This window comes from Bradyrhizobium sp. Ken51 (genome assembly GCF_055807435.1).
In genome coordinates, this window is the sequence record NZ_JBVVPB010000020.1 from 1 (window position 1) to 57147 (window position 57147).

Below are 57147 nucleotides of genomic sequence, written 5' to 3' on the forward strand. Positions count from 1 at the left end.
TCGCGCCGCCTGCGAGGCGCCGATCTTCCCCGGCCATGGGCCACCCTTGAGCTTGATTATGCGTTTTGGCTATAGCGTTAGATGCACAATAGTGCACATTCCTGGGCGCGTCTACCCCTTAAGCGAGTGAACATGCATTTTGTTTCATGTCTTCGCGCAGGGCCGCTGCTGCAAATTGCTCAATCGCGTCAAGCGTCTGTCCCGGAGCTTCGCGGTGGGGAGAATGCGCCGCGCCTGAAATGACTTCCAACTCGACCGGGCAATAGCATTCTTGCTGCGCGATCTCGGCCTGATGCAGCGTCCCGTATTGGTCGTCCACGCCTTGAAGGACCAGCACCGGAACGCGGATGTAGGCGAGATATTCCGAGATGTCCCAGTCGCGGAACTTTGGATCGAGCCAGGCGCCGTTCCAGCCATAGAAGGCGTTGTCGACGTCCTTGTGCCAGCGCGCGAGCTTTGCCTTCAGGTCGGTGGTCTCGAAGGTACTCTTGATCGCGGCGATGGATTTCACCGAGATGTCCTCGACGATGAAATGCGGCGCGATCAGCACGAGGCCGTTCAGGCGATGATCCTGATGCGCGCCGGCATAGATGGTCGCGATCGAGGCGCCGTCGGAATGGCCGAGCAGCAGGCCGCGCCTGAAGCCGATCGCATCGAGCACCTTCGGCAGCACGTCCAGTGCCTCGCGCTGCATGTAATCGAGCGGGCGCGGCAACGTCACCGGGCTCGATTGGCCATAGCCTGCACGCGAATAGGCGAAGATGCCGGCGCCGGTCGCCTGCTGCAGCTTCTCGGGGAAGTCACCCCAGAGCCCGACCGAGCCGAGGCCTTCATGCAGCATGACGATGGTGGGTGCATCGGCGGATTGCGGCGCCAGCCATTTGTATTCGAGGCTGGCGTTGTCGATGCTGAGAAAGCCGGTGGGGGTGAGGTCGGTCATGCTGTCGTATCCATTCAGTCCGTCCTTCCGGACAACTCGCAAAGCGAGTTGATCCGGAAACCCGAGATTGCAGTCTGCGGATCGAGATTCCGGGTTCGCGCTTCGCGCGCCCCGGAATGACGAGGCCAATCAATTCGCCCCGTCCCGCAGCTTGAACCGCTGGATCTTGCCCGTCGCCGTCTTCGGCAGCGAGTCCACCACGTCGATCCAGCGCGGATATTTCCACGGGCCGATCTTCTGCTTGACGTGGTCCTTGAGCATCTCCTGCAGGCCCGTCGTCGTCGCGCCGGGGCGCAGCACGACGAAAGCCTTCGGCTTCAGCAGACCTTCCGGATCGGCTTCCGGCACGACGGCAGCTTCCAGCACGGCGGGATGCGTGATCAGCGCGCTCTCGACCTCGAAAGGCGAGACCCAGATGCCTGAGACCTTGAACATGTCGTCGGCGCGGCCGCAGAAGGTGTAGCGGCCCTCGGCATCCCTGACATATTTGTCGCCGGTGCGGGTCCACGGTCCCTCGAACGTGCGGCGGCTCTTGTGGCGCTGGTTCCAGTAGCCTTCGCCGGCGGAGGGCGCATCGACCAGGAGTTCGCCGACCTCGCCGTCGGCGACATCCTGTCCGGCCTCGTTGACGAGCCGCACCGCATAGCCCGGCACCGGCTTGCCGGAGGAGCCGTATTTGATGTCGCCGGGCGCATTCGACAGAAAGATGTGCAACAGCTCGGTCGAGCCGACGCCGTCGAGAATGTCGACGCCGAAGCGTGCCTTCCAGCTGTTGCCGACGGATTCCGGCAGCGCCTCGCCGGCGGAGGTGCAGATGCGCAAATTCTTGCCGCCGCGCTCGCCCTTCATCGCCTCGTCATTGAGCATCGCCGCGAACAGGGTCGGCACGCCGTAGAAGATCGAGGGATTATAGCGGTTCATCAGATCGAACATGCGCGCGGGGGTCGGCCGTTCGCTGTTGAGCACTACGGTGGCGCCGACCGACATTGGAAAGGTCAACGCATTGCCGAGACCATAGGCGAAGAACAGCTTTGCCGCAGAAAGACAAACGTCGTTCTCGCGGATGCCGAGCACCTGCTTCGCATAAGTGTCCGCGGTCGCCTGCATGTTCGAATGGATGTGCCGCACGCCCTTGGGCATGCCGGTCGAGCCTGACGAGTACAGCCAGAACGCCGGCTCGTCCGGATGCGTCGCAGCGGTGGTGAACCGGTCGCTCTCGTCCGCAATCTCCTCGGCGAGCTGCTTGTGGCCGTTCTGCTTGGCTCCGGCCACCACGACATGCTCGAGATCCGGCATGCGGCCGACGACGTCCTTGATGACGGGATAGAGCGCTTCCGAGACGAACAGCACGCGCGCGCGACAGTCGGCGAGGATGTAGGCGTATTGATCCGATGTCAGCAGCGTGTTGAGCGGCACCGGCACAATGCCGGCGCGGATCGCGCCCAGGAACAGAAGCGGGAAGTCGACGGCGTCCAGCATGATCATGGCCACGCGCTCTTCGCGGCGGACACCGAGCCGGCGCAGCATGTTGGCGGCGCGCCGCGTTTCGCGCTGGAGCTCGCCATAGGTGAGCCGTGAGACGGTGTCGTCGAAGGCGAGCTTGTTGCCGCGTCCCTCCTCGACATTCCGGTCGAGCAGCCAGGTCACCGCGTTATAGGATCCCTCGCTCACGGACTTCTCCCCTGAATTTAGAATTATAATTCATAGAAAGACACCGCATCGGCTTGCTGTCAATGCCAGCAGGCACTATGTTTCATTAATACGCGCCGCAGGACACCCCTAAAAGAAGACCCCCGCACAAGAAGCCCGTGATCCGTAGTCCATGACCGACAGTCCCGACGCCGAATCCCGATTTCTCGAACAGCTCGGCCAGCGCGTGCGCAACATGCGCGCGCTGCGCGGCATGTCGCGCAAGGTGCTCGCCAAGGTATCAGGAATATCGGAGCGCTACATCGCGCAGCTCGAAAGCGGCAAGGGCAATGTCTCCATCGTGCTGCTCCGCCGCGTCTCCGACGCGATGGGCGCGCATCTCGAAGATCTGCTTCCCTCGGTCGATCCGACCCCGGACTGGCAGATGTTTCGCGATCTCTTGCGCAAGGCGACGCCGGCGCAGATCGCGCAAGCCAAGGATTTACTTGCGGGCGGCAGCGCAACCGCGCCGCGGCGCGCGCCGTTCTGCGGCATCGCGCTGATCGGCCTGCGCGGCGCCGGCAAATCGACGCTCGGCAGGATGCTGGCGAAGAAGGTCGGCTGGAGTTTTGTCGAGCTCAACAAGGAGGTCGAACAGCAGAACGGCCTCTCGGTCGCCGAGATCATCGCGCTCTATGGCCAGGAAGGTTTTCGCCGCATGGAGCAGGCGGCGCTGCAGCAGCTGCTCGCGCGCAACGAGCTGATGGTGCTGGCGACCGGCGGCGGCATCGTGTCGGAGCCCTTGACCTTCGACCAGATCCTGTCGTCGTTCTACACGATCTGGCTGAAGGCCGAGCCCGAGGAGCACATGGCCCGCGTCCGCCGCCAGGGCGATTTGCGCCCGATGGCCGACGACCGCTCCGCCATGGCGGAGCTGCGCAACATCCTCCTGAGCCGCGAGCCGCTGTATGCACGCGCGACGGCGGTGGTGGACACGGCCGGGCTTTCCGTCGATGCCGCCGCGGCAAGGCTGATCGATGCGGTGCGGCCGGTGCTGCAGAACGAAGCACGCAGCTTCGGGCTGCGCAGCGTGGCGCTGTAGGTCCGAACTCCCATGACCGATAGCGCCGTCGCAATCTCCATGTTCGAGCGGATCGGCGGCAGCACCACGATCAATCGACTGGTCGATCGTTTCTATGAGCGGATGGATACGCTGCCGGAGGCGAAGATCATTCGCGCGATGCATGCGGACGACCTGGGCCTCATCAGGGATGTGCTGAAGCGCTATCTCACCGAATGGACCGGTGGCCCGAAACTGTATTCAGTCGAGAAGGGCCACCCGCGGCTGCGCCAGCGCCACATCGGCTTTGCCATTGGCGACGCCGAGCGCGACGCGTGGATGCTTTGCATGCGCGGCGCGCTGGAGGAGACGGTCGTCGACACTGCCGCGCGGCAGGATCTCGAGCGCGCTCTGTCGGGCCTCGCCGACTGGATGCGCAACCGGACGTGAGCGGCCAAGGGATGAGCGGAGCGAGAATCCAGATCGCGTCTCAATGACCTTCCCTGGTCTCGTTGCGCTCACCAATGCCAAAGCGCGATGAGATTGGATTGAATCGCCGTCGCGCTTCAGCTTATTGACGAGCCACAACGACCATTCGTCAGGTGATCTTCGATGCGGCGATCGTCGCCTGACTGATGCCCAGTCTCGGAGCGATCTGGTTGGCGATTTGCGCTCCGAGCCATACACCTCCGGTGTGTCCGAGATGAACCGGCGTGGGAATCCCGAATTCGTCGGCAGTGTTTGCGGGGTTGCGTTTGGTGATGCCGTCAAACTGCCAGTGCACGCCGAGATAGACGCGACTGACGGAATTGTCGGTGATTGCGCGCCAGAGACTGTCGTGACTGAGCGTCAGATGGTCGCGCGGAAGCATCGTTCGCGGATCGATGTTGCGGCCATTGTATTCGTCGGAGACGAAATCAAAGGCGAACTTATCGACCCCGTGCTGGTTGAACGACGTGACGCCCTTTTCGACGAGGAAGAGCCTCAACAGCTGGAATGCCGCCGCACCGAACGTCGCATGTCCGGAGGGGTAGGCCGGAAAGTCCGGCGTCAAGCCGATGCCGCTTCCGTTGGTGTCGGGGCGGCCGAGCGGCAGCCAGCCCGGTATGGCTTTCCCATTGCCCGCAACGGCTTTTTGAATGCCCACCGCGGGACGCCACATCATGTGCGTGTCGGCATATTTGTAGTGCCACGCGTCGATCCCGGCATCTGCCATTGCGATCGCGGCGCCTCCGACGATCGTGAGCTCGTCGGCGAGGTTCAATTTGCCGGGGGTCCGTGCCTCGATCGCGTCCAGAGCCGTCAGCAAGACCTGGAGGTAGAGTCGCGGCGGGGTGCCGAGCTCAGGCGGGCCATCATAGCCCCATGCGATGCCGACCACTTCTTCGGCCAAGGTCCGAGAGCCCGCCGTGCGCTGAAGGCCTCCCTTCTCCACGACCTTGGCGAAATCGGCCTGATAGTGCGGCGTCGGCTCGACCTGCGTTGGCGAGATTCGGCCGGGAGGCGGTGGAAAGTTCGCGATTCGCGTCGCGAGCAGGGGCGTGCACTCGCCCCATTTTCCGCCGGCGTAACGCTGGGTCGGCTGGTTCGGAGGGGCAATATGCGTATAGGGCGCGCCGGTAGCGACATATTGATCCGCAGCGGCGTTGGTCGCATCGCTTGTGCCGAGGGCGTGCACCGCGTCGCCGAACGCGCGGCCGGCGTGCTCCGACGCGCTCCCGGGCTGCCCGAGGCCGAAATACTCGAGCCACGTGCTCCAAGCCGGATCCAGGAAGCGGGTCTGATTTGGATATCGCCTGAGCAACACTTGGGCGCAGGCGGCGGCCGCCGCGATCTGGGCGTTCGCATCGCCAAGACCGGGCGGTGCGGCGACGTTCAAAAGACGGGAACGGCTGCTTGCATGTGCATGGGCGTCATTGAGCGCGGCGAGTGCCATGCCCAGCGCCCGCGCCGTCAAAAAGGGACCCTTTTGATCGCCGGGGCTGAGCGCTTGCGTATGATCCCGGCGGATGCATTCGATTGCCATATCGACCCAGTAGCGAAGCTGTTTAGAAGTCGCGGTCATTCCTAATCTCCTTCAATATTGTCGGTCACGTTCAAATGAAGATAGCGCCACGTACAATCTTGGCGTGCGGCGCCTGCATGCTATTCGTGGGGGCGAGGTGCGGATGTGATCCAACTTACAGGCGTGGCGATTCGCCGCGGCGCGGGTCCGCCTAAAGCTGCGTCTGCTGAATGGAGACAAGATGCGCCTAGAGAAGGCGATCCTTTATGGCCACTGCGCCCTCACGCAACAGTGGCAAAAATCGCTCGATCAACTCCTGCGCCGGCACGCGGTCGACATGGGCGCCCATGTTGATAGCGGCGACGATGACATCGTCATAACGACGCACCGGGACGGAGATTGAGCGGAAATGCGGCTCGGCTTCGCGGTCGACTAGCGAATAGCCCTGCGCGCGGTCGGCGACGATGCGCGCGAGCAGTGCCTTGGGATCGGTTACAGCATCGGGCGTCAGCGCCTCGCGCTTCATCGCTTTCAGCCGTGCGGCGAGATCGGCATCGTCGAGCTGGCCGAGCATGGCGCGACCGACGGAGGTGCAAAACGCTGGAAGCCGGTAGCCGATGTCCAGCCCACCCGAAAACATCCGCGCCGGACTGCTGCGCGCGATGAACACGACCTCATTGCCGTCGAGCACCGCGAGCGAGGAGATTTCGTTGGCCGCTGTCGCGACGCGGTCGAGCACTGGTTGCAGGACCGTGACGAGCTGGTTCGACCGCAGGTAGGACGCGGCGAGTGTCAGCACATGTGGCGTCAGCGAGAACAGCTTGCCGTCGCCACTGACGAAGCCGCCGCGCTGGAGCGTGAACAACATGCGCCGCGCGGTGGCGCGTGGAAGCTCGGCGGCACGGGCGAGATCGCTGAGCGTCATCGGCCCGGCCGTGGTGCCGAAGCACTGCAGCAGGCGCAGCCCGCGGTCGAGGCTCTCGACGAAATCCGTCGCGCGCTCGTCGCTCTCGCTTCGTTTCAGCTTGGGCATGATGTCAGGGTCCTGCAAAATAGTGCTTGCTGGCGGATCAAGGCATGTCATAATTCGCCCATTCGTTCAATAGGCGAACAACCGCCACTCCACAGAGGATGCACTCGCCATGATGAGCCAGGAGCAGAACGACTTGATCACCCGCACCGGGCCGAAGGACCCATGTGGCAAGCTGATGCGGAGCTACTGGCAGCCGGCGGCGCTGGTGGACGAGCTCGACGGCGATCGTCCGATCCGTCCCATCAGATTGCTCGGCGAAAACCTGGTGCTGTTCCGCGACGAGACCGGCCGTTACGGCCTGATCGATCGCCACTGCGCGCATCGCGGCGCCGATCTCGCCTTCGGACGGCTCGAGCACGGCGGCCTGCGCTGCGCCTTCCATGGCTGGCTGTTCGACGCCACCGGCCAGTGCATCGAGACCCCGGCCGAGCCGAAGGATTCAAAACTCTGCCAGAACATCCGCCAGCGCTCTTATCCCGTGGTGGAGAAGAGCGGCATCCTTTGGGCCTGGCTCGGCGAGGGTGAGCCGCCGGCCTTTCCGGAGCTCGACTGTTTTGTCGCGCCCGATACCCACACCTTTGCATTCAAGGGCCACATGGCCTGCAACTGGTTGCAGGCGCTCGAAGTCGGCATCGATCCCGCGCACGCCTCCTATCTGCATCGCTTCTTCGAGGACGAGGACACCTCGACGGCCTACGGCAAGCAGTTCCGCGGCGCCTCGGCCGGCAGCGACTTGCCGATGACGAAGATTTTGCGCGAATACGATCGCCCGATCATCAATGTCGAGCACACCGAATACGGCCTGCGGCTGATCGCGCTGCGCGAGATCGACGAGGAGCGCACCCATGTTCGCGTCACCAACCAGCTCTTCCCGCACGGCTTCGTCATCCCCATGAGCACGGAGATGACGATCACGCAGTGGCACGTGCCGGTCGACGACGAGAACTGCTACTGGTACGCGATCTTCACCAGCTATTCGAATCCGGTCGACAAGAAGAAGATGCGCGACCAGCGGCTCGAGCTCTATGAGCTGCCGGACTACAAATCTCGCAAGAACAGGACCAACGATTACGGCTTCGACCCGCACGAGCAGCAGACGGCGACCTATACCGGTATGGGTACCGACATCAACGTGCACGACCAGTGGGCGGTGGAATCGATGGGCGCGATCCAGGATCGCACCAAGGAGCACCTCGGCACGAGCGACAAGGCGATCGTGCAATACCGCCGCCTGCTGCGGCAGGAGATCGAGAAAGTCGCAGGCGGCGAGAAGCCGATGCTGCATCTCGACGAGGCCACCGCACGTTCGATCCAGGGCCCGGCGACCATGGACGGCATCGGGCCGACACGAGGCTGGGAGATCTACTGGATGGAAGTCGACGTCAAGCGCCGCCGCAGCGCGCCATGGACGGCCCCGGTGCCGAAGGAGATCGCGGACAACGTGCATCGGCTGACGGCGGCGGAGTGAGAATGCCGTTGGGCAGCGGCGGGCGCCACATACTCCACTGTCATGCTCCGCGAAAGCGGGGCATCCAGTACGCCGCGGCCTCTCGTGGACAAACGAACGTCTCTGGAATACTGGATCGTCCGCCTTCGCGGACGATGACAGCGTGGGCAATGCTCTCGCCGACTAGCAAGGAGCAACCAAAGTGACTTTCGTCGCGCGTCATGCGCTGTGGTCGGATGAGCAGAAGGACGCGGCGGCGCGTATGCGCCGCATCGTCGAGGAGAAGAACCTCGAGGTCATCCGCCTCGCCTTCCCGGACCAGCACGGCATTTTGCGCGGCAAGACCATCGTCGCGGCCGAGGCGATCGCGTCGCTGGAGAGCGGCTGCTCCATCACCACCACCATGCTCGCCAAGGACACCTCGCACCGCACGGTGTTTCCGGTGTTCACCTCGGGCGGCGGCTTCGGGATGAAGGAGATGGAGGGCGCGGCAGACGTGCTGATGGTCGCAGATCCCACGACGTTTCGCGTTTTGCCATGGGCGCCGACCACGGGATGGGTGCTGTGCGACCTCTATTTCAATGACGGCCGTCCCGTGCCGTTCGCGACGCGCGGGCTGTATCGCAAGGTGCTCGACGAACTCGCAAGCCGCGGCCACGATTTCGTGGCGGGCCTCGAGGTCGAATTCCACATCTTCAAGCTCGACGATCCGCATATGCGGCCCGAGGACGCCGGCCAGCCCGGCACGCCGCCGTCGGTGAGCCTGCTCAGCCACGGCTATCAATACCTCACCGAGCAGCGCTTCGATCAGATGGAGCCGGTGCTGGAGATCCTGCGGCGCGACATCGTCGCGCTCGGATTGCCTTTGCGCTCGGTCGAGGTCGAATTCGGGCCGAGCCAGTGTGAGTTCACCTTCGCGCCGAAGAAGGGGCTGGAGCCTGCCGACAACATGGTGCTGTTTCGCTCCGCCGTGAAGCAGATCGCGCACCGCCACGGCTATCACGCCACCTTCATGTGCCGGCCGAAGCTGCCGAACCTGTTCGCAAGCGGCTGGCATCTGCACCAATCGATCGTCTCGCGCGCGAGCGGCGACAACCAGTTCATGGCGAACGATGGCAGCGAACCGCTCAGCGCGTTCGGCAAGGCCTATCTCGCCGGCCTGCTCGATCACGCCCGCGCCTCCACATTGTTCACCACCCCGACTATCAATGGCTACAAGCGCTACCGCTCCTATTCGCTGGCGCCGGACCGCGCGATCTGGGGCCGCGACAATCGCGGCGTGATGATCCGCGTGCTCGGCGCTGCCGGCGATGCCGCCACGCGCCTGGAAAACCGCATCGGCGAGCCCGCCGCCAATCCCTATCTCTACATGGCCTCGCAGATTCTCTCCGGCCTCGACGGCGTCGACCGCAAGCTCGATCCCGGCCCGTCGGCCGACACACCCTACGAAACCAAGGCGCCGCTCTTGCCGAAGTCGCTGCGCGATGCGGTCAGCGCGCTGAAGGACGATCCGTTCTTCCGCGAAAAGCTCGGTGCCGAGTTCGTCGATTACTACACCCACATCAAGAATGCCGAGATCGACCGCTTCCTGTCCGAGGTGACCGACTGGGAGCACCGCGAATATTTCGAGGTGTTTTGAGCCGCCGCCAACCGGCCGCTGATCCCCGCAACACGGCCGGATTTTCCAGGAGTACCATGATGCGGTTACGCCCGGCGGTCCTGCTATTTTCCCTGACACTGTTCGCGCCAGCCCTGTCCGCGCCAGCTTTGGCCGATTGGCAGGCGAGCACCGTACGGACCCCCGGCCGCGTCAGCGAAATTGATCTAGCGGATAGCGACATCCGAATTGCAATCGGCACGAATTGGTACCAGTTCGACGCGAAAGCGATGCGCATGGTGCCGGCCGCGGCGCTCGAACGTCCGGCGCCGCCGCCCGGGGCCCTTGCGGATGGGCGCGTCGCGACAGGCCGCGACACCGTCGCCCGTGCTTGGCTCGCTGAGCCGACCGAACGCTATCGCCATGGCGTCCTCGGCGACGTCATCGAGGCCGGCAGCCTGGTGATCGAGCCGCGCGAGGGTGGGCCACGCACGCTGCGCCTGGATGGTGACGCCGTGTTCGAAGACCTCGAGCCGCGCGTCGCCGCGATCGGCGGCCGCGAAAGGATTGTGCTGGTCAAATCCTATCTGAAACGCGGCTCCGCGCTGGCTGTCATTGATCCCGCCTCGGCGGCCATCGTTGCGGAGACGCCTCCGATCGGCCACGCCCATGCTTGGCTCAACCCGGCCGGCATCGCCGATTTCGACGGCGATGGCACCACGGATATCGTGCTTGTCCGCCAGCCTCATGTGCTCGGGATTCTCGAAATGTGGTCCTGGCGGCATGATCGTTTGGAAAAATCGGCGGAAGTCTCCGACGTATCGAACCATTTCATCGGCTCGCGATCGCTGCACATGAGCTTTACGGCCGATTTCGATGGCGACGGCCATCCAGATCTCGCGGTGCCGGACCTCGAACGGCGAACGCTGCGGCTCATCGGGTTCGTCGCTGGTCCGCATGACATCGCGCGCATCAGGCTTCCGGCAAGGATCGCGACGAATATCGGCGGCATGAAATACCGCGATCATCCCGCACTCGTGTTCGGCCTCGAGGATGGTCGGCTGATGTTGGTCCACGATTAGGATCGCCGGGGCGCCGAGCCAACGACCATTACTCCGACAGGCCCTCACGCCGGCGTGAGCCGGTTTCGCGCCGGTGCTTCCGACGAAACCTTTGACATTGCCGACGAAGTCATTTTTCCGCCCCCGCGAAGATGGCCGGAAACGATGGAGGGTCACAATCCCCGGACTGATCAACAACGGAGTTCGATCATGTGGGATCATCTGTTCAGCTTGATTTATCGCCTGTCCTGCCGTGCCACCCTGATCGAAATCGGGATGGGCCGCTCGTCGCGATAGAGACAGGCGAGTTAGGTAAGACGGATTGACCAGATAACGGAGGGTGTCATGCGAAAGCTGATTCTGATCGCGGCAATGTCGCTGCTGGCAAGCCAGGCCTATGCCGGCGGACCGCGGAGCCTCAGCCTTGCAGCGACAAATGCGAGCCAGCAGACCGCCGACTCGGCAACGACAGCAGCAACGCCGCCACAAGCTCCGGCGGCAGCGCCCACGAATGTCCAGACGGCGACCACCGCCCCAGCTTCAACGCCTCCGGCAGCGACTGCCACAACAACCGCGACCGCTCCGGCCGCAACTCAGCCCAGCGCCGCGCCGGTTGCCAGCGCGAGAGAAACGGCAAAGCCGAAACGTCGCCAGCCATCCACCGAGGCACGCGTGATCCGCGAACTGCATCGGCATGGGATTTATTGGTGATTGCCAACGTCGTCCTGGCGAAGGCCAGGACCCATTACCCCAAAAAGGGTTTGGCGAAGACCGTTGTTCGGTACTGATACTGCCCTCATAGGGAGACCTCGCGGTATGGGTCCTGGCTTTCGCCAGGACGACACCGAGGGAAGCTGCAACGGCGTACCGCCCCTCGCCGCCCCGTCAAATCCCCAGATATTTGTGCTGCAGATCCGGCTCGGCCATCAGCTCTTCAGAGGTGCCGCTCCACACCGTCTTGCCGCGCTCGATGATGGTGTGGCGGTCGCAGATGCGGGCAAGGTGGTCGACGTTCTTGTCCACGACCAGGATCGACTGTCCCCGGCTCTTGAGCAGCGACAGGCAGCTCCAGATCTCTTCGCGGATCAGGGGCGCCAGGCCTTCGGTCGCTTCATCCAGGATGAGGAGCTTCGGGTTGGTCATCAGCGCGCGGCCGATCGCGAGCATCTGCTGCTCGCCGCCGGAGAGCTGGTTGCCCATGTTGGAGGCGCGCTCGGCCAGGCGCGGAAACATCACGTAGATTGCCGCCAGCGTCCACGGATTGCTGCTGTCGAAACGATCGGCGGCGGCCGCGACCAGGTTCTCGCGCACGGTGAGGTTCGGGAAGATCTGCCGCCCCTCGGGGACGAGGCCGACACCGAGTTGCGCTATCCTGTAGGACGGTTGTGTCCGCACTTCCGTGCCTGCAAAGCGGATGCTGCCGGCGCGCGCCGGCGTCAGGCCCATGATGGAGCGGATGGTCGTGGTCTTGCCCATCCCGTTGCGGCCCATCAGCGAGACCATCTCGCCTGATTTGACCGACAGGGACAAGCCGAACAGCACCTGGGACAGGCCGTAGCAGGTCTCGATGCCGTCGACCTCGAGCAGCGTGTCACCCATCCCTCTTTCAGCCATGGTGCGTCACCACATGCGCCTCGCCCAGATAGGCGCGCTTGACGTCCTCGTTCGCGCGGATCGCGGCCGGATCGCCGGAGGCGATGACGCGGCCATAGACCAGAACCGAGATACGGTCGGCCAGCGCAAACACCGCCGGCATGTCGTGCTCGACCAACACGATCGAGACCTCTTTGCGCAGCTCCTGGAGCAGCTGCACCATGCGCTGGGACTCGGTGACGCCGAGGCCCGCCATCGGTTCGTCGAGCAGCAAAAGCTTCGGCTTGCTTGCCAGCGCAACCGCCAGCTCGATCTGGCGACGCTCACCATGGCTGAGCCTGGACACCAGGACATCGGCACGATGGGCGAGACCGACGCGGTCGAGCGCGGCATGCGCGGCATCGCGCAGGCCTTTCTCCTTGCGCGCATTGGCAAAGAAGCGGAACGAGGTGCCGGCATGCGCTTGCGCCGCAAGCGCGACATTGTCGGCGGCGGTGAAATCGAGCAGCAGCGAGGTGATCTGGAACGAACGTGCCAGGCCCAGCGCGCAGCGGCGATGCGCCGGCAGATAGGTGATGTCGCGCCCCGCCAGCGAGACGCTGCCGGAATGCGGCTCCAGATGCCCGGTGAGTTGGCTGATCAGCGTGGTCTTGCCGGCGCCGTTCGGGCCGATGATGGCGTGCAGCTCACCCGCCGCGACGTCGAGCGAGACGTTGTCCGTCGCAACGATGCCGCCGAAGCGGCGCACCAGCCTGTCGACGCGGAGCAGCGGTTCAGCCACGATTGAGCCTCCCGAGCAGGCCCATGATGCCACCGCGGCCGAACAGCACGATCAGCAGCAGCATCGGGCCCATGATCAGCGCCCAATATTCGGTGAGCTGCGACAAAAACTCTTCCAGCAGCAAATACACCACCGCGCCGATGACCGGACCGAACAGCGTGCCCATGCCCCCGAGGATCACCATCACCATGAGGTCGCCCGAGCGCGTCCAGTACATCACGGCCGGGCTGACGAAATCGGTGTTGTTGGCGAGCAGCGCGCCGGCGAGGCCGCACATCATGCCCGAGATGACGAAGCAGACCAGCTGGTAGCGTTTCGAGGGAAAGCCGATCGCCTGCATGCGCTGCTCGTTGGAGCGCAGGCCCTGCAGGACGAGGCCGAAGCGCGAATTGGCGATGCGCCAGATCAGGAAGACCACGCCGAACAGGCAGGCGAGGCAGAGATAATAAAACTGCGTCCGGTTCGACAGATTGATCAGCCCAGAGAAGTCGCTGCGCTTGTAGACGGTGAGGCCGTCATCGCCGCCATAACGCGCCAGCCCCGAGGCGACGTAATAGGCCATCTGCGCGAAGGCGAGCGTGATCATGATGAAGTAAACGCCACGCGTGCGAAGCGAGAGCGCGCCTATCACCAGCGCGTAAGTCGCGGAGGCCGCGAGCGCGACCGGAAACTGGATGAAGCCGCTTCCGACGCCTTCCTGCGCCAGCATGCCGACCGCGTAACCGCCAATGCCGAGATAGGCGGCGTGGCCAAAACTCATCATGCCGCCAAAACCCATGATGAGGTTGAGGCTCGCGGCCGCCAGCGCCAGGATGACGATGCGGGTGAACAGCGTCAGGATGAAGATGTTGCCTGAGAGTTGCGAATAGAGCGGCAGCAGCACGAGGCCCGCCAGCATCAGGGCCGTCACGGCCTTGCTCACAGTGAATGACTTCATCGACGGTTGGCCGGAAACAGCCCCTCCGGCCGCACCACCAGCACGATCGCCATCAACAGGTAGATCAGCATGGACGACAGCGCGGGCGCGGCGGTGGAGGCCGCGGCGCCGCTCAGCACCTGCCGCAGCAGATTGGGCAGGAAGGCGCGGCCGAGCGTGTCGATCATACCGACGAAGATCGCGGCCAGGAACGCGCCGCGGATCGAGCCGATACCGCCGATCACGATGATGACGAAGGCGAGGATCAGGATGTTCTCGCCCATGCCGATCTGCACGGTAAGGATCGGCGCCTGCATCAGACCGGCAAGGCCCGCGAGCGCGGCACCGAGGCCGAACACCAGGGTGTAGAGCAGCTTGATGTTGATGCCGAGCGCGCCGATCATCTCGCGGTTGGAGGCGCCGGCGCGGATCAGCATGCCGATGCGGGTGCGCATCACGCCGAGATAGAGCAGCAGCGCAACCAGCAGCGCCACGACGATGATGGCCAGGCGATAAGCGGGATAGTGAATGCCCGGCAGGATCGGCACCGGCACCGTGAGCCAGGCCGGGAGCGGCAGCGCCAGCCCGGCAGGACCCCAGATCAGCCGCACGGCCTCGTTGAAGAACAGGATCAGGCCGAAGGTCGCGAGCACGTGGTCGAGATGGTCGCGTCCGTAGAGATGCCGCAGCGCGGTCATCTCGAGCACGATGCCGAGCACCAAGGTCGCGCCGAGCGCCAAGAGCGCGCCGAGCAGGAAGCTGCCGGTCCAGGCTGCGAAGGTCGCGGCGAAATAGGCGCCCATCATGTAGAGCGAGCCGTGCGCGAGGTTGACGAGATCCATGATCCCGAACACCAGCGTCAGGCCGGCGGCGAGCAGGAACAGCAGCAGGCCGAACTGCAAACCGTTCAAGAACTGTTCGACGACGAGCAGCATCAAAACTCTTTCAGGCGCACGCAGGTTCGCGCCGATGTTCGAACACGGTCGCCATCAGTGAAAGAGCTCCCCCTGCCTGTACAAGGCGGAAAAATGGGTAATGGCAGTATCGTTCCGAGGCAAGAGCGATTCGACATCCAACATGCACTTTGTTGCATGCCGATGCATGCGATCGATCCTGGCCCTGTAATCGGCCCTTGCAAGAAGACTGCCGCGCAGGATGGGTCAACCTGCCGCACCCAAACGGATCACCCTCCCTCCGTTGCCGGAGAGAGGGTGTGAAAATCGTCGCAACGTTGGGAAGGAGACGCCTAGTGCGACGTCATCTGCCGGGAATGGTCATCCGGTTCGGCGAGCACGCTGTTGGCTGTCGAGGCCTCCAGCGCCGCCATCCGGAAAAGATAGGCGAGCGTCGCCAATCCGGTGTCTTCCGCCATCTCCGCGAGTTCGAGCGCCATGTCGGACATGTAGCCGAGATTTTCGTCCTTGATTTGCGCCATGATCTGGCTGTCCCTCATCATATTCGACATCTCAGGCGCTCTTTCGTTGCGCGGCAGCGAGGCCGCAGCGGTTGGCAAGGGCGATGCAATCGATACGCGGACCGTCCTGATGCATGACGTTTGTCATTCCGATACGGTCACACATGGCATCCAGCGACTCTTGACGGATCTCGATCGTGGCCGCCATCGTCCAGGAATTCTCGACCAGCGCCGGCAATCCCAGCGGCGTGACGATGAATCCGATCTCGTGGAAGCGCGGCAGCCACCAGGTCTCCATGACAAGACAGAGACGCTCGATGCCCTGATCGAGACAGAACTCTTGCGCCGCTGCCATCAGTTGCCAATTGAACGCACCGTCGCGGCGCTCCCGCGAAACGAAGAAGCGTGACCACTCCCAGACGAGCGGGTTGGAGGGGCAACCGCGCACCGCGGCGAGATGCGGGAAGACCTCGCTCATCATCGTCGGCTTGGTGGTGGGATACAGGCGGGAGCCGCCGAGCACCCGGCGATTTTCGAGAGCCAGCAGGTAGATCGCGTCCTCATTGTCGTAGCTATCGAGTTCGCGGCCATCGGGCTTGCGCAGCGCCTCCCATTTCCGCTCCTCGACAAAAATCTGGTGACGCATCCTGAAATGTTGCTCGAGAACATCCTCGTAGAGGTGCCGGTTGGCGGCAGAAATCACATGAATCATTTATTCCCCCATTGTTCGAAATAAGGGGAACACTCACGGAAAACGGACAAAGCGACTATTGGGAAATTTCCCAGTAGGCGCGGATTTCAGGGGGTGATGATTCTGTGGCGGATCGCGATCGCAACCGCATGCGTCCGGTTGACGGCACCAAGCTTGCGCGCGGCAGTTGCAAGATGCTCTTCAGCGGTGCGCTGCGTGATGTGCAGGATCTCGCCGATTTCCCAGGCCGACTTGCCCTGCGAGGCCCAAGCGAGCACCTCGCGCTCGCGCGGGGTAAGGCGCATCGATCGATGCGGCGCCGGATGGAGCAAGCGGCGAATGTGCTCGAAGCCGTACATGCCGATCAGGTGCAGCGCCGGCTTGCTGCGCGCATTGAGGTCGAGGTGAACGCCACCGAGCGAGACGCCGGCCTCGTAGCCGGTCAATCCGTGGATCGGCACGACGAAGCCGCGCGACATGCGGAAATCGGCAGCGCGCCGCATCACCTCCACTGCGCCCGGCTCCAGCTCTGGATCGTACGGCGCCTCGGACCACTCGAAAGGGTTCACCGTCTGCCGGCATTTGCGGATTACGGGATCGACGCGGTCGTAGCCTTTCTGGGTATAGAGGCTGAACCACTCCGCCGGCCACTTCTTGGCGAGCACCATCTGGGAGAAGCGCTGATCGGGATTCGGCAAGCCGGTTACGATGATGTGCTCGAAGCCGTAGCGCCCGAACGCGGTCGCAAGCGCGTCCATGGCGTCGGGAACCTTGGTATAGGCTCCAAGCCCCTCAATGAAGTCGAGCGCTTCCCGGCCATAATCCACGGCGGACATCGGTGCGTTTCCTGACCCTCGCTGTCCGTTATAGCACGTCTTTGGGCACTGCCTCAATTCAGCGTTTCCGTAGTTTCCCGGTATCCCATTGACCCCGAAGGTTTAATCTACTTGTGGAAGAAGTGACGTCAAGATACACCTACGATGTCGAAGCGGGAACACCACGATGGAAGACGAGGACATCGCCCTCAACAGCGTGCTCGGCCTGGAACTCAACCGCGTGTTTTTTGCTGTCCGCGAAACGGCAAACAAGCAGAAGATCATCGAGTTCGCACGCGGAGTGCTGCAAAGCGAGCGCAGTAAGCCGGCGGAGAGCGCCTCGCCGGACGGACCGGCGAGCTAGAACGCAATTGAGGCAACCGACGCCGCTACAACAGATCGCGCGCCTTCCTTACCGCTGGCCGTCCTTACCGCTGGCTGACATCATGGCTCTCGTGAGATAATCGCCGCCAACGATTATCTTTCGGATGCCCGGGACATGATGACGCTGCGCCAGGTTGAAGTGATCCGTGCCGTGATGGTGACGGGCACTATCGGCGGCGCGGCGAAGCTGCTGAACGTTTCGGCGCCGGGTATCAGCCGCCTCGTCAAATACACCGAGCGCTCGCTCGGCATCCGCTTCTTCCAGCGCCAGAACGGCCGCTATTTCCCGACGCCGGAAGCCGAGAACATCTTCGAGCAGATCAACGGCGTCTACAAAAAGGTCGACGACCTCTCCGAGATCATCTCCAAAATCGGCCGCGGCGGATTGTCGGAGCTGCGGATCGGCTCGGTGCCGAGCATTTCGCAAGTCATGGTGCCGCGCGCAATCGAGCGGGTCCGGCGGCGCTATCCGGATCTCGGCATCGACATCAACATCCTCAAGCTCGAGGAAGCCATCGACTATCTCCTGCTCGGCCGCGGCGAGTGCGTTGCGATGAGCTACCGGCTCGAACATTCCGGGCTCGATTTCTTGCCGCTCGCCTCCGGCGAACTCTATTGCATCGTGCCGCCGGGCCACGAGCTCGCCGGCCGCAAGCAGGTCTCCGCGGCCGAGATCACCCGCTATCCGCTGATCGGCATCGATCCCAACGATCCCTACGGGCGGATCATGGCCGAGATCTTCGCGCGCCACCGGCTCGAGTACAACATCACCATCCGCGCCCGCTTCGGCACGACGGTCTGCGCGCTGGTGAAGGCGGGGCTCGGCATCGCCATCATCGACCAATTCACGGTTGCCCATGGCGGCTATCCCGGCATCGAGCTGATCAAGATCACCGAGCCGACGCGGTTCGACACCTATATCGCGGTGAAGCGCGGCGCGCCGTTGTCGCTTCACGTCGAGTATTTCATCGAGGCCCTGCGCGCCGAGATGCGCGCGGTCGAGCCGTCGCGGGGCAAAGGCAGGGCCGCGCCGCCACGCGGGCGGAGGAAGTAACATTATGTTAGGTTTGCAGGACAAGAGGGTAATTGTGTTAGGCGGGGGAAGCGCTATCGTCGCACGCGGAAGCCCCTTGGAATTGCGCAGATTTCTCCGCTAATGGCCGGGACCGAACGCTCCCAACGAGACGATAGCGAACCATGTCAAAGCCCGGACACGCCGCCAGCAAAAAGCTTCTCACCGGCTTGATCGGCGCTCCCATTGCGCATTCCGCATCCCCCGCCATGCACGAGCGCGCCGCCGAGGCGCTGGGCTTGCGCGGCCATTACCAGCTCATCGAGGTGGCCGGCGCCGGCTCGGCCGAGCTCGCCATGATGCTGGAAGGCGTGCGGCGCCTCGGCTTTGCCGGCGTCAACGTCACTTTTCCCTACAAGGAGGCGGTGGTCCCGCTGCTCGATGAACTGGCACCGGGTGCGGCCGCCATGGGGGCGGTCAACACCGTCGTCGTCAGCAACGGCCGGCTGATCGGCCACAACACCGACACGACGGGCTTTGCGCGCGCCGTCGCGCCGCTGCTGGCGCCCTCTGGAAACGCGGTCGCCGTGATCGGCACCGGCGGCGTCGGCAAGGCGATCGCCTTTGCGCTGGCGAGCCTTGACGTGACCGACATCCGCATCTTCGACAGCGAGCCGGCACGCGCCGAAAAACTCGCCGCGCTGCTCGTCAAGCAGGGTGGCGCCAGGGTCGCCGCAAGCGCCGAGGCCGCGCTCGACGGCGCAACAGGCCTCGTCAACGGCACGCCGGTCGGCATGCTGCCGAACCGGGAAACGCCGGTCGCGCCGACGCTGCTGCGTCAAAACCTATGGGTCGCCGATGCCGTCTACTCGCCGCTGATCACGCCGCTGCTGGCGGCCGCCCAAGCCAAGGGCGCGCGGATCATGACCGGGCGGGAGCTTGCGATCTACCAGGCCGCCGACGCTTTCGAACTGTTCACGGGCCTCGCCCCATCGACCGAGGTCATGGGAGAGGCATTCGACGAGGTGATGGCGGCACGAAGCTCGGCCTATCAGGCAGCGTAATCGAAGCGGCCGGACACAAGGCCGCACGCAACATCAACGAAAAAATCGGAGGAGAGACCATGAAATCGACCATTCTGGCGGGCGCCCTGCTTGCCTTCGCGACCGCAACCAGTGTCCACGCCCAGGCGATCAAGCTCGCCGACGTCGCCGAGCTTTCCGGCGGCGGCGCCACCGTCGGCACCAATTGGAAGAACGGCATCGACCTCGCGATCGAGGAGATCAACGCCAAGGGCGGCGTGCTCGGCCGCAAGCTCGAAGTCACTCATGCGGACTCGCAATCCAACCCGGGCGTCGCGCGCGCGCAGGTGCAAAAGGCGCTCGACGCCGAGCCCTATGTGCTGCTCGGACCCGGCTATTCCGGCTCCGTGAAGGTCACCGCGCCGCTGGCGGCCGAGGCCGGCATCGCGCAGATCATGGGCGGCGAAGCCGCCGAGCTGACGCAGGCCGGAAACAAATTCCTGTTCCGCACCTCGTTCGGCCAGCAATCCTCGATGCCGAAGGTCGCCAAATACATTCACGACGACATGAAGGCGAAGTCGGTCGCTGTGGTCTGGGTCAACAATGACTTTGGCCGCGGCGGTCGCGATGTCGTCGTCAAGGAGCTCGACCGCCTCGGCTCCAAGGTGGTCGCCGATCTCTCCACCGAGGCGGGCCAGGCCGATTTCGCCGCCGACGTCGGCAAGATCAAGGCTGCCAATCCCGACGCCGTGTTCGTCTATCTCAACGAAGAAGAGAGCGCACGCATCCTGAAGGAGCTGAAGCGCCAGGGCGTCACCGCGCCGCTGATGGGCGAGACCACGCTGATCGGGCAGAAGGTGATCGAACTCGCAGGCGATGCCGCCAACGGCGCGCGCGGCCATGTCGGTCTCACCACCGACGCGCCGGTCGACCTGATCAAGGCGTTTCGCGACAAGTTCGCGAAGAAGTACAATTACGTGCCCGACCATAACGGCCTGAAGGGCTATCTCGCGGTCTACATGGTGAAGGCCACGACCGACAAGATGGGCAAGGTCGATTCCAAGGCGTTCGCCGACAATCTGCATGGCCTGACCATCAAGGCCGCGGACGAGCCGGGCATCCTGATGGACGTCACCTTCAGCGACACCGGCGACATCGATCGCCAGAGCTTTCTTGTCGAGGTGGTCGAAGGCAAGCAAGTCGTGAAGCAGGTGCTGCCGAAGGTGAAATGAGGCTCTGCCCTTCTGCCTCGCCCCGCTCTTCGCGGGGAGAGATCTTTCGTCTCCCTCTCCCCGCCCCTGCGCGGGGAGAGGGCGGGGTGAGGGGCTGGTTCCGCGAATACGGTGACAATTGAGGTCGCGGAAAGAGCCCCTCACCCCGACCCTCTCCCCGAAAGAACGGGGAGAGGGAGAAAAGGAAGACCGGGGAGAGCGAGAAGACAGGGCGCGAGCGCCGAGAGGGGAAAATGTCCAATCTGTTCGATCTTCTGGTCGCGGGACTTGCAACCGGTGCGATCTATGCGCTGGTCGCGGTCGGCTTTACGTTGCTGTGGCAGACCTCGCAGACTATCAATTTCGCGCAAGGCGAGTTCGTGATGCTGCCGGCGTTCCTGATGCTGGCGGCGATGCATGCCGGCGCGCCGTTCTGGCTCGCGATCATCCTCGGCATCCTGCTCTCGATGCTCCTGCTCGGCCTCGCCTTCAAGATGCTGCTGGTGGATCCGATGACGCGCCATGGCGTGCTGCCGCTGGCGATCGCGACGATGGCGCTCGCGATCGGCCTCAAGGAGGCCGTAAAACAGTTCTTCAGCGCCGAAGCCTCACCGTTCCCCTCGATCGTGCCGACCGGCGACGTCTCCATCCTCGGCCATGCCGTCTCGCTGCAAAGCATCGGGGTCCTCGTCCTCGCTATCCTTGCCGTCTTCGGCTTGACTGCGCTTCTCAACCGCACCTCGCTCGGCCACCAGATGCAGGCGGCGGCGCAGAACCCGACGGTGGCACGCATCATCGGCGTTCCCGTCGAGCGCATGATCCTCCTGACCTTCCTGATCAACGCGTTCCTGGTCGCTCTCGCCTCGCTGTTGATCACGCCGATCTACCTCGCGAAATTCACGTCCGGCGAGGTGCTGGGCCAGGCCGCCTTCATCGCCGCGATCGTCGGCGGGTTCAACCAGGTGCGCGGCGCGATCGCAGGCGGTCTCCTGATCGGCGTGCTCGACAATCTCGCGGCCGCCTATGTCTCGACGCAGTACCGCGCCGCCGTGCCGATGATCTTCCTGATCGCCGTCATCCTGTTCCGGCCGCAGGGCCTGCTCGGCCGCGCCGAGGAGCGCACCGTATGAGCGGCTTCGCCAAACCTCTGAAGATCGCGTTCGGCCTCATCGTGATCGCTGCGCTGATCGTCGTTCCCATGAATTTCAACCGCTATGGCCTGTTCATCCTGAGCCAGTGGGCGGTGATGGCCATCGCCGCAATGGGCCTCAACCTCACGCTCGGTTATGCCGGCCAGGTCTCGCTGGCGCAGGGTGCCTTCGTCGGCATCGGCGCTTACGCCGCGGCGATCATGACCACCCATGGCTGGCCGCTGCCGGCGGCGATCGTCGTCGCGATCGCCTTGAGCTTCGCGGTCGGCTGGGTGCTCGGCTATCCCGCGCTGCGGGTGCAGCACCACTACCTCGCCTTCGTCACGCTCGCCTTCTCCACGCTGGCCTTCCTGGTGTTTCGCAACGAGAGCTGGCTCACCGGCGGCATCTACGGCATCTCCAACATTCCGCGTCCGCACATCTTCGGCATCACGACCAACAAGCCGCTGCCGTTCTACTATGTCTGTCTCGGCTCGCTCGCGATCGTTTCGCTCGCGGTGTGGTGGCTGATCCGCTCGCCCTGGGGCCGCGCCTTCATGGCGCTGCGCGAAAACCCGCTGCGGGCGCAGTCGCTGGGCGTCGACACGCGACGCTATACGCTGATGGCGTTCGCGATCGGCTCCGCGCTCGGCGGGGTCGCCGGCGCGCTCTATGCGCCGCTGACGCAATATATCGATCCCGTGCCGTTCAACCTGTCGCTCTCGCTCGACCTCTTGATGATGGTGATCGTCGGCGGCGCCGGATTCTTCCTGGGTCCGTTCCTCGGCGCGATGATCGCGGTGCTGCTGCCGGAATGGCTGCGCTTCACCGAGGGCTATTATCTGATGCTCTACGCTATCGCGGTGATGGGGCTGCTGATCTGGTCGCCGACCGGCATTTTGGGAATCCTCGACCGCTATCTCGCCGAGCGGCGAACCAAAGCGGCCTCCGCCCAGCGCGCCGTCGCAAAGTCCCGGCTGGAGACGGTGCAATGAGCGCGGTCCTCGAAGTCACCGATATGAAGAAGAATTTTGGCGGCATCAGCGCCGTCGGCGGCGTCTCTTTCGACGTCCGCGAGGGCGAGATCCTCGGCCTGATCGGGCCGAACGGCTGCGGCAAGTCGACCCTGTTCAACTGCATCCTCGGCCAGCTCACGCCGAGCGGCGGCGAGGTCAAGCTCGACGGCAAGGTCGTCACGGGCTTGCGACCCGCCGAGCTCAACAAGCTCGGAGTCAGTCGCACGTTCCAGCTCCTGCAAGTGTTCCCAAAACTCTCGGTGCGCGAGAACCTGATCCTCGCAGGACAGGAGCACCAGGGCAGCATGGCCTCGCGCCTGGTCGGCCGCTCCGACGCCGGACTGACGGAGGCCGCCAACCAGATGATCGGCTTTTTCAAGCTCGATCATCTCGCCGACGAGCCGGCCGGCGGGCTCTCCTATGGCCAGCAAAAACTGCTCGACGCCGCCATGGCCTTCATGGGCGGACCGCGGCTGGTGCTGCTCGACGAGCCCGCCGGCGGCGTCAACCCGTCGATGCTGACGGACCTGAAGGAGCGGCTGGTTGCCATCAACCGCGAGAAGAACGCCACCTTCGTCGTGATCGAGCACAACATGGAATTCGTGATGTCGCTGTGCTCGCGCGTGATGGTGATGGCGGAAGGCAAGGTGCTGGCGATGGGACGGCCGGACGAGGTCCGCAAGGACCCTGCCGTGATCGAAGCCTATCTTGGACATTGAGGAACCAGCCATGAGCGATCCGATCCTCTCGGTTCACAATCTCGTCGGCGGCTACGGCAAGATGACGATCCTGAACGGCACCACCTTCGCCGTGCCGCAGGCCACCATCACCACCATCATCGGCCCGAACGGCGCCGGCAAGTCCACCGTGTTCAAGGCGATCTTCGGCCTGCTCAAGCTGCGCGAGGGCAAGATCAGCTTCGCCGGCCGCGACGTCACCAGTTTGAGCCAGCGCGCGCTGCTCAATGCCGGAATCTGCTACGTGCCGCAGGGCCGCAACATCTTTCCCGAGCTGTCGGTACGCCATAACGTCGAGCTCGGCGGCGTTTCCGCAGGCAAGGGCATCGACCTGCAGAGCCGGATCGAGGCCGCGCTCGACCTGTTCCCGGCACTGCGCCGGAAATCGACGCAGCAGGCCTCCACGCTGTCCGGCGGCGAGCAGAAGCAGCTCGAAATCGCCCGCTCGCTCCTGCTCGAGCCAAAGCTGGTGCTGATCGACGAGCCCTCGATCGGCCTGTCGCCGCTGATGGTGCAGCAGACTTTCGACATCCTGAAATCCCTGCGCGACCGCGGCGTCACCATTCTGATGATCGAGCAGAACGCACGCTCGGCGCTGGAGATATCCGACATCGGCATCGTGCTCGAGCTCGGCCAGACCCGCATGGTCGACGGCGCGAAGCGCATTTTGAATGATCCCCGCATCGGACAATTGTTCCTCGGCGGCGCGATGGAGGACAACGCAGCATGACCAAACGCTCGATCGCAACGGTCTCTCTCTCCGGCGCCCTTGACGAAAAGCTCCGCGCCATCGCCTCCGCCGGCTTCGACGCGGTCGAGATTTTCGAGAACGACCTGCTGTCGTTCGGCGCAAGCCCGCGCGAGGTGGCTCAGCTTTGCAAGGACCTCAATCTCGAGATCTGTGCGTTTCAGCCGTTTCGCGATTTCGAGGGCATGCCGGAGCCGCAGCGTTCGCGCAACTTTGCCCGCGCCGAACGCAAGTTCGACCTGATGCAGGAGCTCGGCACCGATCTGCTGCTGATCTGCTCCAACGTGTCGCCGGCCTCGCTCGGCGGCATCGACCGCGCCGCGGATGATTTTCGCGAACTTGGCGACCGCGCGGCCAAACGGTCCTTGCGCGTCGGCTACGAGGCATTGGCCTGGGGACGCCACGTCAACGATTACCGCGATGCCTGGGAGATCGTGCGGCGCGCCGATCACCCCGCGATCGGCGTCATTCTCGACAGCTTTCATGCGCTGGCCCCCGGCTTTCCGGTCCGCTCGATGGCCTCGATCCCCGGCGACAAGATCTTCCTGGTCCAGCTTGCGGACGCGCCGAAGCTCGAGCTCGACATCTTGTCCTGGAGCCGGCACTTCCGCTCCTTCCCCGGCCAGGGCGATCTGCCGGTCGGCGAGTTCATGGCGGCGATCGCGGCGACCGGCTATGCCGGGCCGCTATCGCTGGAGATCTTCAACGACCAATTCCGCGCCGGCTCGGCGGTACAGACCGCGGTCGACGGCCTGCGTTCGCTGATCCTGCTGGAGGACCAGCTTGCACCGGATTGGCCAAAGCTCATCAGCGAGCCCTTGGCACCGAAGCCCAAAAGTCGCGGCACCGGCTTCATCGAGTTTGCCGTCAACGAGACCAAGGCCGGCGAACTCGCCCACCTACTTTCGCAGCTCGGTTTCCGAAAGACCGGCAAGCATCGCAGCAAGGCGGTGGAGCGCTGGTCGCAGGGCAAGGTCGAGCTCGTCGTCAACTCCGAGACCGATGGCTTTGCGCATTCGCACTACGTGACGCATGGCCCCGGCGTCTGCGCCATCGCGCTCGACGTCGACAATGCCGGCCTCGTCATGCAGCGCGCCGAGACACTGAAAGCGCGCACCTTCTACCAGCCGGTCGGGCCGGGCGAGCTCGAGATCCCCGCAATCCACGGCGTCGGCGGCAGCCTGCTGTATTTTCTAGACCAAGCCGGCAAGAACTGGGACACGGATTTCGAACAGGTCCCGAGCGACGCTCGCGCGGACGCCCTGCTGGCCGTCGATCACATCGCGCAGTCGATGCCCTATGACGAGATGCTGTCGTGGCTGCTGTTCTACACCGGCATCCTCGACCTCAAGCGGCTGCCGCAGATGGAGATCGCCGATCCCAGAGGACTCGTGCAGAGCCAGGCCGTCGTCAACGGCGACCAGAGCCTGCGCTTCGTGCTCAACGGCTCATCCGCCAACCGCACGCTGCCGGCCCGTTTCATCTCGGAGTTCTTCGGCTCGGGCGTGCAGCACGTCGCGTTCACGTGCCCGGACATTTTCGCGGCGGTCGCGGAGATGCGCAAGCGCGGCGCGGATTTCCTCGATATTCCGGACAATTACTACGACGACATCGAAGCCAAATACGACCTCGCGCCCGACCTGATGGCGCAGCTGCGCGCCAACCACATTCTTTACGACCGCGAAGGCGACGGGGAGTTCTTCCAGGTCTACACCCACATCTTCGACGAGCGCTTCTTCTTCGAAATCGTGGAGCGAAGGGATTATCAGGGATTTGGTGCGGCCAATGCCGGCATCAGGCTCGCGGCGCAAGCCCGAGAGGTGCGGCCTGTGAGCATGCCGCGGGTGTAGCTGCCTCCACGCCGTCATTGCGAGGAGCCTTTGCGACGAAGCAATCCAGAATCCCTCTGCGGAAAGATTCTGGATTGCTTCGCTACGCTCGCAATGACGAAAGCGAGAGCTGAGAACCCCTCTCCCCGTAAGAACGGGGAGAGGAAGAAGCAATCAGCTCACTTCATCGCGCATTTGTCGTGAAAGCGATCCTGGTCGTTCTCGACGATGGTCGCGACCGTCTTCAGGGAGAGTTGGCCTTCGCCATCCTTGACCACGTCCTGCAGGTAGAAGTTCTGCACCGGGATGTGGTTCTTGCCGTACTTGAACGGGCCGCGCAGCGACTTGAAGTTGGCCTTCTCCATCTCGGCCTTCATCGCGTCCTTCTTGCTGGTGTCGCCCTTCACCGCGACCACCGCGCTGTTGATGAGTTGGGCCGCGTCGTAGGCTTGCGCGCCGTAATAGGTCGGGCGCAGGCCGGGATACTTCTTGCGGTAGTCGGCGACGAAGCGCTTGTTCTGCTCGTTGGGCAGATCATTCACCCATTCCTGCGCGCCGGGAACGCCGAGCGCGTTCTCCTTTTGCAGCGGCAGCGACAGCTCGTCGACGGTGAAAGCCGTGTAGAGCGGCATCGTGCTCTTCAGCCCGGCTTGCGCATATTGGTTGAGGAACTGCACGCCGGCTGCACCCGGATAGAACACGAAGATCGACTCGGCACCCGAGGCGCGCGCCTTGGACAGCTCGGCGGAGAAGTCGAGCTGGCTCGGCCAGACCGTGTATTCCTCGCCCTTGACCTCGCCCTTGAACGTGCTCTTCACGCCTGCGAGCATGTCCTTGCCAGCGGCGTAGTTCGGGCCGATCAGGAACACGCTCTTGACGCCCTTCTGGTTCATGTAGAGACCCATGGCGGCCGGGGTCTGGTCGTTCTGCCAGGAGGTCGAGAACACGTAAGGCGAACAGAGCTCGCCCGCGAGCTGCGACGGACCGGCATTGGCCGAGATCAGGATGGTCTGCGAATCCACGGCGGTCTTGAGCGAGGCCAGCAGCACGTTCGACCAGATGTAGCCGACGATGAAATCGACCTTGTCGGACTGGACCAGCTTCTCGGTCTTCTGCTTGCCGACGTCGGGCTTCTGCCCGTCGTCCTCGTAGATCACCTCGACCGGCTTGCCGTCCATCTTGCGGCCGATGTGATCCAGCGCGAGCTCGAACGAATTGCGCATGTCGTTGCCGATCACGGCGGTCGGGCCGCTGAAGGTCGAAACGAAGCCGATCTTGATGGTGTCGCCGGCGGATGCCGGGCTTGCCAGCACCAGCGCCGCTGCGCCCGCCAGCCAGAATGCCGTCCTCATAACAACTCCCCTCCATATTATTACGCCCGGAAGCGGGGTGATTGCCGCCCCGGGTCATCTCTATTGAACGCAAAATCTTGCGCGCCGCCAATGGCTCAGCGCCCGCCCCTGCACCATATTTCGCCCTGATCGGCGATAGCAAGAAATATAATTCTACTTACTTAGACGGAGGCTGCGGCGCTTTTTCGCGGGACGGCGATACACTCGATGCCCTTGGCCTATCCGTCCATTGATGATGGCTATTGGACCGCCACGCCCAATCCGCACTTAAATGAGAGAATAGAGCAGCGAGATTCGAGGGGCGCATCATGACCACGACACCGCATCGCGTCGTCATCGTCGGAGCCGGCTTCGGCGGGCTGGAGACGACCCACCGGCTCGCCGGCAGCCCGGTCGAGATCACGCTGATCGACCGCCGCAACCATCATTTGTTCCAGCCGCTGCTCTACCAGGTCGCGACCGCTTCGCTCGCCACCAGCGAGATCGCATGGCCGGTCCGGCACCTGATGCGCGACCGGCGCGATGTGACGACGCTGTTTGCGACCGTCAGCGGCGTCGACGCCGACAGGCGCTGCGTGCTGATCGACGACGGCAGCGAGGTGCCATACGACACGCTGGTGCTCGCGACCGGCGCGCGGCATGCCTATTTCGGCCACGACGAATGGGAGCAGTTCGCGCCCGGCCTGAAGACGCTGGAGGACGCGACGACGCTGCGGCGTCACATCCTGGTGGCGTTCGAGCGCGCCGAGCGTGAGACCGATCCGGCCAAGCGCGCGGCGCGGCTGACCTTCGTCATCGTCGGCGCCGGTCCAACGGGCGTGGAGCTCGCGGGCACCATCGCCGAGATGGCGCACCACACCTTGCCAGCCGACTTCCGCAACATCGACACCAACAAGGCGCGCGTCGTGCTGATCGAGGCCGGTCCGCGCGTGCTCGCAGGCTTTCCAGATGATCTCTCGGCCTATGCCCAGGCCTCGCTGGAAAAGATCGGCGTCGAGGTCGTGCTCGGACAGGCCGTCACCGAGATCAACCGCGAGGGCGTGGTGTTCGGCGGCAAGCTGCTCGAAGCCAAGACACGAATCTGGGCCGCCGGCGTGCGCGCCTCGCCCGCGGCCGAGTGGCTGGGTGCGCCGGCCGATCGTGCCGGACGCGTGCAGGTCGAGGCGGACCTGACGATACCGGGACATCCGGAAATCTTTGCAATCGGCGACACCGTCTTGATCAACGCCTGGGACGGCAAGCCCGTGCCCGGCATCGCGCCGGCGGCCAAGCAGCAGGGGCGTCACGTGGCCGAGACCATCAAGGCGCGGCTGCGCCAGGAGCCGACAGGCCCGTTCCGCTACAAGCACTCCGGCAGCCTCGCGCAGATCGGCAAGCGGCTCGCCGTGATCGACTTCGGCCGCATCAAATTGCGCGGCACCATCGCGTGGTGGATCTGGGGCATCGCCCACATCTACTTCCTGATCGGCTTGCGCCACCGCCTCAGCGTCGCGCTGAGCTGGCTCTGGATCTACGCCCGCGACCAGCGCGCCGCGCGGCTGATCACGCAGGGATCGAGCAAGGTGGTGTAGGGGCGTTCCTCTCGTGTCCCGGACGCGGCGCGGCATGAAATGACGCGACGCAGAGCCGGGACTCAGAAGTCATGGGACTCAGAAGTCATGGGACTCAGAAGTCATGGGACTCAGAAGTCATGGGCCCCGGCTCCGCAGCGCAGCGCTACGCGCCGCACTGCGTCCGGGGCACGAGACTTACTTCACCAACTCACACCCACCTTCCGCCAGCGGGCGGAACGCCTGCTCCGCAGAGATCGTCGAAACCAGCTTGTAATAGTCATACGGATATTTCGACTCCTCCGGCTTCTTCACCTCGAACAGATACATCGGATGCACGACGCGGCCGTCCTGGCGGATCGTGGTGTCGCCGAACAGCTTGTCCTTGCCCTTGAACTTCTTCATCTCGGGCACGGCGTCCTTGGCATTATCGCTGCCGGTCGCGACGACCGCGTTGAGATAAGCGAGCGTGGAGGCATAAACTCCGGCCTGGTTGCCGCTCGGCATCTTGCCGTTCATGCCGGGCCGCGCCGCGAAGCGCTTGGCGAAGGCGCGGGTGTCGTCGTTCATGTCCCAGTAGAAGGCCTCCATGAGCTGGAGGCCTTGCGCGACCTTGATGCCCATGCCGTGGACGTCGTTGATGAAGAGCAGGAAGGCGACGAGCTTCTGTCCGCCCTGCTGGATCCCGAACTCTGCAGCCTGCTTCACCGCGTTGATGGTGTCGCCGCCGGCATTGGCGAGCCCGATCACCTGCGCCTTCGAGCCCTGCGCCTGCAACAGGAAGGAGGCGAAGTCGGACGTGCCGAGCGGGTGCTTGCTGGAGCCCAACACCTTGCCGCCATGCGCCTCGATGTACTTCTGGGCTTCCGCCTCGATGCCCTTGCCGAGCGCGTAATCGACCGTGAGGAAATACCAGTCCTTGCCGCCGCGCGACATCATCGCGGCTGCCGTGGTGTTGCCAGTGGCCCAGGCGTCGTTGACCCATTGGATGGTGTTGGGCGAGCAGGCCTTGCCGGTGAGATCCGAGCTCGCGGTGGACGACGCCAGGAACGTCATGCGGCTGTCGCGCAGCAGCGTGTTGATGGAGAGACCGACGGCCGAGTTCGGCACGTCGACGATGGCGTCGACGCCCTCGACATCGAGCCATTTGCGCGCGATGGCGTTGCCGACATCGGCCTTGTTCTGGTGATCGGCGTAGACGATGTCCACCTTGATGCCTTTGCCGCCGCCGTTAAAGTCCTCGGCGGCCATGCGCGCGGCCTCGACCGAGCCCATGCCGTTGGTATCCTGGAAGATGCCGGAGATGTCGTTGAGAACGCCGACACGCACGACGTTGTCCGAGATCTCGGCATTTGCCACGCCGCCAATCAAGCTCGCGGCCAGCGCAAGCGTCCACTTCAAGTTCTTCATTGTTCCCTCCCCTGTTGTTTTCGATGCCGCCAGCGTCAGGCCGGCGTGATGCTCACAGGCAGGCTGTCGAGCCCGCGCAGCGTGTTGTTGAAGCGGCGCCGTGGCTCGCCCGTGATCTCGATTTTCGCGATCCGGCGGGCCAGCGCCGCGAGCATTGTCTCGCCTTCGAGCCGCGCGACCAGCTGGCCGACGCACATGTGAATACCTGAGCCATAGCCCACATGGCCGGCCGTGCGGCGGGTGATGTCGTAGCTGTCCGGCTTGTCCCAGCGCCGCGGATCGCGATTGGCAGCCGCCAGAAACATCAACACCTTCTCGCCCTCACCGATGGTCGCGCCTGACAGTTCGACCTCGCGCGTTGTCGTGCGGAAGAAGGTCTGCACCGGGCTTTCAAAACGAACGGCCTCCTCGAAAGCATTGCGCGCCAGCGTGGAATCGCCGCGCAGGCGCTGCCACTGCTCCGGAAAGCGCGCCAGACAGTAGACCGCTGCACCGATGCCGTTGACGGTGGTGTCGAGGCCCGCCGACAGCAGCGAACGCACCAGCAGCGGCGCTTCGGTGGCGGTGATGGCACCCTCGTCGACATGGGCGTGGATGCAGGCACCGATGCCGCCGGGCGCGAGATTGTCGCGCTGGCACTGATCGGTGACGTAGGCCTGGTGCGGCGCCGAGCGCGCGATCGCTTCCTGGCGCAGCTCGTTCGGCGGGCCGAAGGCGTTGAACACGACACTCGCATAGGGAATCAGATGCTCGCGGCCCTCCGGCTTCAGCCCGAGCGCATCCGGGAAGATCGATAGCGGATAGGCCTCGGCGAGGTCCGTGATGGCATCGAAGCTGCGCTTCTCCAGCAGCGCGTCCACACGCTTTTCCGCTGCCGCGGCAAAGCGGTCGCGGAGCCCCTTCATCACCGTCGGCGACAGCACCTTTGAGAGCACCGCGCGGGTGCGGGTGTGCGCGGGAGGATCGGCTTCGAGGATCAGGCTCGGCGGCCGCCACGGCGTCTCCTTCTTGAAGTCGGAGAGGCCGACGCCGCGGCTGGAGCAGAAGGTCGCGGGGTCGTTCAGCACGGCATGAACCTCGGCATAGCGCGCCACGCCATAGACGCTCCACTTGTCGAGATAGACGACAGGTCCCGCCTCCCGCAGCAGCTCATGCGTGGGATAGGGGTCGGCGAAAAAATCCATTGCGAAGGGATCGACGTCGAGATGCGGGACGGCCGACGAACCGTTAATTTCCGGGGAGCTGGAAGCGCTCATGGAAGTCCTCCCTTATTTTGATCTTGTGAAAAGGCGGCGCTTACCCTTAGGTCTTTCGGACACGCCGCGAGACAGAATCCCGATATGCCGCCGTCTTCGACCAGAGCCCGCCAAAAACCTGCGCCCGCCGAGACGGGACCGACGCTCGATCTCGACCGCTACGTCCCCGCGTTCATCACCTTCATCGCCAACAAGCTCTCGAACAGCGCCACCGCGTTCTATCAGCGGCAGTTCGGCGTCAACGTCACGGAATGGCGGATCATGTCGCTGCTGGCGATCGAGCCCGGCATTCCAGCCTCGCGCATCTGCCACGTCATCGGCTTCGACAAGGGCCCGGTGAGCCGGACGCTGGCCGGCCTGGAAAAGCGCGGGCTGATCTCGATCCGCACCGACCCCAACGACGGGCGCACCCATTCGATCTCGCTGACGGCGAAGGGCCGCGCCATCCATGACAAGGTGATCGTCGCGGCATTCGAGCGCGAACGGCGCTTGTTGTCCTGCCTGGACAAGGACGAGCGCGAGGTGCTGATCGGCCTGTTGCGCCGCCTGCACGAGAATCTCGGCGCGGTGACCGGCAGCACCGAGACCTGACCGGCCACGCAGCGGTCGCCGACCTCTGTCAGTTCCAGGCATGCGCCGGTATTCGCCCGCGGCACCCTCTCTGCCGAGCATTGCTTCCTCCGATCCGACGCGGCGGTTCCTCCGCCGTCATCCTTGTCTGAAACGGTTCGCATAAATTAGTTGCTTAAGCAACAAAAGAATCTGCAGGATAATGCGGCAGGTTGGCTGGCCTAACGGCGAGCTGTTTCAGCCCTGTCATTTGCGAGCGCAGCGAAGCAATCCAGAATCCCTCCGCGGAAAGACTCTGGATTTGCTTCGCTGCGCTCGCAATGACAACAGGGAGAGAGGAGGCCTACGGCCGCCCACCTAATGCGAAGAGCTGCCGTTTCAACTGCTACAGACCAATCCATTCACCCGAGACATCGTCATTCAACCGCGCCAATGCATCGGCACGGCGCGTCAGCACGGCGCGCTGGTTGATGTAGCCCTTGTCGGTGATCTCGCCGCCGTCCACTGACGGCGGCTCGGCGAGCAGCAGCGCGCGCGTGGCGTGGCCGGAGGAGTTGGCGTTCTGTTGCTTGAGTTTCGCCAGCCCCTGTGCGATCGCGGCTCTGACCTCGTCATGCGCGAGCACGTCGTTCACGCCTGCGGTCTCGGGCAGGCCGGCATGCGCGCGGCACGCAGCGATGTTCGGGAACACCAGAAAGCGCACCTCGTCGCCGCCATGGCCGGTGACGACGATGTCCTGCGCGAGCGGCGCCAGCGCGGCGATGCCGGCGAGGCGCAGCGTGCCGACACTGACCCAGGTGCCGGAATTGAGCTTGAAGTCCTCCGCGACGCGACCGTCGAAGAACAGGCCGCGCTCGGGCCGCTTCGCATCGGCGAACTTCACGGCGTCACCGATGAGATAAAAGCCCTCGTCGTCAAAGGCCTGCCTGGTCAGCTCCGGCGCCTTCCAGTAGCCCGGTGTGACGTTGGGGCCGCGCACGCGCACCTCCAGCTTGTCGCCGGAGGTGACGAGCTTCAATTCGGTACCGGGAATGGGCACGCCGATATTGCCCGAGCGCTCCGCGAGGAAATGGCAGTCGGCGGCCAGCGGCGAGGTCTCGGTCGAGCCCCACGCAGAGACCATCGGCATCGCACGGCCAACGGTCTTGATGGAGAGCTGTTCGAGCGCGTCCCAGAGATTCTGCGGCAGCGCTGCGCCTGCGTAGAACGCGAATTTCACCTCGCTGAAGAAGCGGCGACACAGCTCCTCGTCGCCGCGCAGCGCCGCGATCAGCATGTCGAAGCCGCGCGGCACGTTGAAATAGACCGTCGGCATCACGCTCTTCAAATTGGCAAGTGACGTCGCAAACAGGCCGGGCGCCGGCTTGCCGCCGTCGATATAGAGCGAGCCGCCATTGCGCAGCACGAGATTGAAATTGTGGTTGGCGCCGAACGTATGGCTCCAGGGCAGCCAGTCGAGAACGACGAGATCGCGACCAGTTTGCTCGAGAAAGATCCAGGTCTGCGCCTTGGCCTGCTGGCTGGATGTCAGCATACGCTGGGTGTTGATGACCGCCTTCGGCGCGCCGGTCGAGCCCGATGTGAACAGAAGCTTTGCGATCGTAGCGGGCGTCACCGCGGCGAACGCCCTTGCGACGTCGGGGCTCTCCGGCGTTGCCGCAATGGTGCGGAAGGCCAGTGCTTCGGCATCGTCGGCATTGCCGCTGATGATCTGCGCGCTATGCAGCGGCTTGATCGCGGCCAGCGCCGCCGCAAACGGCCGCGTCGCGGAGACATAGATCGCGGCAGGCTCAAGCAGCGTGATCATGCTCTTGAGCTTGTCGAAATCCTTCGACATCAGCGAATAGGCCGGCGAGATCGCCGCCGAGGGCACGCCGACATGCTGGGCCGCCAGCGCCAGTAGCGCATGATCGATGCTGTTGTCGGAGAGGATCGCGAGCGGGCGCTCCGTACTGAGACCTTGCGCCAGAATCCACGACGCTGCCGCGCGCACCTGGCGCAGCGCCTGCGCGTAGGTGACGGTGGTCCATGGCGATTCGGCACTGCTGCGCTCCGCCAGGAAAATCGCATCAGGCCTCTGCCGCGCCCATTGCTCAAGCCAGTCGCCGACGCAGCGCGCGCCATCGCGCAGGGGCTCCGGCGAGCGCAGCAGAATGCTGCCGTCCGCGCGATACTCGGCAACGGTTCTGGGTGTCGCGAACAGGCTCGAAGCATCACCGCGAGGGGCGGCTGTCATGGTTTCCTCCTCACCCGGAAGCCGGGATCGTCGCAGCCTCGTCGCGGACCGCGTTGGCCGGCATGTTGGCCACGACAATTGTTGGGGCGCAAGCTCAAGGCCGGTGAGCTGCCCGTTATTTGTGCAAATGCTCGCAACAGGGCGCTGACACGAAGGCCCACCGGTGCTCGAAATATCCCACAAGCCACTGATCGCTCGATAATATCCGCAGCGCTGGTCCTGCCCGGATTCTGTACACAATGGCACATCGCTTGCTTCGATCCGGGTGAAGAGACGTAGTCGGAGTTTTGTCGCCATGAGGGCTGAAATGGGGGCTGAGCAGCCTGAAACGATCGCCGCGATCGTGGCCGCGCATCGCGCGGGCACGCTCACGCCGGCGCAGACGGTCGCGCGCACCTATCAGCGCATCCGCGACCACAACGATCCCGCCGTCTTCATCAGCCTGCGCGACGAAAGGGACGCGATCGCCGAGGCCGAGAAGCTCGCCACCAAGGAGGCCGCCACCCTGCCGCTCTATGGCGTGCCGGTCGTGGTGAAGGACAATATCGACGCCCTGGGATTTCCGACCACCGCTGCGTGCCCGGCCTTCACGTATACCCCGACACACGACTCGACCGCGGTTCAGCGGCTGCGCGCCGCCGGCGCCATCATCATCGGCAAGACCAATCTCGACCAGTTCGCGACCGGCCTTGTCGGCGTCCGCTCGCCCTACGGCATCCCCAGAAACGCGATCCGTGAGGACCTCATTCCCGGCGGCTCGAGCTCGGGATCGGCCATCGCCGTCGGCGCAGGGCTGGTGCCGCTGTCGCTCGGCACCGACACCGCCGGCAGCGGGCGCGTGCCGGCGATGCTCAACAACATCGTCGGGCTCAAGCCGAGCCTCGGCATGATCTCGACCGCTGGCCTGGTGCCGGCCTGCCGGACGCTCGACTGCATCTCGGTATTCGCTTTGACGGTCGACGACGCCGCGCTCGCACTGTCGGTGATGGCAGGTCCAGATCAGGCCGATCCGTTCTCGCGCGACCGGCCGCTCGGCGCGATCACCCCGCTCCCGGCAAACCTGCGCCTGGGCGTGCCGCGCAGCGGACAGCTGATCTTCTTCGGCGACAAGAAGGCGGAAGCGGCTTACGCCGATGCATTGGAGCGCTGGCCCGCGCTTGGCGCAACGCTCGTCGAGTTCGATCTCGAGCCGTTCTACGAGACCGCGCGGCTGCTCTACGAAGGCCCGTGGGTCGCCGAGCGCTATCTCGTGATCCGCGACCTGCTCGCCTCCGCGCCTGAGTCCATCCATCCGGTGACACGCGAGATCACCACAGCCGGCGCGCGGCTGACGGCGGCGGAGACCTTCTCCGCGCTCTATCGCCTGCAGGGCCTGCGCAAGATCGCCGAGCGTACCTTCACCCATATCGACGCACTGGTGCTGCCGACGGCGCCGACGGCCTATACGACCGCGCAGGTGCTGGCCAATCCGGTCGAGCTCAATAGCCGGCTTGGCACCTACACCAACTTTGTCAATCTGCTCGACCTCTGCGGCCTCGCGCTGCCGGCGGCGATGCGTGCCGACGGCATTCCGTTCGGCATCACACTTCTTGCACCCACCGGCCACGACGCGCTGCTCGCGAGCATCGGCCGCGTGTTCCATGCCGATACCAAACTGACGCTTGGCGCAAAGGGCGTGGCGCAACCCGCGCTGGCGCCGCTTGCCGCAAGCGGCGTCGACGACATTCCGATCGCCGTGGTTGGCGCACATCTGTCCGGCATGGCGCTGAACGGCGAGTTGAAAGCGCTGAATGGCCAGTTGATCGAGGCGACCAGGACCGCACCCGACTACAAGCTCTACGCATTGAAGACCACGCCGCCGAAGCCTGGCATGCTGCGCGTCGAAGCTGGCAAGGGCGCGTCGATCGAACTGGAGATCTGGTCGCTGTCGTCGTCCGCCTTCGGCAAGTTCGTCAACGCGATTCCCGCGCCGATGGCGATCGGCACGGTGCGGCTGGCGGATGGCCGCAGCGTGAAGGGATTTCTCGTCGAGCCGGAAGTGCTGGGCGAGGCGCGAGATATCACGGCGTATGGTGGGTGGCGGAAGTATATGGCGGAAACTGCTACGGCGTAGGTCTCGTAGGGTGGGCAAAGCGCAGCGTGCCCACCATCACCGTCAGCTTGGGTAGGTGGTGGGCACGGCGCTTTGCGCCTTTGCCCACCCTACGGCACCGTGCGCGCGGCCCTAAACCGACACCGCGTAGATTTCATACTCCCCGCGCACCAGCTCGATATGCGCGCGCATCGCGGCGGCGGCGCCCTGCTTGTCGCCGCGCATGATGGCGACGACGACGCGGTCGTGCTCGGCTTGCGATTTGGCGAGGCGGCCGAGATTGCGGAACTGGGCGCGGCGGAACGGCTGCACACGCACCCGCGTCGCCAGCGTGATCTCGGCGATGTAGCCGTTCTGCGATCCCGCATAGATCGCATTGTGGAAGCGCTCATTGACCTCGTGGAAGCGATCGGGATTGCCGGCGTAGCTCAAGACCCGCAGCTCTTCGTGAATGGCTTCCAGGCCGTGGCGCTCAGTGGCGGACATGCGCTCGGCGGCCAGACCCGCGCACAGCGCTTCCAGCTCCGCCATCGCCTCGAACATGCCCGTCAGCCGTTCGAACGAGGGCTGCGCCACCACCGCGCCGCGATGGGCGCGCGCTTCGACGAGGCCGCTTGCCACGAGCTGGCGCAGTGCTTCCCGCACCGGCGTCCGCGAAACGCTGAAGCGGCGCGCGATGTCGGTCTCGTCAAGCGGCGCGCCGGGCGGCAGAGCTCCGCGCACGATCTCGTCGGCGAGCTGCAGGCGCAGCTCCTCGGCGCGCGTGACCTTGTGCGCTGATGGCGACGCCCGGTCGACACGCGGCACCGCCGGTTCGAGCGGCAGCGTTCCGGGCGGAAGATCGTCAAGCGTCATACGGTCAGGTCTCTTTCGGCTCGTCGATGATGCTGACATGGGCCGCGACGACGCGCCAGCCCTCCGGGAATTTTACCCAGGTCTGCATCTGCCGGCCGACCTTGCCCGGCATCGTGTCGCGATAGAACAGGGTGGAGGCGACCGCCGTGTCGCGACCATAGCTGGTGATCACGGTTTTCGCGGTGCGGCGATTGAGGCCGACCGGCGAGCGCCCGGCGCGAAAGCCGGAGATCGCTTCATAGCCGTAGAGGTTCTCGCCGATGCCATAGCGCAGCGTGCGGGGATCGTTGCGGAAGAGCTCGCCGAGCACTGCGACGTCGTTGGTGATCAGGGCCTGCTCATAGCGCTCGAACGCGGCTTTGACGTCCGCGATCACCTCGGGGAGATCGATCTCCATCTCAAAATCCTTTTGGGCTGGGCGCGGCGGCGACGCCCATCTTCTCCAACGCGTACGCAACGCGCAGCGCGATGTCCTCGCGCCATGGCGCGGCGATGATCTGCACGCCGATGGGCAATGGCTCGAGCGGCACGGGGACTGCGACCACTGGCAGGCCGATGAAGGAGATCGGCTGGGTGTGGATGCCGATATTGGCGCGCACCGGCAGCTCGACGCCGCCAAGGTTGAAATTGACCTGGCCGAGCTTCGGCGCGGTGCATGGCGTCGCGGGCGCAAGCAACACGTCGACGGATTTGAAAATCTCAGCGAGCTGCGCACGATACCAGCGGCGGAATTTTTGCGCGCGGTCGACCAGCGGCGCCGGCACCATGGCGCCCGCGATCAGCCGGTCGCGCACGGCGGGATCGAAGTCGTTCGGCCGCTTGCGCAGCCGATCGAGATGCAGCGAGGCGCCCTCGGTGGTGGTGATGACATAGGCCGCGGCGCGGGCGCGCGCGGCTTCGGGCACGTCCACCACGCGCGTTGCGCCCAGCGCCTTGGCGACGCGGCTGACGGCTTCGACCGCTTCCGGAAACAGATTCTGCTGGAAGTAGCCGCCGGCAATCGCGATGCGCAGGTCCGAAACCGGATTGGCAAGCAGCGGCGTCGTCGGCTCCAGACCACGTGTGGTGGTGCAGGCGGCATCGTCGGCATCCGGTCCCTGCATGGCGTCATAGGCCAGCGCGAGATCGGTGGCGGAGCGCGCGAACGGTCCGAGATGATCGAGGCTCGCGACGAACGGAAAGGAGCGCGCCCGCGAGAGCCGGCCATAGGTGGGCTTCAGGCCGAAGATGCCGCAGAAGGACGACGGCACGCGGATCGAACCATTGGTGTCGGAGCCGAGCGCGATCGGCACCAGCGCGCCGCCGACGGCACTGCCGGATCCGCCCGAGGAGCCGCCGCTCATCCGCGTGGCGTCATGCGGATTGCGCGAGGGACCGTCATGGACGTTCTCGCCGGTGAAGTCGTAGGCGTATTCGCCCATATTGAGCGCACCGACCAGCACGGCGCCGGCCGCTTCCATGCGCTCGATCAGCGTGGCATCGCGCGTGGCGGGCGCGAGGTCGCGGTTGATCTTCGAGCCGGCGCGGGTGGCGAGGCCCGCGATGTCGAACAGATTCTTCACCGCGAAGGGCACGCCGGCCAATGGGCCGACGGTCTTGCCGGCGGCGATATCGGCATCGATCGCGCGCGCTTTGGCACGGGCGCGATCGGCGGTGACGTCGGTGAAGGAGTTGAGGATGGCGTCGTGCTGCGTGATGCGCGCAAGCGCTGCTTCGGTCGCATCGAGCGCCGACATCTTGCGGCCGGCAACCGCGCTCGCGATCTCGGAGGCCGTCATCTCTGGCTTGGTCGTCATGGCGGCGTCAGACCGTGAACACGGGCGCCGGCTCGGTCTCGTCCGGCAGCGCGAATTCGTCGACGAGGCGGCCGAGCCGCAGCGAGACCTCGAGATTGGCGCGTATGGACGACCTCCATGCTTCCTCGACGGGCAACGCCAACGCTTTCGTGACAGCGTCGATATAATCGTCCAGCGGTTCGGCCATCACGCTCCCAAACAAGTTCTCAGTGTGCGCCCAGGGTCTGCAGCGGCGGGTGCGGGATCGCCGTCAACAGCTCCTTGGTGTAATCGTCCTGCGGATCGCTCAAGACCCTCTCGGAAGATCCTTCCTCGACGATTCGACCCGACCGCATGACAATGACACGATCGCACAACAAGCGCACTACGTTCAAATCATGCGAGACGAACAGATAACTCATACCTAGCCGCGCCTTGAGGTCCTGGAGCAGATTGAGGACCACGGCCTGGACCGAAACGTCGAGCGCGGCGGTCGGCTCGTCCAGGATGACGAGTTTTGGGTGCAGGGCGATGGCGCGGGCAATGCCGACGCGGGCTTTCTGGCCGCCCGACAATTGGTGCGGGAAGCGATCCAGCAGATTGTGCGGCAGGCCCACCATGGTGGCGAGCTCCTCGCAGCGGGCGCGGAGCGCGTCGCGCCCCCTGATGTCGCCGAGTTGGATGATGGGATCGGCGATGGCACGCAAGGCGGTGAAGCGCGGATTGAGGCTGTCGGTCGGATCCTGGAACACCATCTGGATGCGGCTGCGCTGCGGCAGCCGGGCAAAGCCGGCGGGCGCGATGGCACCGATGTCCTCGCCGTCGAACTGGATCAGGCCGGAGGTCTGGTCCAGCAGCCGCATCACCATCATCGACGTGGTCGATTTGCCGCAGCCGGACTCGCCGACCAGGCCGACACTCTCGCCGTGACCGACCGAGAAGCTGATGCCGTCGACCGCGCGGAACACGTCCGGCTCGACCGGCGGCTTGCGGCCGAACAATTTGCCGAGCGTGGCTGTGGCGCCCTGGCGGGGATATTCCTTGACCAGCTTGTCGATGAGGAGAAGGGACTGCCCGCTGTTCCTGGCCTCGTCCTGCGAAGCCTGATGGATGACCGGGTCAGGCCCAGCCACGACGGCTGAGCCTTCCTCCTCCGGCAACAGATCCCGCAACGACACGCCGAGCCGCGGCGTCGCGCGCATCAGCTTCTTCGTGTAGGGGTGCTGCGGGTTGGCGAAGATGTCGGCGGCCTTGGCGGTCTCGACCACCCTGCCCTTCTCCATCACCACGACGCGGTCGCAATAGGCTGCGGCAAGGCCGAGGTCATGCGTGATCAGGATGGTGGACATCGCCTTGCGCTTGGTCAGCTCGACGATCAGATCCATCACCGCCTTCTGCGTGGTGACGTCCAATCCGGTCGTCGGCTCGTCCGCGATCAGCAGCTGCGGATTGCAGGCGAGCGCGAGCGCGATGACGACACGCTGGCACATGCCGCCGGACAATTCGAACGGATAGGCGTGATAGCGTTCGCGCGGGCGGGCGATCTTGACCTGCTCCAGCGCCTCGATCGCCTTTTCACCACGGTCTGAAACCATGGCCTGCTGGACATGGGTGCGCAGCACGTCCTCGATCTGGTCGCCGACTTTCCGGATCGGGTTGAGCGCGGCGCGCGGATTCTGGAAGATCATCGAGACTTCGCGACCGCGCAAATCGCGCATCTGGTCTTCGGTCGCGGCCTTGACGTCGATGCCCGAGAACATCACCGAGCCTTCGGCGATCCTGCCTGCACGGTCGAGAATGCGCATCACGGCATAGGAGGTCACCGACTTGCCGGATCCGGACTCGCCGACGATGGCCAACGTCTCGCCCTTGGCGACGGAGATGTTGACGTGCTGCACGGCTTTGACGATGCCGCGGCGGGTGGTGAATTCGACGGTGAGGTCCTGGACGTCGAGCAGGGGCTGGGCGGTCATGGGCACCTCCCAAACAAAAATGTCGAAAACAACCCCATGCACAGTAGAACGCGATTGAAATCATTGGAGAATTTTGAGCGAAAATTTGCGCGAAATCCAGCCATCACGTCCTCCGCTGCGGGTCGACGATGTCGCGCAGACCGTCGCCGAGGAGGTTGAAGCAGAACACGGCGATCATCAAAGCGAGGCCGGGGAATAGCGCGATCCACCATTCGCCGGAGACCATGAAGCCGGCGCCTTCGGCGACCATGATGCCCCACTCCGCCGTCGGCGGACGGACGCCGAGGCCGATGAACGAGAGACCGGCGGCATTGAGGATGGCGTAGCCCATGGTCAGCGACATCTGCACGATCATGATCGGCATGATGTTCGGCAGGATATGCACCAGAAGGATGCGAAATTCGCCGTTGCCGGACAGCCGCGCCGCCTGCACGAAGCCGGCGTTGCGGCGCACGTTCGCTTCAGCGCGCGCGACGCGGGCATAGAGCGGGAAGTTCACGATGGCGGTGGCCAGGATGATGTTCTGCACGGTGTTGCCCAGCGCTGCGACGATGCCCATCGCCAGCACGAACAGCGGAAACGCCATGATGGTATCGGCGATGCGGCCGACGATGCGGTCGGTCCAGCCGCCGAAATAGCCGGCCGCGATGCCGGCAAGCCCGCCCATCAAAAACACCAGCGCGACGGAGGCGACCGCGATGAACGTATCGAGCCGCGTCGCCACCACGACCCGGCTGAAGATGTCGCGGCCCAACTGGTCGGTGCCGAACCAGTGTGCCGCCGACGGCGGCTTCAGCGACGCCGCGGTGTCGGACGCCAGCGGGTCATACGGCACCACATAGGGGCCGAAGATCGCGGCAAGGAGAATCACGATCAGCAGCGCGAAGGCAAAGCCGGTGACCTTGTTCTCGCCGAGCACATAGCGGGTCTGGTCGAGCAGCGCGACGAACCCCGACGTCCGCGCAGGACCGACGGGCTCAACAGCAGGTGCAACGGAGCTCATTGTGTCCCCTACCCTTCCAGCCGCACGCGCGGATCGATTACGCCATAGAGAATGTCGATCACGAGATTGAGCAGCACGTACATGACAGCCATGGTCAGCACGAAACCCTGCACCGGCGCGAAGTCCGACGAGATCAGCGCTTCGACCGCATAGGAGCCAATGCCGGGCCAGGCGAACACTTTTTCGACCAGCACGTTGGCGCCGAGCAGGAACGAGAACACCATGCTCAGCGTGGTGATGACCGGGAGCATCGCGTTGCGGAAGGCGTAGGTGACGATGACGGTCGCGGGCGACAGGCCGCTGGCGCGCGCGGTGCGCACGAACTCGGACGACAGCACCGCCAGCATCGAGGCGCGCGTCATGCGCGCGATCGGCGCCAGCGAGAAGATCGCAAGCGTCGTTGCCGGCAGGATGAGCTGGCTGCATGCCGAACGGAACGCCTCGAAGTCGCGCGCGATCAGGGTGTCGATCAGATAGAAGCCCGTGACCGTCGGCGGCGCGCTGTAGAACACATCGAGCCGGCCGAGCGGCGCGGGCGACCAGCCGAGCCGGAAATAGAACACATAGACTAGCACGAGGCCGGTGAAGAACACCGGCAGCGAGACGCCGGCCGTGGTCGTGACGCGACAGAGATGATCGACCCACGATCCCGGCCGCGTCGCCGCCAGCACGCCGAGAGGGATTGCGATGACGACCGAGACGATGAGGCCGAGCAGCGTCAGCTCGGCGGAGGCCGGCAGTCGATTGCGGATCTCGGCCGCAACCGGCTGGCCCGTGGTGAGCGAGTTGCCGAAATCGCCATGGGCGAGATCGTTGGTGTAACGGAAGAACTGCTCGATCAGCGGCTTGTCGAGGCCGAGCTTCTTGCGGATCTGCTCGACGGCTTCTTTCGTTGCGGCGGGGCCGGCGAAATACGCGGCGGGATCACCCGGCAATGCGCGGGTCAGCAGGAAGGTGACGATGACGACCCCGATCAGCGAGGGAATCGCGAACATCAGGCGCTTGCCGATCATGGTCAGCATGGGGTGCTCCTTCTGCTCTGCGTTTGTGGGCAGGTTCGCGCCACCTGCTCCGCTGCGCCCCCTCTCCCCTTGTGGGAGAGGGTTGGGGTGAGGGGTAGCCCCAAGCGAGGTCGGAGTTCGTGGCTACCCCTCACCCTGCCCCTCTCCCACAAGGGGAGAGGGAATGAGAGAGCGGTGGCCACCTCACTCAGAAAGAGAGTCGACGACGCGACCATCTCGCCCGCCACGCGCCCTCACCCCTTCGCCATCGCGCGATAATCCAGGCGGCGGTGGAACCAGTATTGGTAGCCGCTGATGTTCTTCTGCATCGCGACGTTGACGAAGGGCTGGTACAGCGGGATGCGCGGGATGTCGCTGTAGGCGAGGTCGACGAAGCCCTTCACGTCGGTGTCGTAAGTCGCGGTGTCGCCGGTCGCGGCGGCCGTGCGCGCGCCGTCGATCAGCTTGTCCATCTCCGCCGACTTGTAGCTCATGGTGTTGAAGACGGAATTATTGCCGTGATAGCACCAGTAGAAGAAGTATTCGGGGTAATCGAGCCAGCCCGAGAACACGTTGGTGAAGAGCGGCATCTCCTTCTTGTTCAATTCGGTACGCCAGTTGGCGCCGGGCACCTTGTTGATGGTGGTTTTGATGCCGATCTGGGCCAGGCTCTCCTGCACCAGCACGCAGAGCGGCTCGTTGACGCCGGCGAAATTCAGGTCGAACGAGATCGTGGTCTCGAAGCCGTTGGGATAACCGGCTTCAGCGAGCAGCGCCTTCGCCTTGTCCATGTCGGTGTTGTATTTGTGCGGCTGCGGCCAGGCGACTTCGGTCGGCTTGTCCTTGGCGGCCCCGAACATGGGGTTGGCCAGCCCGAACATCACCGCGTCCATGATCTTTTGATAGGGAATCGCGTAGGCGACCGCCTGACGTACCTTGGGATTGTCGAACGGCGGCTTGGTCACGTTCATGCCGATATACTGGATGCCGTTGGAGAACGGCAGCGACACCACGTTGAGCTTGCCGCTCGCCTTCATCTCCTGGAAATCCTTGAACGGCAGCTCGTAGGAAATGTCGGCGTCGCCGCGCTCCAGCAACGCGCGGCGATTGCCGGCCTGCGGCACCATGCGCCAGATCACGCGCTTGATCTTCGGCAGCGGGCCGCCGACCCAATCGTCGTTGCGCTCCATCACGACTTCAGTGCCGGCGGTCCACTTCGTCACCTTGTAGGCGCCGGAGCCGGCGGTCTGCTGCTTGGTGTATTCAAGACCCCACGGATCTTTTTCGCTGGCGTTCTTCTTCACAAGCTCGGAGTTGACGATGCAGGGCACGATCACCGCGAGATCGGGGATCGTCAGCTTGTCCTTCTTCAGGAAGTCGATACGCACCGTGTAGTCGTCGATCACGACGAACTGCTCGGGTTTCGTGAGCGAGCCCGCGCTCATCTGGAAAGTGGGAAAGCCGCCGACGCTGACGGCGCGGTCGAGCGACCACTTCACGTCCTTGGCGGTGACGGGCGCGCCGTCGTGGAATTTGGCGTTCTTCTTCAGCTTGAAGGTGACCGACATGTCGTCGATCTTGAAGTCCTCGGCGAGTTCGCCCTTGAACTTGTCGCGGTCGTAATAGGGCACGCCGCCGGGGCCGGTCTTCATCTCGTGGCTGATCAGGCGGTCGTAGCAATTCCAGGACACCTCATAGCCGGGCACATTGGTGCCGACACCGTGGATGTCGAGATTGTTGGGGCCGCCTTCCGAGACGATCAGCAGCGTCTCCGAGCGCGCATCGGCCTGGGCCGACGAGATCACGGACGGCATGGCCGGAAGCGCCGCGCCTGCGGCCAATCCGGAAACGGACTTGAGGAAATCGCGGCGCTTCATGAAATGGCTCCAACACAAAGTTTTCTGGTTGGAACTGGATTCGCAAGGTTCGTGCCAAGGCTTAACGAGAGTTTACCTCTCGGCATAACATGCTGAAGTTACAAGTAAATTTCCAAGTGCGCGCGACGTGATCCTGGCGCAAGGCGCTTGGTATTGCATACAAAGAGGCGTATTTGCCCATAAAATGAGCTGCATGGAGCAGCGGCTTGCTTGGTGGGCGGTGAATTCCACTGCCGTCATCCTGGCGCAAGCCAGGACCCATTACCCAGGGCGAACTGCGGCGCGAAGCTGGCAACCACGAGTCTTCGCAAAACCCCTCCTTGGGGTAATGGGTCCTGGATCAGCGCTGCGCTTGTCCAGGACGACGGCGGGGATCGCCGGCGATCACCCCGGCCAGATCACGTCCTGGAGTTCGACCAGATCGTCCGCCTGCTCCTGCCAGCCCTCGATGCAGATGTGGCTGTTGAGGTCGCTGGCGCGATGCAGCAGCATCAGCGCCATCAGGCGGCGCTTGAGCGCGAAGTCGGGCTTGGCGTAGCCAAAGCCTTCGAGCAGGCTGCGCACGCGACCCGGCCGGCCCGCTGCCATGAAGGCGCTGGGGCCGAGCAGATCATAGTCGCGGCATCCCGCCAGCACGTCGCCGAAGTCGAACAGGCCGGCGAGCGACCATTGATCGTCGTTGCAGGTGAGCAGGAAGTTCTCCGGAATGTATTCGCCGATCAGGATCACCGGCGGCGCATCTATCGGAATGAGCGCGGCCGCATCACGCAGGAGGTCGTCGAGGCCGGCGAGAAATTTTGGCGCAAGGCCAAGACGCGTGTGCCGCGCCTTGCAGCCCTGCATCTGGGCGCGCATGAAGTCGTCCCAGCGCGGCTCGATCTGCGCGAGCGGGCCGAGGGGCGCGCGCTGCACGGACGCGATAGTCTCGCCGATCTGGCGCAGCACGCGCTCCTTCTGCGCTTCCGGCAATTGCGGCCAGACCTCCGAACCGAGCGTGCCGGCAAGGCGTGTGATGATGAGATAAGGCCAGCCGTCGCGCGTCCCTTCCGCGACGATTTCGGGGATCGGCAGATGAAGGCGGCCGGCAAGCTGCGTCAGCGAGCCGTGCTCGGAGACGAATTGCGCGCGAAGCAGCGGCGGGAAGATTTTCAGGATCAGCTTGTCGCCGAGCCCGACGACGAGATTGGTGCCGGTAGCAAACACGTGCGGCGCATTGACATCGAGACCGTGGCTGCGGGCGATGTCGATGGCGATCGGCAGCCATCGCGGAGGGTCGGCGCGAAAGGCGCGAAAGGCAGCAGCGTCGGTGAAAGTTGCCAGGATTTGCGATGGAATGCTGGTCATGCGCGCCCGATCAGGCAAGCGGGTTTTGGTTGATTCGATGCGAGCCAAGCAGACGGTGCACCTCTCCCGCTTGCGGGGGAGGTCGGCGCGAAGCGCCGGGTGGGGGTTCTCTCCTCTAGGGGATTGTCCCTTTGCGGAGACACCCTCTCCCCAACCCTCTCCCGCAAGCGGGAGAGGGAGCGCACTTCCTTCGCGGTTAAAGAGAGGTCCAATCTGAACGCCCTACCTATCCGGGCTGGCGCGCTCGAACTGGCGCAGGATCTTGTTGCCGCGCTCGACCGCGGCATCGAGCGCTGCTTGCGCGCTCTTGCGGCCGGCAAAGGCCTGCTCCAGCTCGTCCTCGATCGCGCCGCGGATCAGTACGAAGGAGCCGAGCCGGATGCCCTTGGAATTCTCCGTCGGCGGATGCAGCGTGATCTCCTCGAACGAGATCGCCGAGCCGGGATTGCGCTCGTAAAAACCCTGCGCGCGCGTCAGCTCGAAGGCGGCGCGGGTGACAGGCAGATAGCCGGTGTTCTGGTGCCAGGCGGCCTGCACGCCGGGTTGCGACAGGTAGGCGAAGAATCGCGCCACACCCTTGTATTCCTCGCGCGGCCGGTCGCGCAGCACCCACAGCGTGGCGCCGCCGATGATCGAGTTCTGCGGCGCGCCCTTCACGTCGGGCCAATACGGCATCATGCCGTAGCCGATCTCGAATTTCGAATTCGCCTTGATGTCGGCGCGCGTCGCCGAAGAACCGATGAAGATGCCGCATTCGCCGTTCTGGAAGCGCGGCTCGGCCGACTGGCCGCGGCCGCTATAGTCGAACACCTTCGTCTTCTGCCACTCGCTGAGCTCGGCGACATGACGCACCAGAGACGGATTGTTGATGGTCAACTCCGCATCGAGCGCGGCGAAACCGTTGGTCCGCGTCGCCAGCGGCAGGTTATGGAAGGCTGAGAAATTCTCGACATGGATCCAGGACGGCCAGGATGTGGTGAAACCGCACACCGCGCCGCGATCGCGCAGGCGTTTTGCAGCGGCGCCAAGCTCCGGCCAGGTTTTCGGCGGCGCCTCCGGATCCAGCCCCGCGTCGCGGAACATGGTCTTGTTGTAATAGAGGATCGGCGTCGATGAATTGAACGGGAAGGACAAGAGATTGCCGGCCGCATCGGTGTAGTAGCCGGAGACCGCGGGAAGATAGTCATTGAGCGAGAACGGCTCGTTCATGTCCCGCATCAGGCTGAACACGGGATAGATCGCGCCCTTGGCCGCGGTCATGGTGGCGGTGGCGACCTCGTTGACCTGGACGATCGCGGGCTGGCTGCGCGAGCGAAAGGCGAAGATCGCGGCCGTCACGGTCTCGGTGTAATTGCCCTTGTAGGTCGGCACCACGCGATAGTCCGGCTGCGAGGCGTTGAAGTCGGAGGCGAGCTTCTCGAGCTGGCGGCCGAGCTCGCCGGACATGGCGTGCCACCACGCGATGTCGGTCGCGGCACGCACCGGCGCGGCCAATGAGAGGGCCGCAAAGGCGGCGACGACCTGCAAAAGACGCGATGCTGAAATCACGATGGCTCTTTCCATGCCGCACGACGAAAGCGGCTGTCCCTGCTTAAGGCGCGGCATTTGCGGTTTCAACCGGGAATGAGCCCCGGCCGCGACGCACAATCACGCAGCAGTGCCGCGCGGGATGGCCTTCCCACGACCATCTGCTAGATTGCATTGAACCTTTTCCTCCCGCCATAGACTCCACCACTGAGGGGTTGAGTGTGCCAGTGTTGAACCGTGCCGAACGCTCGCGGACCGGGGTGGTTTTCGTCGCGCTTCTGATCGCCATCTGCGCGACGGGAGCCGCTGCGCGGGAGTTCCGCGCCGCCGACACCCAGACCGAGGATTATCCGACCGTGCAGGCGCTGCGCTACATGGGCGCCCTGATCGCCGAGCGCAGCGGCGGCCGGCACGAGGTCAAGGTGTTCCACTCCCGCCAGCTCGGCGAGGAGAAGGAGACCATCGAGCAGACCCGGGTCGGCGCGATCGATCTCAATCGGACCAATGTGGCGCTGATCGGCAACTTCGTTCCGGCGATGAACGTGCTGGCGATGCCGTTCCTGTTCCGGTCCATCGAGCACATGCAGAAGGTGCTGGACGGTCCGGTCGGCAGCGAGATTCTCGGCAGCTTCGAGCCCTACGGCTTCGTTGGCCTCGCCTTCTACGATTCCGGCGCGCGGTCGATCTACAACGGCGCCCGGCCCGTGCGGAGTGTCGCGGACCTCAAGGGATTGCGGATCCGGGTGCAGCAGTCGGAGTTGATGAGCCAGATGATCCGCTCGCTCGGCGCGGAGCCGGTCGAGATGCCCTATGGGCAGGTGCTTGCCGGGCTTGCCAACCACCTGATCGACGGCGCCGAGAACAACTGGCCATCCTACGTGACGACGGACCATTACAAGCATGCCGGCTACCTCGCCCTCACCGAGCACACGATGAGCCCCGAAGTGCTGGTGATCTCGTTGAAGGCCTGGAAAAGCCTGTCGGCCGACGACCAGACCATCTTCAGGGAAGCCGCGCAGCGCTCCAGCCGGTTCATGCGCGAGAAATGGCGCGACCTCGAGGAGCAGTCGCAGCACAAGGCGGAAGCAGCGGGCGTCACCATCGTCAGGGATATCGACCGCAAGCCGTTCGAGGACGCGATGGTCGCGATCTACGCCAAGGCCGGGCAAGATCCGGCCGCGGCCGCGCTGATCGAACGCATTCGCAAGGTGGAGTGAGGCCACTTGCCCGGGCTTGGACACAGCGAGCATGCAGACAGGTCGCCCGGCCCGATGGGGCGGCTGCGTGCGCGGCTGGTCGGCGTGCTCCGGGCCGTGCCGATTCGCTGGCGCATCCTGTCGATCGCGGCGCTGAACTCCGCCGTGGTCATCGTGCTGGTCGGGCTGATCTGGAACGGGTCGCAGGTGCTCGGCTCGGCCTGGGACGACGTGCGCCAGGTGCGCGAGTCCGACCGGATCCTGGCGCTGCTCGAAAGCGAGACCGGGCGGCTGCACAATCTGATCCACCGCTACATCAACCAGCCGAGCCCCGACCTGTTCGCCGAGATCCTGCTGCTGCGCGAGGCGGTGCTGGGGACGCTGACCAACCGCGCCGCCAAGGACCCGATGCTGTCGGGCTCGGTCGAGGAGCTGGAGCGCACCACCGACCGCTTCCTCAACGGCTTCGGCGAGCTGCGCGGCGTGCAGGCCACCATCGCCAGGACCTATGAGGATCAAGTGCAGGGACCGGCCAGGGATATGGCCGGCCTTTACTCCATCATCGAAGGCGCCACCGGCCATCGCGACGCGCTGATCTGGCCTTCGCTGGGCAAGTCGCGCGAAGCCTTCACCGCGATGCTGGTCGCGGCCAATTCCTACTATCTGTCGCTGTCACCGGGTGCGGCCGACGACGCCCGCCGCAACACCGAGACGATCGAGAAGACGATCCCCGTGATGATCGATCTCGCCGACAACGACCTCCAGCGCATGGCGCTGCGACGGCTGGCGGCCCGGACCGCCGCGCTGCGCGAGGGCTTTGCAAAGCTCTCCGAGCAGCTCATGAACCGTACCGAGCTGCTGCGCAACACCATCGACGCCAACCAGGCCGAGGCGATCGGCGCTATCGACGACCTCTCCACCAAGATGCGCCAGCGCGAGCAGAAGGCGCAGGAGACGTTCGACCGTACGCTGGCGGACATTTCCCGTCGCGTTCTTTCCATCGCCGTGATCTTCCTCGGCATCATCCTCACCGCCGGCGTGCTGATCGCGCTGTCGATCCGGCTGCCGCTGCAACAGATCATGGCGGCAATGCGCGCGATCACGCTCGGCGACCTCGGCCGCGAGGTTCAGGGCACGCGCGCGCGCGACGAAGTCGGCGCCATGGCCCGCGCGGTGGAAGTGTTCCGCGAAAACGCGATCGCGAAACGTGAGACCGAGGACGAGCTGCGCGCGTCCAAGGAGAAGGCCGAGAGTGCACTGCTCGAGCTCAACGCCGCGCAGCAGAATCTGATCGATGCCGAGAGGCTCGCCGCCCTCGGCGGCCTCGTCGCCGGCGTCGCGCACGAGGTCAACAATCCGATCGGCATCAGCCTCACCGTTGCGTCGAGTTTTGCCCGGCGCACCGAGATCTTCGAGGCCCAGCTCAAGGGCGAAGGCGGCCTGCGCCGCTCGCAGCTGGAGGAATTCGTGCAGTCCTCGCGCGACGCCTCGCAGCAGCTGGTCGCCAATTTGCAGCGCGCCGGCGAGCTGATCCAGTCGTTCAAGCAGGTCGCGGTCGACCGCTCCCATGCCGAGCGGCGGCAGTTCTCACTGAGCGAAGCCACCGACCAGATCATCGCGAGCCTGCGCCCGGTGCTGAAGCGCTCGCCGATCACGCTAAATGTCGACATGCCCGAGGGGCTGCTGCTCGACGGCTATCCCGGCTCCTACGGCCAGATCCTGACCAATTTGTTCCTCAATGCCGCCAACCACGCCTTCGCCGACGGCCGCGCCGGCACGATCACGATCTCGGCGCGGCCCCGCGGGGCCGACGACGTCGAGATCATCTTCACCGATGACGGGGCCGGCATGACCTCCGACGTGCAGCGCCAGGCCTTTGACCCATTCTTTACCACCAGGCGCAATGAAGGTGGCACGGGACTCGGCCTCCATATCGTCTATAACCTCGTCACCCAGCAGCTCGGCGGTCGCATGATGCTGGAATCCAAGCTGGGACAAGGCACTACATTTCGCATTATCATGCCCCGGGTCGCCAGGGGCGGCGGGCAAAGCACAGAGACTGACGGGACTTCTCAATGGCCGAACAGGACGATGTCCTCCACCTGATCGACGATACCGGTACCGCATCGGAGGATGTTGACGCCCGGAAATGGAAAATCGCCGTCATCGACGACGATCCGGCCGTGCATGACGGCACCCGCTTTGCGCTCTCGGACTATTCCCTCAACGGCCAGGGCCTGGAGATCCTCTCCGCCCATTCGGCGGCCGAAGGTCGCAAGCTGATGGCCGCGCACAACGACATCGCCGCCGTGCTGCTCGACGTCATCATGGAGACTGATGTCGCCGGCCTCGAGCTGGTCGAGTTCATCCGCAACGAACTCAAGAACGAGACCGTGCGCATCATCCTGCGCACCGGACAGCCCGGCCAGGCGCCCGAGCGGCGCGTGATCGTGCAGTACGACATCAACGACTACAAGGCCAAGACCGAGCTCACCGCCGACAAGCTGTTCACCTCGCTGACCGCGGCGCTGCGCTCCTACCAGCAACTCGAGCGCATGCTGCAAACCCGGCGCGGGCTCGAGATCATCATCGACGCGGCTTCCACGCTGTACGACTTCAAGTCGATGCAGCGGCTCGCCGAGGGCGTGCTGACCCAGCTCGCCTCGCTGCTCAACGTCGATTGCGCCGGCATACTGGTCTTGCGCGACAATGGCGGCCTCGACCCCGAGCTCTCGGTGCTCGCCGGCAGCGGCTGCTACAGCCGCTTCATCGGCACGACCTCATCGAAGGCGCTCGACCCCGATCTGCGCGCGATGGTGGAAGCCGCTTTCCAGGGCCGCAAGAACGAATTCGCCGACCACCGCAGCGTGATCTATTTGCGCACCGGAAGCGGCCGGGAGGTCGTGGTGCTGCTCCAGGCCGAGCGCGAGCTGTCCGAGACCGACCGCTCGCTGGTCGAGATCTTTTCCAGTCGGCTCTCGATCGCCTTCGACAACGTCATCCTCTACCAGCAGCTCCAGGCCGCCAACACCCAGCTGGAAGACCGCGTTGCCCAGCGCACCCGCGCGCTGATGCAGGCCAACCGCCGGCTCTCGGCGCAATGGCTGCGGCTGCAGCGCGCCAACGGCTTCAAGAACGAGATCCTCGGCACCGTTGCCCACGATCTGAAGAATCCGCTCGGCGTCATCCTCGGCCGCACCGAGATGCTGAAGGAGCTGATCTCGACCGGCGCGTCGTCAAGCGGCGTGGTCGCCCAGGTCGATCACATCCGCGATGCGACGAAGCGCCTGACCACGATGGTCGATCATCTGATCTCGGACGCGATGGCCGATGCCTTCGACATCACCATCCGCCGCGAGCCGGTCGACGTCGCGGCCCTGGTCAAGGAGGTCGCGGAAGCCAACCAGCCGCTCGCCGTCAACAAGCAGCAGGCAATCAGCGTCACCGCGCCCGTCAACATCGTCACCATGTGCGACACCGACCGCATCCGCGAGGCGATCGACAATCTGATCAGCAACGCCATCAAATACTCACCGATCGGCGGCAAGATCGGCGTCATCGTGAACCATGAGGGCGGCGACACCATCGTCCGCGTCAGCGACGAGGGCGCCGGCCTGTCGCCGGAGGATCTCGGCCGCCTGTTCGGCCGGTTCCAGCGGCTGTCGGCAAAACCGACCGCCGGCGAGAGCTCGACCGGCCTTGGGTTGTCCATCGTCAAGCGTATTATCGACATGCACGGCGGCGAGGTGACCGCCGAGAGCGAGGGCCCCGGCAAGGGCTCGACCTTCACCATCACCCTCCCCGCGACCGAAATTCCGTGATCTCAGGACCATGACCCAAAGCCAGCACATCATGATCGTCGACGACGAGGCCCCGGCCCGGGAGATGGTCGGCGATTACCTCAAGATGCACGGCTTCACCGTGACGCTGTGCGACGGCGGCAAGTCGTTGCGCACGGCGATCGACGGCAGCATGCCCGACCTTGTCGTGCTCGACCTCAACATGCCCGAGGAAGACGGGCTCTCGATCATCCGCGACCTCAAGAGCCGCATCAACGTGCCGGTGATCATGCTGACGGCGACGGCGAGCCCGATCGACCGCGTCGTCGGCCTCGAGCTCGGCGCTGACGATTACGTGGCCAAGCCGTGCGAGCTGCGTGAGCTGATGGCGCGCATCCGCTCGGTGCTGCGCCGGAGCGTGCCGGCGAAAGCCGTGGCGGCGGAAACGGCGGCTGCGAAATCGGACAAGGAGCAACTGGTACGGTTCGGGACGAAGTGGCTCGATCTCGAAGCGCAGGCCTTGCGCGACGATGAGGGCAACGAGCACCCGCTGACCGCATCCGAGTTCGGGCTCTTGAAAGTGTTCGCGGCCAATCCGAAGCGCGTGCTCTCGCGCGAGCGCCTGCTGGAACTGGCCAACGCGCGCGACGCCGAAGCCTTCGACCGCGCGGTCGATCTGCGCATCATGCGGATCCGCCGCAAGATCGAGCCCGATCCGACAAAACCCGCCGTGATCCGCACCATCCGCGGCGGCGGCTATTTGTTCTCGCCGGCGGGCGAGAAGGCGTAGGACCATCGTCGTCCTGGCGAAAGCCAGGACCCATTACCCCAGGCAGATCTTGCTGCGCGAGCTGGCAACCACGCGTCTTCGCAAAACGTCTCCCTGGGGTAATGGGTCCTGGATCGGCGCTCGCCTTGCTCGCTTGTCCAGGACGACACGGTGAGTGCGAACGCAACCCCTCGGAATACGTTCCCGACACCTCAGTCCGCCTCCAATTCCCCAGCCCCGTATTTTCCGTACATTGAAATTCCACGCTTTTTTGCCCCAAATGTTTCGTCGCGGCTAATCCGATGAAACAATTTGATGGCGCACGAAACCATTTTCCCCTTTTCGTGCAGACGTCCCGAAACGTTGGCTCATTAACACTTTGGTCCAAGGAAACGCCGCTCGGTTGCGGCGCTACGGGGAGCCAAGTCAATGCCGAACGTCATCGCCATCAACGCCCAAGCCAGCCAGAGCATCATTGCCGCTCAGGCGACCTCGGACGACATGCTTCTCGAAAGCATTGCCGACGGCAACCGGACGTCCATGCACATCCTTTATTGCCGGCACAATGTGCGCGTCTACCGCTTCATCCTGCGGATCGTGCGCGACGCCACCACCGCGGAAGACCTCGTCAGCCAGGTGTTTCTGGACGTGTGGCGGACCGCCGGCCAGTTCCAGGGCCGCTCGCAGGTTTCGACCTGGCTGCTCTCGATCGCCCGCTTCAAGGCGCTGACCGCGATGCGCCAGCGCCGCTTCGAGGACATCGACCAGGAAGACGTGCGCCAGATCGCCGACGGCTGCGACACGCCGGAGACCTCGCTCGACCGCAGCGACACCAGCGCCATCCTGCGCGCCTGCGTTCAGAAGCTGTCACCTGCGCATCGCGAAATCATCAACCTGGTCTACTACCATGAGAAGTCGGTGGAGGAGGTCGGTCAGATCATCGGCATCCCGCAGAGCACGGTGAAGACCCGGATGTTCTACGCCCGCAAGCAACTGGCCGAATTGCTTAAGGGCTGTGGCGTCGAGCGCTTCGCTGCCTGAAGTTCAGCTATTTCAATGGGATAGGACTTTTGTTTTGGCCCTATCCCGGACACGGAAGTGTTACCGCCGACGAAACAATTGAAACAAAGCACAACATCAGGCGGAAAAACTTCCCTCCTATAAAGCTCACATACGGTTTCGTTAAACCTCCCAAGACCTCCAGCGACCCGGACGGGATGCCCCCCCTCCGGGTCGTTTTGTGTCTGGGGTAACGCACGCGGCGCCAGCGGTGCTGGGCACGGCGCTTCCTTGTCGTCATGGCCGGGCTTGTGCCGGCCATCCACGACTTCCCCGCGGTACAAAGACGAGGATGCCCGGGACAAGCCCGGGCATGACGCCCCCCTGCGAATTCGTGTCCCCGTCACGAACGTGTGACGGCGCGTAACGTCCGACACATCCATCCCGAACAGCCCTCGTGACCCCCTTCACGAGTGCCCCATGCTCGAACTTCTCTTCGCTGTCCTCGCCGGAATCCTCACCATCGCCGCGCCCTGCACGCTGCCGATGCTGCCGATCCTGCTCGGCGCCTCGATCGGCCGCAGCTCGCATCTGCGCCCCGCGATGATCGCGCTCGGCTTCGTCATCTCGTTCTCCGCGACTGCGCTGTTGCTCGGCGCCATCACGCGGCTGTTTGATTTCGATCCGAACGTGCTGCGCGAGGCGGCATCGATCCTGCTGCTCGGCTTCGGTCTGTTGATGCTGTGGCCAGCGCCATTCGAATGGCTGTCGATCCGGCTCAATGGCTGGCTCGATCTCGGCAACTCCGGCGCTACGCAGCGCGAGGGCGCGCTCGGCGGGCTCGTGCTCGGCACCACGCTTGGCTTGGTCTGGACGCCCTGCGCCGGCCCGGTGCTCGGCTCGATCCTGACGCTGGTCGCGACCACTGAGAACGCGACCTGGGCCGGCACGCTGCTGGTCGCCTACGCGATCGGCGCGGCTATCCCCATGCTGGCGATCGCATATGGCGGGCAGGCCGCGACCACGCGGGTGCGGAGTCTCGCGCGCATTTCGCCAAGACTGCAGCAGGGCTTTGGCGTCGTCGTGATCGGCTTCGCCGTCGCCGCCTATTTCCAATACGACACGCTGATCGTGGCGTGGCTCACCGGCTTCTATCCCACCGGCCAGATCGGCCTGTGATCATCGCGCATCTCAACCGGAGGACTCGTCCATGACTTTCAAACTGCTCGCCGTCTCCGCCGCTCTGATCGGCATCGCCGTAACAGGCGCGGTCATCCCCGGCATTTGCGACGAGGCCGCGCGCGCCGTCCCTGTCGTCACCGCTGCCGCCAGCCAGCAGACCGCGCCCGACTTCGCCGGCATCAACAACTGGTTCAACTCGAAGCCGCTCAATATCGCCGATCTCCGCGGCAAGGTCGTGCTGGTGGACTTCTGGACCTATGGCTGCGTCAACTGCGTCAACACGCTGCCGCACGTCACCGAGCTCTACGCCAAGTACAAGGACAAGGGGCTCGTCGTGGTCGGCGTGCACACGCCGGAATTCCCGTTCGAGCGCTCGGCGTCCAATGTCCAGGCCGCACTGAAACGCCACGGCATCACCTATCCGGTGGCACAGGACAATGATTCCAAGACCTGGAATGCCTACCGCAACCGGTATTGGCCGGCGCAGTACATCATCGACCAGAACGGCAAGATCGTGTTCCAGCACGAGGGCGAAGGCCGCTATGACGAGATCGACCGCACCGTCGGCCGGCTGCTGAACGCCAACAGCTAACACGCCGCGCTGGTCTCGCCGTTGTTGCTTGACTCCACGGACCCGTCCGTGGAGTTTCGCGGGCCACGCAATCAGCCGCCCGCGATGGACGACGCCACCAGCAGCACTGATATTCGCCTTCGTGAAGGCGCCTCGATCGCGCAGCGGCTGGTCATGTCCGGCTTTGCGGCCGCCGTTGCGCTGTGCTTCACGCCGGGTCTGTTCACGCACGACCCCCTGGAGGTGATCATCTCCGTGGTCGCGCTGCTGGTGGGAGCGGCGTTCGTCGGCGTCATCATGATGGCGCCGGCGGTGGTGTGGATCATCACGCCGGACGAGATCCTGATCGGGGAGCAGCGCCCGTTCGGAAAGCTGCGGACGCGGATCGTCGCCAAGGACGACATCAGGGGATTGCAGGTTCCCGGCAGCAAGAGGGCGAAAGCCCGCTTCCAGCTGGCCTTCACACTGGCCTCGGGAGAACGTCTGACGTCGCCGCCTATCACCGACGTCACGCATGTGCACGACACGGTGGCGCGGATCGCCGCGCAATTCGACGTTCCCGACGTCGAGTCTCCGGTCAATCCGCTCGATGCCAGCAATCCCGAGATGCGTCTCGGCGACCCTCTCGAGCCGTTTTCCACGAGGGACATCAGGATCGTCGCACTGATCGTCGTCGCATTGTGCGCCGTTCCCTACGCCTACAGGCTCTGGCGCGGCCTGTCGCCCGGGCCGGTCGACATCATGCTGCTGCCGGTCGGC

Annotated in this window: 51 protein-coding genes (1 of these 51 only partly in view); 26 read left to right on the forward strand and 25 right to left on the reverse strand. The window is 64.5% G+C overall.

Annotated elements, in window-relative coordinates; genetic code table 11:
- Positions 1 to 118 precede the first annotated feature (118 nt).
- Both AC0L27_RS28265 and AC0L27_RS28270 read right to left on the reverse strand, forming a co-directional pair.
- Positions 119 to 940 carry an alpha/beta fold hydrolase gene (locus AC0L27_RS28265; protein ID WP_354206122.1) on the reverse strand — a complete coding sequence of 274 codons (822 nt, stop codon included), beginning with the start codon at positions 938 to 940 and terminating at the stop codon, positions 119 to 121.
- Between the two features lie 129 nt (positions 941 to 1069).
- Entirely contained in the window at positions 1070 to 2611 is a 1542-nt protein-coding gene (locus AC0L27_RS28270; RefSeq protein WP_354206120.1) for a benzoate-CoA ligase family protein, read from the reverse strand.
- Positions 2612 to 2762: 151 nt separating this feature from the next.
- On the opposite strand from AC0L27_RS28270, the gene AC0L27_RS28275 reads away from it, so the two are divergent.
- Both AC0L27_RS28275 and AC0L27_RS28280 read left to right on the forward strand, forming a co-directional pair.
- Entirely contained in the window at positions 2763 to 3671 is a 909-nt protein-coding gene (locus AC0L27_RS28275) for a helix-turn-helix transcriptional regulator (protein ID WP_354254598.1), read from the forward strand.
- Positions 3672 to 3683: 12 nt separating this feature from the next.
- Positions 3684 to 4079, forward strand: coding sequence for a group II truncated hemoglobin (locus AC0L27_RS28280; RefSeq protein ID WP_354206116.1), 396 nt, complete (start codon positions 3684 to 3686; stop codon positions 4077 to 4079).
- Between the two features lie 148 nt (positions 4080 to 4227).
- Here the strand turns inward: AC0L27_RS28280 and AC0L27_RS28285 are convergent, their stop codons facing one another.
- Positions 4228 to 5694 carry a vanadium-dependent haloperoxidase gene (locus AC0L27_RS28285; protein WP_354206114.1) on the reverse strand — a complete coding sequence of 489 codons (1467 nt, stop codon included), beginning with the start codon at positions 5692 to 5694 and terminating at the stop codon, positions 4228 to 4230.
- A gap of 187 nt (positions 5695 to 5881) precedes the next feature.
- Positions 5882 to 6667, reverse strand: coding sequence for an IclR family transcriptional regulator domain-containing protein (locus AC0L27_RS28290; RefSeq protein ID WP_354254600.1), 786 nt, complete (start codon positions 6665 to 6667; stop codon positions 5882 to 5884).
- Positions 6668 to 6776: 109 nt separating this feature from the next.
- Between AC0L27_RS28290 and AC0L27_RS28295 the strand changes: the two genes are divergently transcribed.
- The 4 genes from AC0L27_RS28295 to AC0L27_RS28310 all read left to right on the forward strand — a co-directional run bounded on the left by AC0L27_RS28295 (position 6777) and on the right by AC0L27_RS28310 (position 11483).
- Positions 6777 to 8135, forward strand: coding sequence for an aromatic ring-hydroxylating dioxygenase subunit alpha (locus AC0L27_RS28295; RefSeq protein WP_354206110.1), 1359 nt, complete (start codon positions 6777 to 6779; stop codon positions 8133 to 8135).
- A 181-nt stretch (positions 8136 to 8316) separates the two neighbouring features.
- Positions 8317 to 9753: a glutamine synthetase family protein gene (locus AC0L27_RS28300; RefSeq protein ID WP_354206108.1), complete on the forward strand. Its 1437-nt coding sequence runs from the start codon at positions 8317 to 8319 to the stop codon at positions 9751 to 9753.
- Positions 9754 to 9809: 56 nt separating this feature from the next.
- Positions 9810 to 10793, forward strand: coding sequence for an FG-GAP repeat domain-containing protein (locus tag AC0L27_RS28305; RefSeq protein ID WP_473321016.1), 984 nt, complete (start codon positions 9810 to 9812; stop codon positions 10791 to 10793).
- Positions 10794 to 11117: 324 nt separating this feature from the next.
- Positions 11118 to 11483 (forward strand): hypothetical protein, encoded by a 366-nt coding sequence (locus tag AC0L27_RS28310; RefSeq protein ID WP_354206104.1) that lies wholly within the window; start codon positions 11118 to 11120, stop codon positions 11481 to 11483.
- Between the two features lie 174 nt (positions 11484 to 11657).
- On the opposite strand, the gene AC0L27_RS28315 is transcribed toward AC0L27_RS28310, so the two are convergent.
- From AC0L27_RS28315 to AC0L27_RS28345, 7 genes are all read right to left on the reverse strand, one after another.
- Positions 11658 to 12386 (reverse strand): ABC transporter ATP-binding protein, encoded by a 729-nt coding sequence (locus tag AC0L27_RS28315; RefSeq protein WP_354206102.1) that lies wholly within the window; start codon positions 12384 to 12386, stop codon positions 11658 to 11660.
- Positions 12379 to 13146 (reverse strand): ABC transporter ATP-binding protein, encoded by a 768-nt coding sequence (locus tag AC0L27_RS28320; RefSeq protein WP_354206100.1) that lies wholly within the window; start codon positions 13144 to 13146, stop codon positions 12379 to 12381. Before AC0L27_RS28320 ends, AC0L27_RS28315 begins: the two co-directional genes overlap by 8 nt.
- Positions 13139 to 14083, reverse strand: a complete 945-nt coding sequence (locus tag AC0L27_RS28325; RefSeq protein WP_275168471.1) for a branched-chain amino acid ABC transporter permease — start codon at positions 14081 to 14083, stop codon at positions 13139 to 13141. Before AC0L27_RS28325 ends, AC0L27_RS28320 begins: the two co-directional genes overlap by 8 nt.
- Positions 14080 to 14997 (reverse strand): branched-chain amino acid ABC transporter permease, encoded by a 918-nt coding sequence (locus AC0L27_RS28330; protein ID WP_007615745.1) that lies wholly within the window; start codon positions 14995 to 14997, stop codon positions 14080 to 14082. Before AC0L27_RS28330 ends, AC0L27_RS28325 begins: the two co-directional genes overlap by 4 nt.
- A 311-nt stretch (positions 14998 to 15308) precedes the next feature.
- Positions 15309 to 15527, reverse strand: coding sequence for a hypothetical protein (locus tag AC0L27_RS28335; RefSeq protein WP_275168472.1), 219 nt, complete (start codon positions 15525 to 15527; stop codon positions 15309 to 15311).
- 1 nt (position 15528) lies between these two features.
- On the reverse strand, positions 15529 to 16188 hold the full coding sequence (locus tag AC0L27_RS28340; RefSeq protein WP_354206097.1) for an acyl-homoserine-lactone synthase: 660 nt from the start codon (positions 16186 to 16188) through the stop codon (positions 15529 to 15531).
- A gap of 86 nt (positions 16189 to 16274) precedes the next feature.
- Positions 16275 to 17003 (reverse strand): helix-turn-helix transcriptional regulator, encoded by a 729-nt coding sequence (locus AC0L27_RS28345; RefSeq protein ID WP_354063917.1) that lies wholly within the window; start codon positions 17001 to 17003, stop codon positions 16275 to 16277.
- A 166-nt stretch (positions 17004 to 17169) separates the two neighbouring features.
- On the opposite strand from AC0L27_RS28345, the gene AC0L27_RS28350 reads away from it, so the two are divergent.
- From AC0L27_RS28350 to AC0L27_RS28390, 9 genes are all read left to right on the forward strand, one after another.
- A complete protein-coding gene (locus tag AC0L27_RS28350; RefSeq protein WP_007597932.1) occupies positions 17170 to 17346 on the forward strand; it encodes a hypothetical protein in 177 nt (58 codons plus the stop codon).
- A 135-nt stretch (positions 17347 to 17481) separates the two neighbouring features.
- Positions 17482 to 18420, forward strand: a complete 939-nt coding sequence (locus AC0L27_RS28355) for a LysR family transcriptional regulator (RefSeq protein ID WP_275168475.1) — start codon at positions 17482 to 17484, stop codon at positions 18418 to 18420.
- Positions 18421 to 18563: 143 nt separating this feature from the next.
- Entirely contained in the window at positions 18564 to 19442 is an 879-nt protein-coding gene (locus tag AC0L27_RS28360) for a shikimate dehydrogenase (protein WP_275168476.1), read from the forward strand.
- A 59-nt stretch (positions 19443 to 19501) separates the two neighbouring features.
- Positions 19502 to 20632, forward strand: coding sequence for an ABC transporter substrate-binding protein (locus AC0L27_RS28365; RefSeq protein ID WP_354206093.1), 1131 nt, complete (start codon positions 19502 to 19504; stop codon positions 20630 to 20632).
- 233 nt (positions 20633 to 20865) lie between these two features.
- Positions 20866 to 21741 (forward strand): branched-chain amino acid ABC transporter permease, encoded by an 876-nt coding sequence (locus AC0L27_RS28370; RefSeq protein WP_354206091.1) that lies wholly within the window; start codon positions 20866 to 20868, stop codon positions 21739 to 21741.
- The gene (locus tag AC0L27_RS28375) at positions 21738 to 22736 is read left to right on the forward strand and encodes a branched-chain amino acid ABC transporter permease (protein ID WP_354206089.1); all 999 of its coding nucleotides are present in this window, start codon (positions 21738 to 21740) and stop codon (positions 22734 to 22736) included. Before AC0L27_RS28370 ends, AC0L27_RS28375 begins: the two co-directional genes overlap by 4 nt.
- A complete protein-coding gene (locus tag AC0L27_RS28380; RefSeq protein ID WP_354206087.1) occupies positions 22733 to 23476 on the forward strand; it encodes an ABC transporter ATP-binding protein in 744 nt (247 codons plus the stop codon). Before AC0L27_RS28375 ends, AC0L27_RS28380 begins: the two co-directional genes overlap by 4 nt.
- 10 nt (positions 23477 to 23486) lie before the next feature.
- Positions 23487 to 24224, forward strand: coding sequence for an ABC transporter ATP-binding protein (locus tag AC0L27_RS28385; RefSeq protein ID WP_354206085.1), 738 nt, complete (start codon positions 23487 to 23489; stop codon positions 24222 to 24224).
- Entirely contained in the window at positions 24221 to 26092 is a 1872-nt protein-coding gene (locus tag AC0L27_RS28390; protein ID WP_354206083.1) for a bifunctional sugar phosphate isomerase/epimerase/4-hydroxyphenylpyruvate dioxygenase family protein, read from the forward strand. Before AC0L27_RS28385 ends, AC0L27_RS28390 begins: the two co-directional genes overlap by 4 nt.
- Before the next feature lie 158 nt (positions 26093 to 26250).
- On the opposite strand, the gene AC0L27_RS28395 is transcribed toward AC0L27_RS28390, so the two are convergent.
- A complete protein-coding gene (locus AC0L27_RS28395; RefSeq protein WP_275168483.1) occupies positions 26251 to 27423 on the reverse strand; it encodes an ABC transporter substrate-binding protein in 1173 nt (390 codons plus the stop codon).
- Positions 27424 to 27731: 308 nt separating this feature from the next.
- Between AC0L27_RS28395 and AC0L27_RS28400 the strand changes: the two genes are divergently transcribed.
- A complete protein-coding gene (locus AC0L27_RS28400) occupies positions 27732 to 28994 on the forward strand; it encodes an NAD(P)/FAD-dependent oxidoreductase (protein WP_275168484.1) in 1263 nt (420 codons plus the stop codon).
- 177 nt (positions 28995 to 29171) lie between these two features.
- On the opposite strand, the gene AC0L27_RS28405 is transcribed toward AC0L27_RS28400, so the two are convergent.
- Together AC0L27_RS28405 and AC0L27_RS28410 are read right to left on the reverse strand one after the other, a co-directional pair.
- Positions 29172 to 30383 (reverse strand): ABC transporter substrate-binding protein, encoded by a 1212-nt coding sequence (locus AC0L27_RS28405; protein WP_354206080.1) that lies wholly within the window; start codon positions 30381 to 30383, stop codon positions 29172 to 29174.
- Between the two features lie 35 nt (positions 30384 to 30418).
- Positions 30419 to 31639: a cytochrome P450 gene (locus AC0L27_RS28410; protein ID WP_354206078.1), complete on the reverse strand. Its 1221-nt coding sequence runs from the start codon at positions 31637 to 31639 to the stop codon at positions 30419 to 30421.
- Positions 31640 to 31723: 84 nt separating this feature from the next.
- On the opposite strand from AC0L27_RS28410, the gene AC0L27_RS28415 reads away from it, so the two are divergent.
- Positions 31724 to 32230, forward strand: coding sequence for a MarR family winged helix-turn-helix transcriptional regulator (locus AC0L27_RS28415; RefSeq protein ID WP_354206076.1), 507 nt, complete (start codon positions 31724 to 31726; stop codon positions 32228 to 32230).
- Between the two features lie 364 nt (positions 32231 to 32594).
- Here AC0L27_RS28415 and AC0L27_RS28420 read toward each other — a convergent pair whose 3' ends face one another.
- Positions 32595 to 34445, reverse strand: coding sequence for a feruloyl-CoA synthase (locus AC0L27_RS28420; RefSeq protein ID WP_354206074.1), 1851 nt, complete (start codon positions 34443 to 34445; stop codon positions 32595 to 32597).
- A 307-nt stretch (positions 34446 to 34752) separates the two neighbouring features.
- Here AC0L27_RS28420 and atzF point away from each other — a divergent pair, with 307 nt between their 5' ends.
- Entirely contained in the window at positions 34753 to 36558 is a 1806-nt protein-coding gene (atzF, locus tag AC0L27_RS28425) for an allophanate hydrolase (protein ID WP_473321053.1), read from the forward strand.
- A gap of 111 nt (positions 36559 to 36669) precedes the next feature.
- Here the strand turns inward: atzF and AC0L27_RS28430 are convergent, their stop codons facing one another.
- From AC0L27_RS28430 to ugpB, 10 genes are all read right to left on the reverse strand, one after another.
- Entirely contained in the window at positions 36670 to 37392 is a 723-nt protein-coding gene (locus AC0L27_RS28430) for a GntR family transcriptional regulator (protein ID WP_354206070.1), read from the reverse strand.
- A 4-nt stretch (positions 37393 to 37396) separates the two neighbouring features.
- The gene (gene hpxZ, locus AC0L27_RS28435) at positions 37397 to 37789 is read right to left on the reverse strand and encodes an oxalurate catabolism protein HpxZ (RefSeq protein WP_354206068.1); all 393 of its coding nucleotides are present in this window, start codon (positions 37787 to 37789) and stop codon (positions 37397 to 37399) included.
- Between the two features lies 1 nt (position 37790).
- Entirely contained in the window at positions 37791 to 39188 is a 1398-nt protein-coding gene (locus AC0L27_RS28440) for an AtzE family amidohydrolase (RefSeq protein WP_354206066.1), read from the reverse strand.
- Positions 39189 to 39195: 7 nt separating this feature from the next.
- Positions 39196 to 39375, reverse strand: a complete 180-nt coding sequence (locus AC0L27_RS28445) for a DUF4089 domain-containing protein (protein WP_007615797.1) — start codon at positions 39373 to 39375, stop codon at positions 39196 to 39198.
- A gap of 19 nt (positions 39376 to 39394) precedes the next feature.
- Positions 39395 to 41140, reverse strand: coding sequence for an ABC transporter ATP-binding protein (locus AC0L27_RS28450; RefSeq protein WP_354254609.1), 1746 nt, complete (start codon positions 41138 to 41140; stop codon positions 39395 to 39397).
- 103 nt (positions 41141 to 41243) lie between these two features.
- Positions 41244 to 42143 (reverse strand): ABC transporter permease, encoded by a 900-nt coding sequence (locus AC0L27_RS28455; RefSeq protein WP_247357577.1) that lies wholly within the window; start codon positions 42141 to 42143, stop codon positions 41244 to 41246.
- Positions 42144 to 42151: 8 nt separating this feature from the next.
- Positions 42152 to 43165 carry an ABC transporter permease gene (locus AC0L27_RS28460; RefSeq protein ID WP_018456013.1) on the reverse strand — a complete coding sequence of 338 codons (1014 nt, stop codon included), beginning with the start codon at positions 43163 to 43165 and terminating at the stop codon, positions 42152 to 42154.
- 233 nt (positions 43166 to 43398) lie between these two features.
- Positions 43399 to 45021 carry an ABC transporter substrate-binding protein gene (locus AC0L27_RS28465; RefSeq protein WP_275168495.1) on the reverse strand — a complete coding sequence of 541 codons (1623 nt, stop codon included), beginning with the start codon at positions 45019 to 45021 and terminating at the stop codon, positions 43399 to 43401.
- A 384-nt stretch (positions 45022 to 45405) separates the two neighbouring features.
- A complete protein-coding gene (locus AC0L27_RS28470) occupies positions 45406 to 46365 on the reverse strand; it encodes an aminoglycoside phosphotransferase family protein (protein ID WP_354206060.1) in 960 nt (319 codons plus the stop codon).
- A gap of 222 nt (positions 46366 to 46587) precedes the next feature.
- The gene (gene ugpB / locus AC0L27_RS28475) at positions 46588 to 47928 is read right to left on the reverse strand and encodes a sn-glycerol-3-phosphate ABC transporter substrate-binding protein UgpB (RefSeq protein ID WP_354206058.1); all 1341 of its coding nucleotides are present in this window, start codon (positions 47926 to 47928) and stop codon (positions 46588 to 46590) included.
- A gap of 185 nt (positions 47929 to 48113) precedes the next feature.
- Here ugpB and AC0L27_RS28480 point away from each other — a divergent pair, with 185 nt between their 5' ends.
- From AC0L27_RS28480 to AC0L27_RS28515, 8 genes are all read left to right on the forward strand, one after another.
- The gene (locus tag AC0L27_RS28480) at positions 48114 to 49109 is read left to right on the forward strand and encodes a TRAP transporter substrate-binding protein (RefSeq protein ID WP_275168497.1); all 996 of its coding nucleotides are present in this window, start codon (positions 48114 to 48116) and stop codon (positions 49107 to 49109) included.
- A gap of 54 nt (positions 49110 to 49163) precedes the next feature.
- On the forward strand, positions 49164 to 51194 hold the full coding sequence (locus AC0L27_RS28485) for a sensor histidine kinase (protein ID WP_354206431.1): 2031 nt from the start codon (positions 49164 to 49166) through the stop codon (positions 51192 to 51194).
- Positions 51164 to 52909, forward strand: a complete 1746-nt coding sequence (locus AC0L27_RS28490; RefSeq protein ID WP_354206054.1) for an ATP-binding response regulator — start codon at positions 51164 to 51166, stop codon at positions 52907 to 52909. The genes AC0L27_RS28485 and AC0L27_RS28490 overlap by 31 nt, the downstream gene beginning before the upstream one ends.
- Before the next feature lie 10 nt (positions 52910 to 52919).
- On the forward strand, positions 52920 to 53657 hold the full coding sequence (locus AC0L27_RS28495; protein WP_354063876.1) for a response regulator: 738 nt from the start codon (positions 52920 to 52922) through the stop codon (positions 53655 to 53657).
- Between the two features lie 408 nt (positions 53658 to 54065).
- On the forward strand, positions 54066 to 54677 hold the full coding sequence (locus AC0L27_RS28500) for a sigma-70 family RNA polymerase sigma factor (RefSeq protein WP_275168500.1): 612 nt from the start codon (positions 54066 to 54068) through the stop codon (positions 54675 to 54677).
- Between the two features lie 438 nt (positions 54678 to 55115).
- A complete protein-coding gene (locus AC0L27_RS28505; protein ID WP_354206051.1) occupies positions 55116 to 55814 on the forward strand; it encodes a cytochrome c biogenesis CcdA family protein in 699 nt (232 codons plus the stop codon).
- A gap of 31 nt (positions 55815 to 55845) precedes the next feature.
- Positions 55846 to 56409, forward strand: a complete 564-nt coding sequence (locus AC0L27_RS28510; RefSeq protein ID WP_354206049.1) for a thioredoxin family protein — start codon at positions 55846 to 55848, stop codon at positions 56407 to 56409.
- Between the two features lie 84 nt (positions 56410 to 56493).
- Positions 56494 to 57147, forward strand: the 5' portion of a protein-coding gene (locus AC0L27_RS28515) for a hypothetical protein (protein ID WP_354206047.1). The gene runs 321 nt beyond the window's last position; the window shows 654 of its 975 coding nt (coding positions 1-654); the start codon lies at positions 56494 to 56496; its stop codon lies beyond the right edge, outside the window.

Bases quoted from the DNA above. Each gene is read 5' to 3' on its own strand.
- AC0L27_RS28400 (WP_275168484.1), top strand. From the start codon at position 27,732: ATGACCACGACACCGCATCGCGTCGTCATCGTCGGAGCCGGCTTCGGC.
- AC0L27_RS28285 (WP_354206114.1), bottom strand. From the start codon at position 5,694: ATGACCGCGACTTCTAAACAGCTTCGCTACTGGGTCGATATGGCAATC.
- AC0L27_RS28305 (WP_473321016.1), top strand. From the start codon at position 9,810: ATGATGCGGTTACGCCCGGCGGTCCTGCTATTTTCCCTGACACTGTTC.
- AC0L27_RS28460 (WP_018456013.1), bottom strand. From the start codon at position 43,165: ATGCTGACCATGATCGGCAAGCGCCTGATGTTCGCGATTCCCTCGCTG.
- AC0L27_RS28410 (WP_354206078.1), bottom strand. From the start codon at position 31,639: ATGAGCGCTTCCAGCTCCCCGGAAATTAACGGTTCGTCGGCCGTCCCG.
- AC0L27_RS28455 (WP_247357577.1), bottom strand. From the start codon at position 42,143: ATGAGCTCCGTTGCACCTGCTGTTGAGCCCGTCGGTCCTGCGCGGACG.
- AC0L27_RS28405 (WP_354206080.1), bottom strand. From the start codon at position 30,383: ATGAAGAACTTGAAGTGGACGCTTGCGCTGGCCGCGAGCTTGATTGGC.
- AC0L27_RS28470 (WP_354206060.1), bottom strand. From the start codon at position 46,365: ATGACCAGCATTCCATCGCAAATCCTGGCAACTTTCACCGACGCTGCT.
- AC0L27_RS28290 (WP_354254600.1), bottom strand. From the start codon at position 6,667: ATGCCCAAGCTGAAACGAAGCGAGAGCGACGAGCGCGCGACGGATTTC.
- AC0L27_RS28505 (WP_354206051.1), top strand. From the start codon at position 55,116: ATGCTCGAACTTCTCTTCGCTGTCCTCGCCGGAATCCTCACCATCGCC.
- hpxZ (WP_354206068.1), bottom strand. From the start codon at position 37,789: ATGGAGATCGATCTCCCCGAGGTGATCGCGGACGTCAAAGCCGCGTTC.
- AC0L27_RS28440 (WP_354206066.1), bottom strand. From the start codon at position 39,188: ATGACGACCAAGCCAGAGATGACGGCCTCCGAGATCGCGAGCGCGGTT.
- ugpB (WP_354206058.1), bottom strand. From the start codon at position 47,928: ATGGAAAGAGCCATCGTGATTTCAGCATCGCGTCTTTTGCAGGTCGTC.
- AC0L27_RS28360 (WP_275168476.1), top strand. From the start codon at position 18,564: ATGTCAAAGCCCGGACACGCCGCCAGCAAAAAGCTTCTCACCGGCTTG.
- AC0L27_RS28445 (WP_007615797.1), bottom strand. From the start codon at position 39,375: ATGGCCGAACCGCTGGACGATTATATCGACGCTGTCACGAAAGCGTTG.
- AC0L27_RS28370 (WP_354206091.1), top strand. From the start codon at position 20,866: ATGTCCAATCTGTTCGATCTTCTGGTCGCGGGACTTGCAACCGGTGCG.
- AC0L27_RS28415 (WP_354206076.1), top strand. From the start codon at position 31,724: ATGCCGCCGTCTTCGACCAGAGCCCGCCAAAAACCTGCGCCCGCCGAG.
- AC0L27_RS28340 (WP_354206097.1), bottom strand. From the start codon at position 16,188: ATGATTCATGTGATTTCTGCCGCCAACCGGCACCTCTACGAGGATGTT.
- atzF (WP_473321053.1), top strand. From the start codon at position 34,753: ATGGGGGCTGAGCAGCCTGAAACGATCGCCGCGATCGTGGCCGCGCAT.
- AC0L27_RS28280 (WP_354206116.1), top strand. From the start codon at position 3,684: ATGACCGATAGCGCCGTCGCAATCTCCATGTTCGAGCGGATCGGCGGC.
- AC0L27_RS28385 (WP_354206085.1), top strand. From the start codon at position 23,487: ATGAGCGATCCGATCCTCTCGGTTCACAATCTCGTCGGCGGCTACGGC.
- AC0L27_RS28420 (WP_354206074.1), bottom strand. From the start codon at position 34,445: ATGACAGCCGCCCCTCGCGGTGATGCTTCGAGCCTGTTCGCGACACCC.
- AC0L27_RS28490 (WP_354206054.1), top strand. From the start codon at position 51,164: ATGGCCGAACAGGACGATGTCCTCCACCTGATCGACGATACCGGTACC.
- AC0L27_RS28275 (WP_354254598.1), top strand. From the start codon at position 2,763: ATGACCGACAGTCCCGACGCCGAATCCCGATTTCTCGAACAGCTCGGC.
- AC0L27_RS28335 (WP_275168472.1), bottom strand. From the start codon at position 15,527: ATGTCGAATATGATGAGGGACAGCCAGATCATGGCGCAAATCAAGGAC.
- AC0L27_RS28450 (WP_354254609.1), bottom strand. From the start codon at position 41,140: ATGACCGCCCAGCCCCTGCTCGACGTCCAGGACCTCACCGTCGAATTC.
- AC0L27_RS28350 (WP_007597932.1), top strand. From the start codon at position 17,170: ATGGAAGACGAGGACATCGCCCTCAACAGCGTGCTCGGCCTGGAACTC.
- AC0L27_RS28395 (WP_275168483.1), bottom strand. From the start codon at position 27,423: ATGAGGACGGCATTCTGGCTGGCGGGCGCAGCGGCGCTGGTGCTGGCA.
- AC0L27_RS28355 (WP_275168475.1), top strand. From the start codon at position 17,482: ATGATGACGCTGCGCCAGGTTGAAGTGATCCGTGCCGTGATGGTGACG.
- AC0L27_RS28295 (WP_354206110.1), top strand. From the start codon at position 6,777: ATGATGAGCCAGGAGCAGAACGACTTGATCACCCGCACCGGGCCGAAG.
- AC0L27_RS28365 (WP_354206093.1), top strand. From the start codon at position 19,502: ATGAAATCGACCATTCTGGCGGGCGCCCTGCTTGCCTTCGCGACCGCA.
- AC0L27_RS28375 (WP_354206089.1), top strand. From the start codon at position 21,738: ATGAGCGGCTTCGCCAAACCTCTGAAGATCGCGTTCGGCCTCATCGTG.
- AC0L27_RS28495 (WP_354063876.1), top strand. From the start codon at position 52,920: ATGACCCAAAGCCAGCACATCATGATCGTCGACGACGAGGCCCCGGCC.
- AC0L27_RS28485 (WP_354206431.1), top strand. From the start codon at position 49,164: ATGGGGCGGCTGCGTGCGCGGCTGGTCGGCGTGCTCCGGGCCGTGCCG.
- AC0L27_RS28315 (WP_354206102.1), bottom strand. From the start codon at position 12,386: ATGGCTGAAAGAGGGATGGGTGACACGCTGCTCGAGGTCGACGGCATC.
- AC0L27_RS28500 (WP_275168500.1), top strand. From the start codon at position 54,066: ATGCCGAACGTCATCGCCATCAACGCCCAAGCCAGCCAGAGCATCATT.
- AC0L27_RS28325 (WP_275168471.1), bottom strand. From the start codon at position 14,083: ATGAAGTCATTCACTGTGAGCAAGGCCGTGACGGCCCTGATGCTGGCG.
- AC0L27_RS28430 (WP_354206070.1), bottom strand. From the start codon at position 37,392: ATGACGCTTGACGATCTTCCGCCCGGAACGCTGCCGCTCGAACCGGCG.
- AC0L27_RS28265 (WP_354206122.1), bottom strand. From the start codon at position 940: ATGACCGACCTCACCCCCACCGGCTTTCTCAGCATCGACAACGCCAGC.
- AC0L27_RS28510 (WP_354206049.1), top strand. From the start codon at position 55,846: ATGACTTTCAAACTGCTCGCCGTCTCCGCCGCTCTGATCGGCATCGCC.
- AC0L27_RS28390 (WP_354206083.1), top strand. From the start codon at position 24,221: ATGACCAAACGCTCGATCGCAACGGTCTCTCTCTCCGGCGCCCTTGAC.
- AC0L27_RS28310 (WP_354206104.1), top strand. From the start codon at position 11,118: ATGCGAAAGCTGATTCTGATCGCGGCAATGTCGCTGCTGGCAAGCCAG.
- AC0L27_RS28465 (WP_275168495.1), bottom strand. From the start codon at position 45,021: ATGAAGCGCCGCGATTTCCTCAAGTCCGTTTCCGGATTGGCCGCAGGC.
- AC0L27_RS28345 (WP_354063917.1), bottom strand. From the start codon at position 17,003: ATGTCCGCCGTGGATTATGGCCGGGAAGCGCTCGACTTCATTGAGGGG.
- AC0L27_RS28330 (WP_007615745.1), bottom strand. From the start codon at position 14,997: ATGCTGCTCGTCGTCGAACAGTTCTTGAACGGTTTGCAGTTCGGCCTG.
- AC0L27_RS28380 (WP_354206087.1), top strand. From the start codon at position 22,733: ATGAGCGCGGTCCTCGAAGTCACCGATATGAAGAAGAATTTTGGCGGC.